54 protein-coding genes and 1 tRNA gene (1 of these 55 running past the window's edge) are annotated in these 55128 nt (G+C 68.6%); 23 read left to right on the top strand and 32 right to left on the bottom strand.

What is annotated here, in order from left to right:
- The 5 genes from J7654_RS01330 to J7654_RS01310 all read right to left on the bottom strand — a co-directional run.
- On the bottom strand, positions 1-460 hold the 5' portion of the coding sequence (locus tag J7654_RS01330) for an SDR family NAD(P)-dependent oxidoreductase (protein ID WP_209737538.1). The gene continues 305 nt to the left of window position 1, outside the view; 460 of the gene's 765 nt are visible here — the first part of the coding sequence; its start codon is at positions 458-460; the stop codon falls past the left edge of the window.
- Positions 461-504: 44 nt separating this feature from the next.
- Positions 505-1266, bottom strand: a complete 762-nt coding sequence (locus J7654_RS01325; RefSeq protein ID WP_209737537.1) for an amino acid ABC transporter ATP-binding protein — start codon at positions 1264-1266, stop codon at positions 505-507.
- Entirely contained in the window at positions 1259-1921 is a 663-nt protein-coding gene (locus J7654_RS01320) for an amino acid ABC transporter permease (RefSeq protein WP_209737535.1), read from the bottom strand. The genes J7654_RS01325 and J7654_RS01320 overlap by 8 nt, the downstream gene beginning before the upstream one ends.
- Positions 1922-1933: 12 nt before the next feature.
- Positions 1934-2575, bottom strand: coding sequence for an amino acid ABC transporter permease (locus J7654_RS01315; protein ID WP_209737533.1), 642 nt, complete (start codon positions 2573-2575; stop codon positions 1934-1936).
- Positions 2576-2672: 97 nt separating this feature from the next.
- Positions 2673-3569, bottom strand: coding sequence for a transporter substrate-binding domain-containing protein (locus J7654_RS01310; protein ID WP_209737531.1), 897 nt, complete (start codon positions 3567-3569; stop codon positions 2673-2675).
- Positions 3570-4063: 494 nt separating this feature from the next.
- Here J7654_RS01310 and pdxR point away from each other — a divergent pair, with 494 nt between their 5' ends.
- The 3 genes from pdxR to J7654_RS01295 all read left to right on the top strand — a co-directional run bounded on the left by pdxR (position 4064) and on the right by J7654_RS01295 (position 7928).
- Entirely contained in the window at positions 4064-5551 is a 1488-nt protein-coding gene (pdxR, locus tag J7654_RS01305; protein ID WP_209737530.1) for a MocR-like pyridoxine biosynthesis transcription factor PdxR, read from the top strand.
- A 135-nt stretch (positions 5552-5686) separates the two neighbouring features.
- Complete coding sequence (locus tag J7654_RS01300; protein ID WP_209737529.1) at positions 5687-6478, top strand: aldolase; 792 nt, start codon at positions 5687-5689, stop codon at positions 6476-6478.
- Positions 6479-6551: 73 nt separating this feature from the next.
- On the top strand, positions 6552-7928 hold the full coding sequence (locus J7654_RS01295) for an aminotransferase family protein (protein WP_209737528.1): 1377 nt from the start codon (positions 6552-6554) through the stop codon (positions 7926-7928).
- Positions 7929-7979: 51 nt separating this feature from the next.
- Here the strand turns inward: J7654_RS01295 and J7654_RS01290 are convergent, their stop codons facing one another.
- The 6 genes from J7654_RS01290 to J7654_RS01270 all read right to left on the bottom strand — a co-directional run bounded on the left by J7654_RS01290 (position 7980) and on the right by J7654_RS01270 (position 13053).
- The gene (locus tag J7654_RS01290) at positions 7980-8978 is read right to left on the bottom strand and encodes an isopenicillin N synthase family dioxygenase (RefSeq protein ID WP_209737527.1); all 999 of its coding nucleotides are present in this window, start codon (positions 8976-8978) and stop codon (positions 7980-7982) included.
- Positions 8979-9114: 136 nt separating this feature from the next.
- On the bottom strand, positions 9115-9375 hold the full coding sequence (locus J7654_RS18265) for a hypothetical protein (protein ID WP_245195591.1): 261 nt from the start codon (positions 9373-9375) through the stop codon (positions 9115-9117).
- Positions 9306-10481: an amidohydrolase family protein gene (locus J7654_RS01285; RefSeq protein WP_245195590.1), complete on the bottom strand. Its 1176-nt coding sequence runs from the start codon at positions 10479-10481 to the stop codon at positions 9306-9308. The genes J7654_RS18265 and J7654_RS01285 overlap by 70 nt, the downstream gene beginning before the upstream one ends.
- Positions 10478-11326, bottom strand: a complete 849-nt coding sequence (locus J7654_RS01280; protein WP_209737526.1) for an ABC transporter permease — start codon at positions 11324-11326, stop codon at positions 10478-10480. The genes J7654_RS01285 and J7654_RS01280 overlap by 4 nt, the downstream gene beginning before the upstream one ends.
- Positions 11277-12050, bottom strand: coding sequence for an ABC transporter ATP-binding protein (locus tag J7654_RS01275; RefSeq protein WP_209737525.1), 774 nt, complete (start codon positions 12048-12050; stop codon positions 11277-11279). Before J7654_RS01275 ends, J7654_RS01280 begins: the two co-directional genes overlap by 50 nt.
- A 7-nt stretch (positions 12051-12057) precedes the next feature.
- Positions 12058-13053, bottom strand: a complete 996-nt coding sequence (locus J7654_RS01270; protein WP_209737523.1) for an ABC transporter substrate-binding protein — start codon at positions 13051-13053, stop codon at positions 12058-12060.
- 478 nt (positions 13054-13531) lie between these two features.
- On the opposite strand from J7654_RS01270, the gene J7654_RS01265 reads away from it, so the two are divergent.
- On the top strand, positions 13532-14347 hold the full coding sequence (locus J7654_RS01265; RefSeq protein ID WP_209737521.1) for a cyclase family protein: 816 nt from the start codon (positions 13532-13534) through the stop codon (positions 14345-14347).
- A gap of 391 nt (positions 14348-14738) precedes the next feature.
- On the opposite strand, the gene J7654_RS01260 is transcribed toward J7654_RS01265, so the two are convergent.
- Positions 14739-14828 (bottom strand) — tRNA-Ser (locus J7654_RS01260).
- Positions 14829-15059: 231 nt separating this feature from the next.
- On the opposite strand from J7654_RS01260, the gene minC reads away from it, so the two are divergent.
- From minC to J7654_RS01215, 9 genes are all read left to right on the top strand, one after another.
- A complete protein-coding gene (minC, locus tag J7654_RS01255; RefSeq protein WP_209737519.1) occupies positions 15060-15815 on the top strand; it encodes a septum site-determining protein MinC in 756 nt (251 codons plus the stop codon).
- A gap of 34 nt (positions 15816-15849) precedes the next feature.
- The gene (gene minD, locus J7654_RS01250) at positions 15850-16665 is read left to right on the top strand and encodes a septum site-determining protein MinD (protein ID WP_209737517.1); all 816 of its coding nucleotides are present in this window, start codon (positions 15850-15852) and stop codon (positions 16663-16665) included.
- Positions 16662-16946 carry a cell division topological specificity factor MinE gene (minE, locus tag J7654_RS01245; protein ID WP_209737515.1) on the top strand — a complete coding sequence of 95 codons (285 nt, stop codon included), beginning with the start codon at positions 16662-16664 and terminating at the stop codon, positions 16944-16946. The genes minD and minE overlap by 4 nt, the downstream gene beginning before the upstream one ends.
- A gap of 96 nt (positions 16947-17042) precedes the next feature.
- A complete protein-coding gene (locus J7654_RS01240; RefSeq protein ID WP_209737513.1) occupies positions 17043-17204 on the top strand; it encodes a hypothetical protein in 162 nt (53 codons plus the stop codon).
- 145 nt (positions 17205-17349) lie between these two features.
- Entirely contained in the window at positions 17350-18297 is a 948-nt protein-coding gene (locus tag J7654_RS01235) for a 1-phosphofructokinase family hexose kinase (protein ID WP_209737512.1), read from the top strand.
- Positions 18298-19116: an inositol monophosphatase family protein gene (locus tag J7654_RS01230; RefSeq protein WP_209737510.1), complete on the top strand. Its 819-nt coding sequence runs from the start codon at positions 18298-18300 to the stop codon at positions 19114-19116.
- Positions 19117-19191: 75 nt separating this feature from the next.
- Positions 19192-20049 carry a DMT family transporter gene (locus tag J7654_RS01225; RefSeq protein ID WP_245195589.1) on the top strand — a complete coding sequence of 286 codons (858 nt, stop codon included), beginning with the start codon at positions 19192-19194 and terminating at the stop codon, positions 20047-20049.
- A 78-nt stretch (positions 20050-20127) separates the two neighbouring features.
- On the top strand, positions 20128-21453 hold the full coding sequence (locus J7654_RS01220; RefSeq protein WP_209737506.1) for a phospholipase D-like domain-containing protein: 1326 nt from the start codon (positions 20128-20130) through the stop codon (positions 21451-21453).
- Positions 21454-21556: 103 nt separating this feature from the next.
- Positions 21557-23539, top strand: coding sequence for a BCCT family transporter (locus J7654_RS01215; protein WP_209737504.1), 1983 nt, complete (start codon positions 21557-21559; stop codon positions 23537-23539).
- 36 nt (positions 23540-23575) lie between these two features.
- On the opposite strand, the gene J7654_RS01210 is transcribed toward J7654_RS01215, so the two are convergent.
- The 3 genes from J7654_RS01210 to J7654_RS01200 all read right to left on the bottom strand — a co-directional run bounded on the left by J7654_RS01210 (position 23576) and on the right by J7654_RS01200 (position 26366).
- Positions 23576-24004, bottom strand: coding sequence for a GlcG/HbpS family heme-binding protein (locus J7654_RS01210; protein WP_245195805.1), 429 nt, complete (start codon positions 24002-24004; stop codon positions 23576-23578).
- 79 nt (positions 24005-24083) lie between these two features.
- A complete protein-coding gene (locus tag J7654_RS01205; protein ID WP_209737500.1) occupies positions 24084-25340 on the bottom strand; it encodes an Hsp70 family protein in 1257 nt (418 codons plus the stop codon).
- Positions 25341-25754: 414 nt separating this feature from the next.
- Complete coding sequence (locus J7654_RS01200) at positions 25755-26366, bottom strand: LysE/ArgO family amino acid transporter (protein ID WP_209737499.1); 612 nt, start codon at positions 26364-26366, stop codon at positions 25755-25757.
- A 102-nt stretch (positions 26367-26468) separates the two neighbouring features.
- Here J7654_RS01200 and J7654_RS01195 point away from each other — a divergent pair, with 102 nt between their 5' ends.
- Entirely contained in the window at positions 26469-27353 is an 885-nt protein-coding gene (locus J7654_RS01195; RefSeq protein ID WP_245195588.1) for a LysR family transcriptional regulator ArgP, read from the top strand.
- Between the two features lie 98 nt (positions 27354-27451).
- On the opposite strand, the gene J7654_RS01190 is transcribed toward J7654_RS01195, so the two are convergent.
- The 4 genes from J7654_RS01190 to J7654_RS01175 all read right to left on the bottom strand — a co-directional run bounded on the left by J7654_RS01190 (position 27452) and on the right by J7654_RS01175 (position 31931).
- Positions 27452-27634: a DNA adenine methylase gene (locus J7654_RS01190; protein ID WP_209737495.1), complete on the bottom strand. Its 183-nt coding sequence runs from the start codon at positions 27632-27634 to the stop codon at positions 27452-27454.
- Between the two features lie 457 nt (positions 27635-28091).
- Entirely contained in the window at positions 28092-29921 is a 1830-nt protein-coding gene (gene lepA / locus J7654_RS01185; RefSeq protein ID WP_377946390.1) for a translation elongation factor 4, read from the bottom strand.
- Between the two features lie 37 nt (positions 29922-29958).
- Positions 29959-31065: a GGDEF domain-containing protein gene (locus J7654_RS01180; protein ID WP_209737491.1), complete on the bottom strand. Its 1107-nt coding sequence runs from the start codon at positions 31063-31065 to the stop codon at positions 29959-29961.
- A gap of 95 nt (positions 31066-31160) precedes the next feature.
- Complete coding sequence (locus J7654_RS01175; protein WP_245195587.1) at positions 31161-31931, bottom strand: pseudouridine synthase; 771 nt, start codon at positions 31929-31931, stop codon at positions 31161-31163.
- 162 nt (positions 31932-32093) lie between these two features.
- Between J7654_RS01175 and purU the strand changes: the two genes are divergently transcribed.
- From purU to J7654_RS01160, 3 genes are all read left to right on the top strand, one after another.
- Positions 32094-32957, top strand: a complete 864-nt coding sequence (purU, locus tag J7654_RS01170; RefSeq protein ID WP_209737487.1) for a formyltetrahydrofolate deformylase — start codon at positions 32094-32096, stop codon at positions 32955-32957.
- 32 nt (positions 32958-32989) lie between these two features.
- Positions 32990-33865: a bifunctional methylenetetrahydrofolate dehydrogenase/methenyltetrahydrofolate cyclohydrolase FolD gene (gene folD / locus J7654_RS01165; protein ID WP_209737485.1), complete on the top strand. Its 876-nt coding sequence runs from the start codon at positions 32990-32992 to the stop codon at positions 33863-33865.
- An 83-nt stretch (positions 33866-33948) separates the two neighbouring features.
- A complete protein-coding gene (locus tag J7654_RS01160) occupies positions 33949-34593 on the top strand; it encodes a DUF1028 domain-containing protein (RefSeq protein WP_209737483.1) in 645 nt (214 codons plus the stop codon).
- A 48-nt stretch (positions 34594-34641) separates the two neighbouring features.
- Here J7654_RS01160 and J7654_RS01155 read toward each other — a convergent pair whose 3' ends face one another.
- From J7654_RS01155 to J7654_RS01145, 3 genes are read right to left on the bottom strand one after another with little or no spacing between them, the layout of a single operon-like run.
- Entirely contained in the window at positions 34642-35670 is a 1029-nt protein-coding gene (locus J7654_RS01155; protein ID WP_209737481.1) for a sensor histidine kinase, read from the bottom strand.
- Positions 35670-36119 carry a response regulator gene (locus tag J7654_RS01150; RefSeq protein ID WP_209737479.1) on the bottom strand — a complete coding sequence of 150 codons (450 nt, stop codon included), beginning with the start codon at positions 36117-36119 and terminating at the stop codon, positions 35670-35672. Before J7654_RS01150 ends, J7654_RS01155 begins: the two co-directional genes overlap by 1 nt.
- Positions 36116-37693 carry a sensor histidine kinase gene (locus J7654_RS01145; RefSeq protein ID WP_209737477.1) on the bottom strand — a complete coding sequence of 526 codons (1578 nt, stop codon included), beginning with the start codon at positions 37691-37693 and terminating at the stop codon, positions 36116-36118. The genes J7654_RS01150 and J7654_RS01145 overlap by 4 nt, the downstream gene beginning before the upstream one ends.
- Positions 37694-37908: 215 nt before the next feature.
- Between J7654_RS01145 and J7654_RS01140 the strand changes: the two genes are divergently transcribed.
- On the top strand, positions 37909-38493 hold the full coding sequence (locus tag J7654_RS01140) for a YqaA family protein (RefSeq protein ID WP_209737476.1): 585 nt from the start codon (positions 37909-37911) through the stop codon (positions 38491-38493).
- Here the strand turns inward: J7654_RS01140 and modC are convergent.
- The 4 genes from modC to J7654_RS01120 all read right to left on the bottom strand — a co-directional run bounded on the left by modC (position 38490) and on the right by J7654_RS01120 (position 42804).
- Positions 38490-39569 carry a molybdenum ABC transporter ATP-binding protein gene (gene modC, locus J7654_RS01135; protein ID WP_209737474.1) on the bottom strand — a complete coding sequence of 360 codons (1080 nt, stop codon included), beginning with the start codon at positions 39567-39569 and terminating at the stop codon, positions 38490-38492. The genes J7654_RS01140 and modC overlap by 4 nt on opposite strands.
- Before the next feature lie 3 nt (positions 39570-39572).
- Positions 39573-40250: a molybdate ABC transporter permease subunit gene (modB, locus tag J7654_RS01130; RefSeq protein ID WP_209737472.1), complete on the bottom strand. Its 678-nt coding sequence runs from the start codon at positions 40248-40250 to the stop codon at positions 39573-39575.
- Positions 40251-40328: 78 nt separating this feature from the next.
- Positions 40329-41069 carry a molybdate ABC transporter substrate-binding protein gene (gene modA / locus J7654_RS01125; RefSeq protein ID WP_245195586.1) on the bottom strand — a complete coding sequence of 247 codons (741 nt, stop codon included), beginning with the start codon at positions 41067-41069 and terminating at the stop codon, positions 40329-40331.
- 91 nt (positions 41070-41160) lie between these two features.
- Positions 41161-42804 carry a Na/Pi cotransporter family protein gene (locus J7654_RS01120; protein ID WP_209737468.1) on the bottom strand — a complete coding sequence of 548 codons (1644 nt, stop codon included), beginning with the start codon at positions 42802-42804 and terminating at the stop codon, positions 41161-41163.
- 149 nt (positions 42805-42953) lie between these two features.
- Here J7654_RS01120 and J7654_RS01115 point away from each other — a divergent pair, with 149 nt between their 5' ends.
- Positions 42954-45065, top strand: a complete 2112-nt coding sequence (locus tag J7654_RS01115; protein WP_209737466.1) for a 3-hydroxyacyl-CoA dehydrogenase NAD-binding domain-containing protein — start codon at positions 42954-42956, stop codon at positions 45063-45065.
- 103 nt (positions 45066-45168) lie between these two features.
- On the opposite strand, the gene J7654_RS01110 is transcribed toward J7654_RS01115, so the two are convergent.
- Genes J7654_RS01110 through J7654_RS01090 form a run of 5 tightly spaced genes read right to left on the bottom strand, consistent with a single transcriptional unit; the run spans position 45169 to position 49165 of the window.
- Complete coding sequence (locus J7654_RS01110) at positions 45169-45627, bottom strand: chemotaxis protein CheW (protein WP_209737464.1); 459 nt, start codon at positions 45625-45627, stop codon at positions 45169-45171.
- Positions 45628-45659: 32 nt separating this feature from the next.
- The gene (locus J7654_RS01105; protein WP_209737463.1) at positions 45660-46484 is read right to left on the bottom strand and encodes an Hpt domain-containing protein; all 825 of its coding nucleotides are present in this window, start codon (positions 46482-46484) and stop codon (positions 45660-45662) included.
- Between the two features lie 40 nt (positions 46485-46524).
- Positions 46525-46887 carry a response regulator gene (locus tag J7654_RS01100; protein WP_209736883.1) on the bottom strand — a complete coding sequence of 121 codons (363 nt, stop codon included), beginning with the start codon at positions 46885-46887 and terminating at the stop codon, positions 46525-46527.
- Positions 46884-47234, bottom strand: a complete 351-nt coding sequence (locus tag J7654_RS01095; RefSeq protein ID WP_245195585.1) for an STAS domain-containing protein — start codon at positions 47232-47234, stop codon at positions 46884-46886. Before J7654_RS01095 ends, J7654_RS01100 begins: the two co-directional genes overlap by 4 nt.
- Positions 47234-49165, bottom strand: a complete 1932-nt coding sequence (locus J7654_RS01090; RefSeq protein WP_209737461.1) for a methyl-accepting chemotaxis protein — start codon at positions 49163-49165, stop codon at positions 47234-47236. Before J7654_RS01090 ends, J7654_RS01095 begins: the two co-directional genes overlap by 1 nt.
- Positions 49166-49412: 247 nt before the next feature.
- Here J7654_RS01090 and J7654_RS01085 point away from each other — a divergent pair, with 247 nt between their 5' ends.
- From J7654_RS01085 to J7654_RS01070, 4 genes are all read left to right on the top strand, one after another.
- Entirely contained in the window at positions 49413-50489 is a 1077-nt protein-coding gene (locus J7654_RS01085) for a siderophore-interacting protein (protein WP_209737459.1), read from the top strand.
- A gap of 90 nt (positions 50490-50579) precedes the next feature.
- On the top strand, positions 50580-52079 hold the full coding sequence (gene glpK, locus J7654_RS01080; protein ID WP_209737457.1) for a glycerol kinase GlpK: 1500 nt from the start codon (positions 50580-50582) through the stop codon (positions 52077-52079).
- Between the two features lie 240 nt (positions 52080-52319).
- Entirely contained in the window at positions 52320-53360 is a 1041-nt protein-coding gene (locus tag J7654_RS01075) for an alpha/beta hydrolase (protein ID WP_245195584.1), read from the top strand.
- Positions 53353-54363: an Lnb N-terminal periplasmic domain-containing protein gene (locus J7654_RS01070; RefSeq protein ID WP_245195583.1), complete on the top strand. Its 1011-nt coding sequence runs from the start codon at positions 53353-53355 to the stop codon at positions 54361-54363. Before J7654_RS01075 ends, J7654_RS01070 begins: the two co-directional genes overlap by 8 nt.
- Before the next feature lie 60 nt (positions 54364-54423).
- On the opposite strand, the gene J7654_RS01065 is transcribed toward J7654_RS01070, so the two are convergent.
- The gene (locus J7654_RS01065; RefSeq protein ID WP_209737455.1) at positions 54424-55086 is read right to left on the bottom strand and encodes a nitroreductase family protein; all 663 of its coding nucleotides are present in this window, start codon (positions 55084-55086) and stop codon (positions 54424-54426) included.
- Positions 55087-55128 lie beyond the last annotated feature (42 nt).

Here is a 55128-nt window from a genome sequence, read left to right as displayed (position 1 = left end):
CGCCGTAGACATGGCTTCCCGGATAGGGCCATTCCCCCGCGACCGAGCCGATATTGACGATGCTGGCGCCCGCGCCCGTCTTCAAAAGCCAGGGCAGCGCCGCGTGGGTGACGTTCACGAGGCCCGTCACGTTCGTGTCGATCATCGTGTGCCAGTCCTCCAGCGCCGCGCGCTGGGCCGGAACGGGGGCAAGGGCGAGCCCGGCATTGTTGACGAGCGTCGTCAGCGCGCGGAACGCCTCGGGCAGCGCGTCGAAGGCGGCCTGCACGGCCTTCGCGTCGCGCACGTCCAGCGCGGCGATGTGGACCGGCACCTGGGGGGCAAGCTCGTCGCGCAGCGCGGCGAGGCGCTCCTGGCGGCGTCCGGTGAGGACGAGCGACCAGCCGGCCTGCGCGAAACGGCGGGCCGTCGCCTGCCCGAACCCCGACGTGGCGCCGGTGATGAAGACCACTTGACTCATGATGCAACCTTGATCGTGTCGTTGTCTGAAAGGAACGCGGGTGCTTAGTCCACCCGCTCCAGGAACTTGCGGACGCGTTCCGAACTCGGGTTGGTGAAGAAGGTCTCTGGCGGCGCCTTCTCCACGATCACGCCCTTGTCGAGGAACACGACCTGATCGGACACCGCGCGCGCGAAGTCCATCTCATGCGTCACCACGATCATGGTGTAGCCCTCGCCGGAGAGGTTGCGCATCACCTGCAGCACCTCGCCCACGCGCTCGGGATCGAGCGCGGAGGTCGGCTCGTCGAACAGGATCACCTCAGGGCTCATGGCGAGCGCGCGGGCGATGGCGACGCGCTGCTTCTGGCCGCCGGACAGCGTGTAGGGATAGGCTTCGGCCTTCTCGCTGAGGCCCACTTTCTCCAGAAGGGACAGGGCAAGGGCGCGGGCCTCCTCCCTGGGCATGCGCTTCACCTGCACCGGAGAGATCATCACATTGTGCAGGACGTTGAGATGGGGCCAGAGATTGAAGCTCTGGAACACCATGCCGGCGCGGGCGCGGATCGCCGCCATCTCGCGGTTCGTCATGGCGCGCCTGGCCTTCTCGTTGTAGCCGATGCGCTCTCCGCCGATGCGGATCGACCCGCTGTCGGGCACCTCCAGCCAGTTGATGCAGCGCAGCATGGTGGACTTGCCGGAGCCGGACGAGCCCAGGACGCTCACCACGTCGCCCTTTCCCACGGTCAGGTCGATATCGCGCAGGACCTCGTAGCCATCGAAGCTCTTGCACAGCTTCGTGATTTCGACGGCGGGGCTGTCAGACATTCTCGAAGCCTCTCCTGGCCCCGAACAGGCCGGCTTTCTTCACCGCGAGTTCGAGACAGATCGTGATGAGCCAGTAGAGCAGAATGACGACGACGAAGGCCTCGGCGGGGATGAAGTAGGTCGCCTGCACCGCGTTGGCGGCCGCCGTCAGCTCCTGCACCGTGATGATGGCGAGGAAGGACGTGTCCTTGAGGGCAAGGATGAGCTGGTTTCCCAGGATCGGTCGCGTGCGCACCAGTAGCTGGGGCAGGACGATCCGCAGGAAGATGGTGTGCGGCAGCAGCCCGTAGGCCTTGGCCGCCTCCACCTGCCCCGCCGGCAGCACCATGCGGGCGCCGCGCAGGATCTCGGCGAAATAGGCCCCGTGATAGACGATCATCGCTGTGAGCCCGGCCGTCACCGCGCTCATGCGCAGCCCGAGCTGCGGCAGGCCGTAATAGAGCAGATAGGCCAGGATCAGGAAGGGCAGGGCGCGCATCGTGTTGATGAAGCCGCGCAGGAGGAGGACCAGCGGGCCACCGCGCTCCAGCCCGTACAGAAGCAGCGTTCCGACCACCAGCGCGCCGATGACGGAGAGCCCGAAGATCCAAAGCGTCAGGCCGAGGCCCGAAAGGATGGTCTCGCGCGATTCCCAGATGATGTCCCACTCGGCCATGGCCCCGTATCCTTACATTGCCAGCCGGTTGGCCTTTTTCTCGGCGTGGGATTGCAGCCGGATCAAGACGCCGATGATGAGCATGTAGAGGGCGCAGGCCGCCAGGATGGGCGGCAGCGGCTCGTAAGTCACCGCGCTGATGCGGTTGGTGACGCGGGTGAGTTCCACCACGCCGATGATCGCGATGGCCGGGCTGCCCTTGATGAGGAAGGACATCTCGTTGACGAGGCCCGGCAGGCTGCTCGTCACCATCTGCGGCAGCATGATGTGCCGGAAATAGGTGGGCCCCGTCATCCCGCAGGCGAGCGCCGCCTCGCGCTGCTCGCGCGGGAAGTTGAGGAAGGCGGCGCGCCAGATCTCGGCGTTGAAGGCGGTGGTGTTCAGCGTGAGCGCCAGGATGGCCGCCGTGTTTCGGCTCAGCGAGAAGCCGAAGGTCGGCGAGGCGAGGAACAGGAAGAGCACGAGCGTCACCAGCGGCGTGGCGCGCGCCAGGCTGGTATAGACGACGAGGACCTGCTCCAGGACGGGAATGCGCGCGGCGCGCAACAGGGCGATGGCGAGGCCGAGGACGAGGCCCATCGCGATGGAGACGGCGCAGATCCACAGCGTCGTCCATGCGCCTTGCAGGAGAAGCATCCAGGCTTGTTGCGTCATGTGCGGGCTTTGCTGTCACGCGGGCGCGCCGGGCGCGAAACGAGGCGGAAGGAGGCCGCGCGGCGGCGAAGGGCGCGGCCGCGCGGCGTCTTCGCGGTCAGTCCCCGAGACCCGCGAGCGCGCGGAACTGGTCGACGGTGGTGATGGGCTCGGTCGGCAGCGCCGGGAAGGCCTCGCCGAACCACTTCTCCTGCAATTCGGCGAGGCGGCCGCTTTCGCGGGCCTGCGCGATGAACTGGGTGATGAATTCGAGCAGCTCCGGGCTGGCCTTGGGGATCGGCCAGGCGGCGAAGCCGTCGCCCGAAACCGCGATGCCGCGCTCGAACACGTCGCCGCGCGTCTTGACCAGATCGTTGATCGAGATCAGCGCGTTGATGACGTAGTCGAGGCGCCCGTTGGCGAGATCGGCATAGGCTTCCGGATAGGATTGATACTCCACCACCTCGCCGATGGAGCACCCCTGCTCCTCCATCATGCTCTCCAGCTCGGGCAGGCGGGTCAGAAGCGCGCTGCCGGCCTGGAGGCCGGCGGTCTTGCCGCACAGGCTGGCGATGTCGCTCAGGCTGTCGTCTCCCGCGCGCTTGACATAGAAGTGCTGGGCCGAGGCGAAGGGCGGCGCGAAATCGAAGACGCGAAGCCGCTCCTCCGTGACGAGGGCGCCGGTGAACGCCATGTCGTACTGGCCGGAGGAGACGGAGGCGAGGAGGCCGGTCCACGGCAGGATTTCCTGGCGCACCTCGATGCCGCTCTCGGCCGCGAAGGCGCGAAGGTCTTCCAGCAACTCCTTGTGGAAGCCCTCGGGCTGGCCGTCCACGATGAAGTTGAACGGGGCGTAGTCGTCCTCGGTCGCCACGGTCATGTATCCCTGGCTCTCGATGTCGGAGAGGTCGGCGAGCGCGGCGAGCGGAGCGCAAAGGAAGCCGCCGGCCACCGCCACCGCTCCCATCAGGGCCCTGAACTTCCCGTTCCTCGCCGTGCGGCTCGACTGCGCCATTCTCGCTTCTCCAATCATCGTGAGGGTCCGCACGGTCGCCGCGGGAGCGCGGCAGCGCCGGAATCGTCCGCGATAGTAGGAACGGTTCCGAAAGCCCCGATAGGACCAGTTGCACTCTGTCGTTGTGTCAGCTCCCGCGAGCCGGGCGGCGCCAAGGGATCGCTGCCCCGACCGAACCGCCGCTCTGGCCCTATCCGGTCGGTTGCGCGGCTTCCTATCATGGCCTTCCCGACCGGCCGCAAGCGCCGGTTCCCCTCGGTGAGCGATCGATGATCCCGTCCCCCGCCTCGCGTCCCGGAGCCCCTTCCGCGCCCATCCGCGCCGCGCTGTCCTGCCCTTTTTTTCAGCAGGTCAACGCGACGATCGGCCGGAAGCGCGCTGCTCGCGTGCGGTTCGTGCCCGCGCTCCGGCGCGCGCGCGCCCTGAATGGCGGGCGCGCGCCGCTTGGCCCGGGACTTGCTGCGCCCCAGGCGTGGCAACGAGGGGAACGGGCGATGATCGATCACTTCTTCCGTCTGGATTTCGCAAGCGGCAGGGGCCTGCAGGAGCAACTGCGCGAAGGTCTGGTCTCTGCGATCCTGGCGGGCGGCTTTCCCGCCGACGAGCCGCTTCCCTCCTGCCGCAAGCTCGCCAGCCAGCTTCGCGTCTCGCGCAACACGGTCAATCTCGTCTATGAAAGCCTCATCGACCACGGCTATCTCGTCAGCAAGCCGCGCAAGGGGTTCTTCCTTCATGCCGATTATGCCGATGGCGGGCAGGGGCCGGGCTTTCCCCGGCACTCCCTTTCGGCGGCCGCCAGCGGGGCGGGCGATCCCTCCGGCCCGGATTGGGCGGCCCGGTTCAAGCTGAGGCCGGGCGCAAAACCCATCGTCGACAGGCCGAGGGACTGGGCGGACTTCCCCTATCCCTTCGTCTACGGCCAGCCGATGCACGGCCTGTTCCCGCTCGATCACTGGCGCGAGGCCTCGCGCCGCTCGCTCTCGCGCGACAATGCGCAGACCTGGCACCGCGACCGCTTCGACCGGGATGACGAGATGCTGATCGAGCAACTGCGCACCCGCGTCCTGCCCAAGCGCGGCATCTGGGCGCGCCCGGAGGAGATTCTCGTCACGCTCGGCTCGCAGAACGCGCTCTATCTCCTGGCGAGCCTCCTGATGAACCGCAGGACGAGCGTGGCGGTGGAAACGCCGGGCTTTCGCGATGCGGCCTCGATCTTCGAACTGCACGGGGCGCAGGTGCGCCCGCACGGCCTGGACGAGGGCGGCATCGTGGTGGACGAGCGCCTCGACGACTGCGACTACATCTATCTCACGCCGAGCCATCAGGTGCCGACCGGCATCTCCATGAGCGCGGCGCGGCGCACGAAGCTGCTCGCCCAGGCGCGCGGGCGCGACCAGATCATCATCGAGGACGATTACGACGCCGAGCTCAATCTCGACGCCGACGCGCTGCCGGCCATCAAGGCGAGCGACGCCTCGGGGCGCGTGGTCTATATCAGCAGCCTGTCCAAGCCCTTCTCGCCGGGCCTGCGCATCGGCTATCTGGTGGCCGACGCGGCCCTCGTGGAGGAACTGCGCGCGCTGCGCCGCCTCATGTATCGCCACCCGCCGCTGAACAACCAGCGCATGCTGGCCGAATTCCTCTCGCAGGGCTATTACGACGCCCATCTGCGCCGCTTCCGCGCCGAGCATAGGCACAGGCGGGATCTACTCGCCGAGGCGCTGGGCCGAGACCTCGAATCCTGCCGTCAGATCGGCCATCCGAGCGCCAGCGCCTTCTGGCTTGCCGCGCCCGAGGGGGTGGACACGCGCAAGCTCTCCCATACGGCGGCGCGCAGGGGGGTTGTCTTCGAGTATGGCGAGCAGTTCTTCTTCGAGGGCGCGGCGCCGAAGAACTGCATGCGCCTCGGCTTCAACGCCATCGCCACCAGCCGCATCTCGGAAGGGATCGGCATGTTGGCGGGCGCCATGGACGCCCTCTAGGGCGGACGCAGAAATCGCTGCGCATTTCCGCCCGGATTGCTGTAGCTCCCTTCATTGTCCTTTCGACGTCGCGGTCGCGCGGGACCGCTCCGGCCGTGCGGGGCCGGACATGTTTTCCACGGCAGGAGGCCTTCCATGGCGCACGAACTCACGCTGAACCCCTCGGCCCCGGCCGTGCTGCGCAATCGCTCGCTCGACGACGAGGCCGTGCGCGAGGCGCGCGTGGACCTGGCCGCCTGCTTCCGCATGGCCGCGCGCCTCGGCCTGGAGGAGGGTATCTGCAACCACTTCTCGGCCGTGGTGCCCGGGCATGAGGATCTCTTCCTGGTGAACCCCTATGGCTGGGCCTTCGCGGAGATCACCGCCTCCCAGCTCCTGATCTGCGATTTCGAGGGGCGCGTGGTGGCGGGGCAGGGCCAGCCGGAGGCGACCGCCTTCCACATCCACGCCCAGCTCCACAAGAAGCTGCCGCGAGCGACCGCCGCCTTCCACACCCATATGCCCAACGCCACCGCGCTGGCGATGGTGGAGGGCGCCCCCTTCGTCTGGGCCGGGCAGACCTCGCTGAAATTCTACGGGCGCACGGCGGTGGACGAGGACTATAACGGGCTGGCACTGGACGAGCGGGAAGGCGAGCGCATCGCCGCCGCCATCGGCGATGCGGATATCGTCTTCATGAAGAACCACGGCGTCATGGTGCTCGGGCCGACCATCGCGGAAGCCTTCGACGATCTCTATTACCTGGAGCGCGCCGCCGAGGTGCAGGTCAAGGCCATGTCACTCGGCAGGCCCCTCAAGCCGATCCCGCCGGCGGTGGCCGAGCAGGCCTATCGCCAGATGCGGGAGGGCGACGCGGAAAGCGCCCGCCTGCACCTGGAGAGCGTCAAGCGCATCCTGCGCCGCGCCGAGCCGGATTTCGCACATTAGCCATCTCCATGCCCCATCGTGGCCGGGCAACGCCCGCTCGCAGCCCCAGCACCTCCCAGTTCGGATATTGGACATGAACCATTTGAAGCCCAACGATTTCGGTCCCGTCATCGAGGCGGACCGCGCGCATGTCTGGCATCACATGATGCAGCACAAGCCGCTCGAGAGCGCCGATCCGCGCATCATCGTGGAGGGACGCGGACTGCACGTCTGGGACGCGGCGGGGCGGCGTTATCTCGACGCGCTGTCGGGCGGCGTGTGGACCGTCAATGTCGGCTACGGGCGCACGAGCATCGCCGATGCGGTGCGCGACCAGCTCGTCACCATGAACTACTTCGCCCAGTCGGCGGGCTCGATTCCGGCCGCGCTGTTCGCCGAGGCGCTGGTGGAGAAGATGCCGGGCCTCTCGCGCGTCTACTTCAACAATTCCGGCTCGGAGGCCAACGAGAAGGTCTTCAAGATGGTGCGCCAGATCGCGCAGCGCCATCATGGCGGGCGCAAGTGGAAGATCCTCTACCGCGAACGCGACTATCACGGCACCACCATCGGCGCGCTGGCATCCTCCGGCCAGGCCGAGCGCGCGGCCATGTACGGACCTTACCCGGACGGCTTCGTGATGGTGCCGCACTGCCTGGAATATCGCCGCCAGTGGGAGGTGGAGAACTATGGCGAGCGGGCTGCCGACGCCATCGAGGAGGTGATCCTGCGCGAGGGGCCCGATACGATCGGCCTCCTGTGCCTGGAGCCGCTGACGGCGGGCGGCGGCGTGATCGTGCCGCCGGAAGGCTACTGGCAGCGTGTACAGGAGATCTGCCGCAAATACGACATCCTGCTGCATATCGACGAGGTGGTCTGCGGGCTCGGGCGCATCGGCACCTGGTTCGGCTACCAGAGCTTCGGCATCCAGCCCGACTTCGTGACCATGGCCAAGGGCGTGGCCTCGGGCTATGCCGCCATCTCCTGCACGGTCACGACGGACGCGGTGTTCGACCTCTTCAAGGACGACACCGATCCGATGGCGCATTTCCGCGACATCTCCACCTTCGGCGGCTGCACGGCGGGCCCTGCCGCGGCGCTGGAGAACATGCGCATCATCGAGGACGAGAAGCTGCTCGACAATTGCCTGACCATGGGCGAGCGCCTGATGGAGCGTCTGGAAGGGCTGAAGTCGAAGCACGAGGTGGTGGGCGACGTGCGCGGGCGCGGGCTGTTCGCGGGCATCGAGCTCGTGGCGGACCGCACCACCAAGGAGCCGGCGAACGAGAAGCTGGTGCAGAAGGTCGTGAGCGAGGCCAATGCGCGGGGCGTCATCATCGGCATGACGAACCGCTCCATCCCCGGCCTCAACAACACGCTGTGCCTCGCGCCGGCGCTGATCGCCAAGTCCGACGATATCGACACCATCGCCGATGCGATCGACGAGGCGCTGGCCGCGACATTCGGGAAGTAGGCACGGCGGCCATGGCGGATGGGCGAGCGTCCATCCGCCACCGGCCCAAGCTTACTTGGCGAAGTTGGCGGCGATGCGCTGCTGAAGGTAGTCATGGGCCGTGATGGGGGCATATTTGCCCATCGGCCCCCGGATGATCGCGTCCTTGTTGGCCTGGCAGAAGAAGGGCAGCGAATAGCGCGGCCCCAGATACTCGTCCGGGCGCGGCATGCGCACGCGGTGCAGCGTCGACTGGAGCTGGTCGTCGCTCCAGCGCATCAGCATGTCGCCGATATTGCAGGTGACGACGCCCGGCAGGGGCGGCACGTCCGTCCAGGCCAGTTCGCCCGAGCCCGTCTCCCGGCCGGGGCAGAGCTGGAGGCCACCCTGGCCCGTGCGCTGGTGAAGCAGTGTGAGGCAATCGAAGTCGGTATGCGCGCCCGCCCGCCAGCCGGTGAAATCCTCCGGCTTGGCGCCCTCCATCGGCAGGTAGTGGATGAGGCGCAGCGTGCTCTGGTACTCGGGCGAAAGCGGATCGTGCGCCTCGGTGAAGAAGTCGGGCGCAAAGCCGAGCTTGAGCGCGAAGCAGGACAGGACCTTCATGCCGAGCGCCCAGTTGGCCCGCTCGAAGGCCAGCATCGCGGCGCGGAAGCCGGCTAGCTCCTCCCCGCTCGGCCAGAGCTTCTCCATGCGCGGAAGGGTGATCTGGTAGGATTCCTTGTTGTCGGGCGTGCCGGTGGAGGGGCGCACCTGCGCCTTGTATTCCCAGCCCGCATTGGTGCCCCTGCCGAGCGGATACTTTTCCTTCACCTCGGCGGGAAGCGCGAAGAAGCGCTCCGTCATGGCGAAGGCCTCGTCGATCTGCTCCTGTGCGATGCCGTGGTTGACGAGCTGGAAGAAGCCGATGCGGGTGGAGGCTTCCCAGAGCTGGTCGGCGATCTCGGCCTTGCGGTTCTCGAAATCGCCGAGGTCGATCTGCGGAACCTCGCGTTCCACCGTGGTGCCGAGCCCTCCGAAGGTGGTCTCCTTGTTCAGTTCGTCGAGCGTGTAGGCCGGTCGAGAGGCGGTCATCCGTGTTCTCCTTGTCGTCGTGGCGGCGCGGGGCGCCGTTCGGTTGAAGGAGCAATGTCCGGCGGCATCCCTTGCCGGCCGACTGCTTCTACTCCCCTGGCTCCGCCCGCGCCCTCGAGGCGCGGCGCGAATTCGTTCAGGCCGCCCGCCGCAGGCGCGCGGTCACGCGCTCGGCGTCGGCGGCCAGTTGATCGAGGTCCAGCCAGTCGAGCCGCCCCTGCGTGACGATGGGGCGACCGGCTACGAAGCTGGCGCGCAACTGCGCCTGCCCGCCGGAGATGACGGGGCCGGCCAGCCTGTCGTGCGAGCCGAGCCATCGCGGGCCCGTCACATCGAAGAGCGCGAGATCGGCCGGGCGTCCGGGTTCGATGCGGCCCAGCGCCGAGAGGCCGAGCACGTCCGCTCCCCCGCGCTCGCCCAGCCCATCGCCTCCTCCACGCTCAGCGCCCCCGGCCCCTTTGCGGCCCGGTGCAGCGTGAAGGCGGCGTAGAGGGCGGACGCCATGTCCGCCGCCTCGTTGGCCGCCGCCCCGTCCACCGCCAAGGAGACGCGCCCGCCCTGCCGCGAGAGAAGGTCGGCGGGGGCCACGCCGGAGCCGAGCCGGGCGTTGGCCTGCGGGCAGTGGGCCATGCCGGTGCCGGTCTCAGCCAGCAGCGCGACCTCGCTTGCGTCGCATTCCACCAGATGGGCGAAAAAGACATCCTCGCCGAGCCAGTCGTGCCCGGCGAGCCAGTGCACGGGGCGCTTTCCGAAACGGGCGAGCGTGTAATCCACATAGTCGCCGTTCTCCGACAGGTGCGAATGGAGCCGGAGCCCCATGCGCCGCGCCTCTGCGGCGATGATCCGCAGCTCATGCGTTTCGAGCGAGAAGGTCGGCGTGGTGGGCGCGAAGACGACGCGGCGCATGGCGTCCGGCGCGGGATCGTGCCAGCGCGCGGCGGCCGCTTCCACCGCGTCGATCATCGCGCCCAGGGGCTCCGTCGGCAAAGGGGCGAGGCGGTCGCCGTCGAAGCGCCGGCTTTTCGTGGCGCCGCCCCGGCACAGGGCAAAGCGCAGCCCGAAACGCTCCGCCACCTCGAACAGCACCTCGTTCGGGTCGAAATCGTAGGCCGGCGAGTAGAAGTAATGATGGTCGGCCACCGTGGTGGCGCCCGAAAGGGCCAGCTCGGCAAGGCCGATTGTGGCCGCCACGCGCAGCGCCTCCTCGTCCAGCCGGTCCCAGTAGCTGTAGGGCACGAGGCGCAGCCAGCTCGCCAGCCCTTCGTTCAGGCCGGCGGGAACGGCCTTCAGCACGGACTGGAAGAGGTGGTGGTGCGTGTTGACGAGACCGGGCGTGACGACGCACCCGCCGGCATCGACGATCCTCTCGCCCGGCAGCGGCTCCAGCTCGCCCACCGCCGCGATGCGCCCCTCTGCCACGCGCACATTTCCGGCGGCCCGCGCCCTCTCGCCCGGCAGGCCCGTCAGAATGCCGGCCGCGCCCTGGATGAGGAAGCTCGTCATCGCCCCTCCTTTGGCAGGCTCCAGGGGAAGGCGAGCCGCCGGGCGAGGGATACGGCCTGGAAGAGCAGCAGGGACATGGTGGCCAGCACGAAGAGCCCGGCCCAGGCCTGCGGCAGGCGGAACAGGGAGGTCGAGAACTGGATGAAATAGCCCACGCCCCTGTCGGCCGCGACGAACTCGGCGACCACGGCGCCGATGACCGCGAGGGTGATGGATATCTTCAGTGCCGAGAAGATGTAGGGCACCGCGAAGGGCAGGCGGATCTGGGTGATCTCGCGGTGCGGCGGCGCGCGCAGGCTGCGTGAAAGCTCGATCAGCTCGGGCGGTGTCGCGTTCAGCCCGGTGACGGTCGAGACCACGATGGGAAAGAAGGTGATGAGGCAGGTGATGACGATGCGCGGTGCGTCGCCCGCGCCCATCACGACGATGATGATGGGCGCGATGGCCACGATCGGCGTCGACTGCACGATGACGAGGATGGGCGTGAGCGTGCGCGACAGGAATTGCGAGCGGACCAGCGCCACGGCCAGCGGAATGGCGAGGAGGATGGAGAGCCCGTAGCCGAGAAGCGCCACCTTGAGCGTCGCCGCGATATGCTCCAGCCAGCGCGCCCCGCCCACAGCGCCGAAACCGCCGAGAACCGAGAGGGGAGAGGGCAGGACGAAGGAGGGAATGGCCAGAAGCCGCGTGGCCCCCTCCCAGGCGACGAGAAGGCCGCCCACCGCCGCCAGCGGCAGGGCGATGCCGGCCAGCGGCGGCAGGCGGCGCGCCAGCCCGCGCATCCGGCCCAAGCTGTCAGGCCGCCCGCTTGAGGAGCAGGCTTCGGAGATATCCGGCAAACTCATGCAAGGCTCCGTCGTTGGCGCTGGCCGCATCGCGCGGCCGGGCAAGGGGCACCTTCATGTCGGTGGCGACCGAGCCGGGCCGCCCGCTCATCACCACCACCCGGTCGGCGAGAAGCGCGGCTTCGGCGACCGAATGGGTGATGAACAGGACGGTCTTGGGCCGCGCTTCCCAGATGCGCAGAAGCTCGAACCCCATCTCCTCGCGTGTCAGGGCGTCGAGCGCGGAGAAGGGCTCGTCCATCAGCAGGATGTCGGGGTCCATGTGCAGGGCGCGCGCGATGCCCACGCGCTGCTGCATGCCTCCCGACAATTCGTCCGGCAGGCGGGCGGCGAAGCCCGAAAGCCCGGTGATCTCGATCAGTTCGGCGGCGCGCTGCCTGTCCGCCCGCGTCACCGAGCCCCGCTTGTGGCGGGCGGGGAAGAGGATGTTGTCCTCCACGCTCGCCCAGGGCAGGAGGGTCGGCTTCTGGAACACGATGCCGATGTCGTCGCGCGGCTCCGTGACGGGCAGGCCGAACACCTCCACCGACCCGGCCGTTGGTTTCAGGAGGCCGGCGATGGAGCGCAGGAGCGTGGACTTGCCGCAGCCGGAAGGGCCGAGGACGGCGACGAATTCGTGCCGGTCCACCGTCAGCGTCACGTTGCGCAGCGCCTCCACCGTTCCCTTGCCGATCGCGAAGGTCTGGCCGAGACCCTTCAGGTGCAGCGCGAAGGGAGCACGCATGAGCGCCTCAGCCCTGCGGCACGAAATCGCGCGCGACGATCTCTTCCGGGTCGAGGGCCCCTGCCTCCAGCCCCTGCGCGGCCGATACGCGCTGCCATGTTTCAGCCAGTCGCGCGGGGTCGAACGTGCCGAGAGCGTGGTCTTGCGTCACCTCGTTGAAGACGAGGGCGAGGGCGTCGTTCAGGGAGCCCTCCACGTCCTCGGCCTGAAGCTCCGGCACCAGCGCGGCGACGGATGCGGCGGCTTCCCGCGGGTTCTCCCGCGCAAATTCCACGGAGTGGCGGAAAGCCTCGATGAAGCGCCGCGCGACATCCGGGCGCTCTTCCAGAAAGCGGTCGGAGGCGATCAGCGAGGCGCTGTAGAGCTCCAGCCCGGCCGCAGACCAGGGCAGGGCGACGAGCTCCCGGCCGGCCTCGCGCGCCTGGTTGCCGTAACGTGTCAGGTCCGTCATCCAGGCGATGATGACGTCGGTGGAGCCGGAGACGAGCATCGGCCCGAGCGCCCCGGGATCGGCATTGGTGAGGGAGACGGAATCGGGCGCCAGCCCGGCATCCTCCAGAACGAGCGGCAGATAGACGTTGGACGAGGTGAAGGGCGAGGTCGCGACGCGCTTGCCTTCCACGTCCGCGACGCCCTGAATCCCGCTGCCCTCCAGCGTGTAGAAGGCGTGCGGTCCCTTGTTGAAGATGGACATCACGGCCGTGACGGGCACGTCCTCGTTGACGCGCGCGGCCATCAGCGCGCCGATATCGGAAATGCCGATGTCGGAGGCGCCCGCCGCGAGCCGCGTGATGGCCTCCGTCGAGCCCCGACCGCCGGCGATCGTCACATCGACGCCGGCCTCCTCGCAGAAACCTTGATGGAGACAGACATAGATCGGCGCCTTGTCGCCGCCGGGCAGCCAGTCGAGCTGGAAGGTCAGCGCATCGGCCGCGCGGGCCGGGGCGAGGTTGAAGATGAGCGCGGCGCCGGCCAGAAGGAATGCGAGAGCGGATTTCGTCATCGGGACCTGACTCCGTCGGGCGAGGGGGAACGGTGCGGCGCTTCCCTAAGGGAGGCCGGGCGGGGAAGGGGAGGGGGATGCGGCGTCGCCGCGCCGGAAGGATGAGGCCCATCGGGCACGCCGCCGCGCGCGCGGCTCCGGCACGGGCAATCGGCGCATTGTCGCTGACAGGCGTCGCTCTGCGGCGGGGGAGCAAGCATGGGCACCTCTGAAGGTTGGTTGCCCGAGCAATGTCCGGGGCATCCTTGCCCTGACCGCTTCTACTCGCTGACAAGAAGCATTCGCCAAGCCGCGCGCGAAATCAAGCCCGGAACGCGCATATTACTCGCATTTTTTAGAATGCTTATATTTTATGCAGAAAGCGGATGCCGACCGCCAGGGGCAACGGGAGGCCGTTCGATTTCGCTGCGCGTCGATCTAGCCAAGCGGGCGGCGAAGCGTCACCATGCCGGGGTCATCGAAAGCGGAGATTCCCGGCATGTGTCATCAATGCGTGATCGAGGGCGTGAAGAAGACGATGCTCTCGCGGCGGGCGCTGTTCACAGGCGCCGCCGCCACAGGCGTGGCAGGCGTTGCTGCCGGCCTTGCGCCGGCGCGTCCCGCTCTGGCTCAGACTGGCGGGCGCGTCGTCGACCTGACGCATACCTACGATTCCGACTTCCCGACCTTCGACGGCGAGCCCGGCATCCTGACCGAAGAAGCGGTGAACTTCGAGGAAAGCGGATACCAGCTCCTGAAGCTCACCCTCTTCGAGCACACCGGAACGCATATCGACGCGCCGCTGCATTTCAGCGCCGATGGGGCGAGTGTCGACGAGCTGGAGCCGCAGAACCTCGTCTGCCCGCTCTGCATCATCGACATCACGGCGAAGGCCGCGGACGATGCCAACGCCACGGTAGAGGCGGAAGACGTCGAGGCTTGGGTCTCCGAGAACGGCGCGTTCCCGGCCGGCGCGCTGGTGGCGATGCGCTCGGGCTGGGCCGCCAAGGTCGGCGATCCCTCCTTCCGCAACGACGAGGCGGGAGGCCTCGCCTTTCCGGGTTTCGCCACCTCGGCGACCGATCTCCTGGCCGAGCAGGGCGTCCTCGCCATCGGAGTGGACACGCTCTCGCTCGATCCGGGCAATTCCGCCGACTTCGCCGTGCACTATTCCTGGCTTCCGGGCGGGCGGTACGGCATCGAGGGGCTGAACAACCTCGAGGAACTGCCAGCCACCGGCGCAACCATCTTCGTCGGCGCTCCGAAGCACCGGGGCGGAACGGGCGGGCCGGCCCGCGTTCTGGCTGTGATCTGATCCGGGATCCCCGGCCCAGGCCCGGTCCCAGCCGCTGCGATCGGCCCCACGGGTGAACGGAGGGCCTGCCCCGCCTGGGGTGGGCCACTCCTGCATCGCCGGGAGTTGCATCGCCCGGAGCGACAAAGCGGTGCACTCGAGCATGGAGGCCAGCCCCCAAAATCGCCCACCTGTACGACGGCGACCCGATCCCCCGGTTCCCCTTCTGTCGGAGGCGTCTGCTCGCGGGAGATCGACGCTACACGAATCCGACCGAATCGTTTGAGGTGATCAATCTCGTCTATGCCGGGATCGTCGCCGCTGACGTCGTGAATGCCGATCCGGGCGTGTGCCAGAGCACGATCAAGAGTGCTTCGAGCCGCGGATGGTACCTTAAGCTGGGGGGATTCGATGGCGGAGAGGGAGGGATTTGAACCCCCGATGCCCTTGCGAGCATGCCGCATTTCGAGTGCGGTGCATTCAACCACTCTGCCACCTCTCCGGCCGGTCCAGGGCGCCGGCCGGGGTCGGCGCCTGGGTGGGGTGCGTGGGCACCCTTGTGGTTCGCGCCCTGCGGCGCGAGAGGGTCCTTACCAAAGCGACGGGCTGTCGCACAAGGGCCAATCTTGGCGGAGGCGCGCGCAGGAGGCGCGGGCTGCCTGCCCCGCTCGTGACTTAAGCTCCCGTTAAGGATGCGGTGCTTAGATCGCGGCGAAACGAAGCGTTAACGAAGATGACCGAAACCTTGAGCCCCAAGAAAGCCGTCCGCCTGCGCGGCCGCTCCTTCCTCGCGCTGGCCCTCTCGCCGGAGAAGCCCTTCGCCGAGTGGCTGGAGGGGCTGGACGATCTCGCGCGCCGCTCGACCGGCTTCTTCCTCAACCGGCCGATCGTGCTCGACATTGCCGGGCTGACGCTGACGAAGGACGAGCTGGCGGGGCTGGTGGGCGAGTTCGAGAAGCGCAATGTGCGCATCATGGGCATCGAGGGCGCGCTGCCCTCGCTGCTCGGCCCGGGCATGCCGCCCGAAATGCGCGGCGGGCGCGCGGCGGGCGACATCGAGGTGCCCGAAACGCCCACCTCGCCCTCGGGCAAGGCGGATACGGCCGGCCAGGCCGCCGCTGCCCGCGCGCCGCTGCCGGTGAGTTCGGCCCTCAACCAGCCGCACTCGCTCATCGTGGAGGAGAGCGTGCGCTCCGGGCAGTCGATCGTCTTCCCGGAGGGTGATGTCACCGTGCTCGGCTCCGTCGCCTCCGGCGCGGAGATCATCGCCGGCGGCTCGATCCATGTCTACGGCGCGCTGCGCGGGCGGGTGCTCGCCGGCTCCGCCGGCAATCCCAACGCGCGCATCTTCTGCCGCAAGCTGGAGGCGGAGCTCATCGCCATCGACGGTCTGTACAAGACCGCCGAGGACCTGGAGCCCGCCCTCGTCGGAAAGTCCATGCAGGCCTGGTTGGAGGGCGACGCGCTGAAAGCCGCGCCGCTCGCCTGAGGCCGCCCCGAAGCGAAACGAAAGGATGCCGCATATGGCGAAGGTTCTGGTGGTGACGTCGGGCAAGGGGGGCGTGGGAAAGACCACGTCCACCGCAGCCCTTGGCGCAGCGCTCGCTCAGACGGGACAGAACGTCGTGGTCGTCGATTTCGACGTCGGCCTGCGCAATCTGGACCTTGTCATGGGCGCCGAGCGCCGGGTGGTCTACGACCTCATCAACGTGGTGCAGGGCGACGCCAAGCTCGCCCAGGCGCTGATCCGCGACAAGCGCTGCGACACGCTTTCGCTGCTGCCCGCCTCGCAGACGCGCGACAAGGATAACCTGACGGCCGAGGGCGTCGCGCGTGTCATGGACGAGCTGCGCGAGCGCTTCGACTGGGTAATCTGCGATTCGCCCGCCGGCATCGAGCGGGGCGCGACGCTGGCCATGCGCCATGCGGACGTGGCCGTGGTCGTCACCAATCCGGAAGTCTCCTCGGTGCGCGATTCGGACCGCATCATCGGCATCCTCGATTCCAAGACCGAGCGTGCCGAGCGCGGCGAGCGGATGGAGAAGCACCTGCTTCTCACCCGCTACGACGCGGTGCGCGCCGAGCGCGGCGACATGCTGAAGGTGGACGACGTCCTGGAGATCCTGTCGATCCCGCTTCTGGGCATCATTCCCGAGAGCCCCGATGTGCTGCGCGCCTCCAATCTCGGCGCGCCGGTGACGCTGAGCGACGCGAACAGCGCGCCGGCCCGGGCCTATATGGATGCCGCCCGCCGCCTGAAGGGCGAGAGCGTGGCGATGAGCGTGCCCTCCGAGCCCAAGGGCTTCTTCGGCAAGCTGTTCGGACGGAGGGCCGCATGAACCTCTTCAACCTGTTCACCCGGCGCGAGAACACCTCCGCGCCCGCCGCGCGCGAGAGGCTCCAGGTGCTGCTCGCCCATGAGCGCGCGGCCATCGGCCAGTCCGACCTCGTCTCGGTGCTGCGCGAGGAAATCCTCGCCGTCATCGCCAAGCACGTCGCCATCGATCGCGAGAAGGTCAAGGTGAAGATGGACAAGGGCGAGCAGATCTCGACCCTGGAAGTCGACATCGAATTGCCGGCGCTGGTCGGCATGCCGGCAGCGCGCGCCGCCGCCCATTAGCCGGCGGGGCCGCCCGCCGGCCCCGTTCCGCCGCCTCCGCCGAGGCCGTCCCCCATGCCGGCGCCCATGCCGGCTCAAGGATAAAGGACTTTGGACATGAGCAGAGCCGAACTCCTCCATCGACTCCAGGAATTGCAGAAGCTGCCCGAACTCGAGGGGCGCAACATCCGCTCCATCGCCGCCATCCTTTCCAACGAGGCGCTGGAAAAGCACGTCGAGGCCTGCGAGGCGACGGCGCAGAAGATGCGCCGGCACTGAAGGCCGGGCTCGAGCCTGGATGACGGGAAGGGGCCGCTTGCGGCCCCTTTTCTCGTTTCCCGCCCCCGCCGCGCCGTGCCGCGTGGCAACCTTTTGCGGCGGTTGCGGCTTATCGCTCCGATCACCGGTGCGAGAGAGGGGCGTGATGCCGAAGGACGGTTCAGGGGCCAAAGCGAGCGAAGGCGAAATCTGCATCTTCGCGCCATGGCCACTTTTCACCATCACCATCGAGAAGCTCTCGGACGAGGGCGACGAGGTGTATTTCCATGCCGGCGGCCAGGGGGTGTGGGTCGCGCGCATGGTGGCCGGGCTGAACGGCCGCCCTACGCTGGTCGGGCCGGTCGGCGGCGAGGCGAGCTGCGTCATCGAGGCGCTGGTCCGTGCGGAGGGCATAGAACTGCGCGGCGTGCCCGTGAAGGGCGCCAATGGCGGCTATATCAACGACCGACGCGGCGGCGATCGCAAGGAGGTGGCCAATGTGCGCCCCCCGCGCCTCGACCGCCACGAGATCGATGATCTGCACAACGCCGCGCTGGCCGAGGGCATACGCTGCGGCACGCTCGTCGTGACCGGCATTCCCGATGGCGAGGTCATGCCGGTGGAGACCTATCCTCGCCTCGTCAAGGATCTGCGGGCCAACGGCGTCATCGTGGTGGCCGACATCGCCGGCTCGGTGCTGGAATCCATCGAGGAGGGGCTGACGCTTCTCAAGGTGAGCCATGAGGAGCTTCAGGCGGCCGGGCTGGCCAAAAGCGACGACGATGCGTCCCTGATGAAGGCGATGGAGGCGCTGCGCGGCAAGGCCGAGCACATCGTCGTCTCGCGCGCCGGCGCCGGGTGCCTGGCGCTGATGGAGGGGCGGTTCTATGAGGCAAAGGGGCCAGAGATGGCCGCTCACGACCATACGGGCGCGGGCGATTCCATGACCGCCGCGCTGGCCGTGGCCCTGTCCGGCGGGCTCGATCCGCGCGAGGCGTTGCGCCTTGCCACGGCCGCCGGGGCGCTCAATGTCACGCGGCACGGGCGCGGCACGGGCCGGCGGGAGGATATCGAGGCCATCGTCCCCTCCGTTCTGATCGAGGAGCGCACATAGATGACGGCATCCGACTTCACCGAGATCGAGGCGCTGGCCTTCGAACTGGCGAGCCTTGCCGGCGCGCAGATCGAAAGCTCGCTGGGGCGCACGCTGGCCGTGCGATACAAGAAGTTGAGCGAGGACGAGGCGGCCGTCTTCAAGGACCCGGTCTCCGAGGTCGATCATGCCGTGGAGGTGCTGCTTCGCGCCCGCCTTGCCGACAAGTTCCCGGACCATGCCATCATCGGCGAGGAGGTGCAGGAGACGGCCGGCACGGCAGGGTTCACCTGGGTGATCGACCCGGTGGACGGCACGGCGAATTTCATCAACGGCTTTCCGCTCTTCGCCGCGTCCATCGGCGTCGTGTTCGAGGGGCGGCCGGTGGTGGGCGCCGTCTGGTGCTCCACCAGCCACGCGCTGCGGTCGGGCGTCTATCACGCTCGCGAGGGCGGGCCGCTCTATTTCGAGGAAAGCCGCATCGAGACCGTGGATCGCGGCCATGTACGCCGGCGCCTCGTGGGCCTGCCGCATGTGCTGCCGGCGGGAAGCTCGGCCCATGAGGGCCGGCAGACCGGCTCCTCGGCCGTCGAATGCGCCTTCGTGGCCGCCGGGCTCCTGGCCGGCGCCCGCTTCGAGGCGCCCAATATCTGGGATGTGGCGGGCGGCATTCCGCTGGTGCAGGCGATGAAGGGAGACGTGATGACGCGCGAGAGCCGCGATGGGGCGTGGGCGAGGTTCTCGTCCTTCGCCACCGACAGCGGCCGGGGCGGCATCGGGCGCTGGAAGCAGGGGCTGACGCTGGGGGAACCTGGCACGGTGGCCGCGCTCACCGGTTGATAAGACGGCCTTGGTTTCTTGCGTGCCCGCGCGCCGCGGGGTATGCCCGCCGCACACGAGAAGGCCCAAGCGACCGTGCCGCCCAGCAAGACTCTTCTTTTCGGCATCCTGACGACGATCGTCGCCGGGGTGCTGTTCGCCTCCATGGACTCCCTCGGCAAGTACCTGATGGGTGATCTGCCCATCATCCAGGTGGTCTGGGCGCGCTATGCCTTTCATACGATCCTGATGGGCGCCTATCTCGCCGCCACCACCGGCAAGCGGTTTCTGCATACCAACCGCCCGGGATTGCAGGTCGCGCGCGGTGCCTCCCTCCTGGCGACCACGGGGCTGATGTATTCGTCCCTTTCGCGCGCGCCGCTTGCGGATGCCACGGCGGCCTTGTTCATGGCCCCGATCGTCGTCACGCTCCTGTCGGTGCTCCTTCTGAAGGAGAAGATCGGCCCGCGCAGGATCGGCGCGATCATCGCCGGCTTCGTTGGCGTCCTGTTCATCCTTCGGCCGGGGCTGGGCGCGGTCGAGCCCTTCGTGCTGCTGGCGGCCCTCGCCGCTTTCACCAACGCGACCTACCTTCTCCTGACCCGCGCGCTGGCCGGGGCGGACGATGCCGCCTCCACGCAGTTCAACACCACCGCGGTCGGCGCCGTCATGCTGACCTTCGCCGTCTTCCCCTTCTGGCAGGCGCCGCAGGCGTGGCAGTTCGCCCTGATGGTGGCGATGGGCGGGATCGGCGCCCTTGGCCATTTCATTCTGGTGGTGGCCTTCTCGCGGGCACCCGCCTCGCTTCTCTCCCCTTTTCTCTACAGCCAGGTCCTGGCCGCCGCGATCCTGAGCGTGACGCTCTTCGGCGATCCCCTTCACCCCGCCATGGTGCTGGGCACCGTGCTCCTCGTCGGGAGCGGCCTCTACATCTGGTGGCGCGAGAACCGCTGAAACGCGCCTCGGGGCTGGCAGGGCGCGCGGCCTGCCTTATCTGCCGCGCGGGGAGCGGCATGAGGGGTCGAGCGGACGATGACGAAAAGAGGGGCCGGTCGCGAAGTGCGGGGGCCGGTCGCGCGTTTTTTCAGGCACCGCGGGACGCTTGCGGCTCTGGCGGCGCTGGCCGGGGTGCTGGCGACGGTCGCCGCCTTCAACCTCGTTCCCGAGCAGCGCTTCATGGAGACGCGCGTCGCGCACGAGTTCGGCACCTCCGATCCGCAGTTCGCCCGCGCTATGGAAGGCGTGCTAGGGGCGCGCATCGACGAAGGCAACAGCATCCAGACCCTCGTCAACGGCGACGAGATCTTTCCCTCCATGCTGGCCGAGATCGAGGGTGCGGAGCGCACGATCAATTTCGAGACCTATATCTACTGGCAGGGGCGGATCGCCGAGCGCTTCGCGCAGGCCCTTTCGCAGAAGGCGCGCGAGGGCGTGGAGGTCAACGTGATCCTCGATGCCGTCGGGGCCGCGCCGATGGACCGCTCGCTCATCGCGCGGATGGAAGGGGCGGGCGTTCGCGTGGCGCTGTTCCGGCCGCTGCGCTGGTATACGCTCGACCGCTGGAATCACCGCACGCACCGCAAGCTCCTCGTCGTAGACGGCACGGTGGGCTTCACCGGGGGCGTGGGCATCGCCGATGAGTGGACGGGCGACGCACGCTCGCCCGAGGAATGGCGCGACAATCATTACCGCATAGAGGGGCAGGCGGTCAGCGGCCTCCAGTCGGCCTTTGCGGAGAACTGGCTGGAAGCGACGGGCGAGGTGCTGCGCGGGGAGAACCATTTCCCCGCCATCCAGCCGGCGGGCGCGCTCCTCACCCAGCCGATGAAAAGCTCGGCGCGCTCGGGCTCGGAGAATGTCCATCTGGCCGTGATGATGGCGCTGGCCTCGGCCGAGCGGCATGTGCGCATCGCCATGGCCTATTTCGTGCCCGGCGACATCGCCATGGAGCAACTGCTCGACCTGCGCCGGCGCGGGGTGGAGGTGGACGTCATCGTTCCCGGCGAGCATCACGACGTGGAGTTCGTGCGACGGGCCTCGCGCCATCTGTGGGGCCCGCTCCTGGAGGCAGGCGTGCGCATCCACGAATACGAGCCCACCATGTACCATCCCAAGGTCATGGTGGTCGACGAGAGCTTCGCCTCCATCGGCTCGGTGAATTTCGACGAGCGCTCCTTCCGCCTGAACGACGAGATGAACGTCAATGTCTATGACGAAGGCTTCGCTCGAACGCAGATCGACCTCTTCGAGGCGGACCTTGCCGCCTCGCGCGAGGTGACGCTGGCGCAATGGCGCGAGCGCCCCGTGGCGCGCAAGGCGCTGGACTGGTTCTGGAGCCTGTTCCGCAGCCAGCTTTGAGCGCAAGCGGGGTTGCCCTTTCGCGGCCGGCGCTACCTTATCTCGAATAAGGCGAATTCGAGGCGGGCGGGGAGGCGGCCGCTTCCTTCAGAAGCAGAGTTCCATGACATCCACGATCAACCGGCCGGTCTTCTTCGGGTCCAGCCTCATCGTCGCCGTCTTCATTCTCGTCGGCGTCGTCTTTCCCCGTGACGCGGAGCGCCTGTTCGGCGCGGCGCAGGCCTTCGTCCTCGACAGTTTCGGCTGGTTCTATCTCCTGGCCGTCGGCATCTTCGTGGTCTTCGCCCTGTTTCTGGCGATCAGCCGCTTCGGGCAACTCAAGCTCGGGCCGGACGATGCCGAGCCGGACTACAACTATGTAAGCTGGCTGGCCATGCTGTTTGCCGCCGGCATGGGCATCGGCCTGATGTTCTATGCCGTGGCCGAGCCGATCCTGCATTACTCCGTACCGCCCGAGGCGGAGGCCGGCACCTTCGCCGCCGCGCGGCAGGCGATGGCGCTGACCTATTTCCACTGGGGCATCCACGCTTGGGCGATCTACGCGGTGGTGGGGCTTTCGCTCGCCTATTTCTGCTTTCGCTACAATCTGCCGCTCACCATCCGCTCGGGCCTCTATCCGCTGCTTCAGGACCGCATCAAGGGGCCCATCGGCCATGCGGTGGACATCTTCGCCATCTGCGGCACCATCTTCGGCATCGCCACCTCGCTCGGCCTCGGCGTCCTGCAGATCAATGCCGGGCTGAACTACCTCTTCGACGTACCGCAGACCGCGCTTGTGCAGGTGGGGCTGATCGCGATCATCACGGTGGCGGCCACGGCCTCGGTTCTGTCGGGCCTCGATGTCGGCATCAGGCGGCTGTCGGAGGGCAACCTCATCCTCGCCATCCTCCTGATGCTGTTCGTGCTCTTTGCCGGCCCGACCGAATTCCTGCTGCGCGCCTTCGTGCAGAATGTCGGCACCTATCTCGATTCCATCGTGGAGCGCACCTTCATGCTCTACGCCTACGAGCCGCGCGACTGGGTGAGCGACTGGACGCTGTTCTACTGGGCGTGGTGGATTTCCTGGTCGCCCTTCGTGGGCATGTTCATCGCGCGTATCTCGCGGGGTCGCACGGTGCGCGAGTTCGTGGTGGGCGTCCTGTTCGTTCCCTCCGCCTTCACCTTCTTCTGGATGACGGTCTTCGGCAACACGGCCATCGCCTTCGACATGGGCAGCGCGCAGGGGGCGATCTCGCGGGCGGTGGGCGCCGACATCTCCGTCGCCCTCTTCCAGTTCTTCGAATATCTGCCCTTCTCCGCCATCACTTCCTTCCTGGGCGTGCTGCTGGTGGCGATCTTCTTCATCACCTCCTCCGATTCGGGCTCCATGGTCGTGGACACGATCGCCTCCGGCGGCTCCGAGGAAACCCCGGCCTGGCAGCGCATCTACTGGTGCTCGATGGAAGGCGTCACCGCCGCGCTGCTGCTCCTGGCCGGCGGCCTGACGGCGCTGCAAACCATGACGCTGGTCAGCGCGCTGCCCTTCACCGTCATCCTCCTGGCGCTCGCCTTCGGCCTTCTGAAGGGCATGAAGGCGGACATGGCGCGCGTGACGGAGCATCGGCAGGCGCAGCCGGCCATCCCCATGCGCGAGGCGACGTGGCAGGCGAGGCTCGGCGCGCTCCTCCACGAGCCGACCCGGGCCGAGGTCGTCTCCTTCATCGAGCGCACTGTGCATCCCGCTCTTGTCGATGTGTGCCGGGAGCTTTCGGGGCGGGGCCTTGCGGCCTCCGTCGCGCGCGACGCCGAGGGCGGCACCATGCTGACGGTGGAAGCGCGGGAGACGCGCAACTTCGTCTACGGGGTGACGCCGGTGCGCCAGCTCGCCATGACCTTCTCGGCCGCCGAAGCCTCGCGGCCGGACAAGCGGCGGGCGCAGGTCTGGTCCGGCCACACCGTCTTTTCGGACGGCAGCCGCGGCTACGAGGTGATGGGCTTCACCAAGGACGACATCATAGCCGACGTGCTGGCCCAGTTCGAGCGCTACCAGATCCTGACCAGCGCGCCGGCGACGGCGCTCTACGCCGCCTCGCCCGATCCGGCCTGAGGCCGAGGGGCGGCCGGCGGGCCGCCCCGTTGTCGTTCAGCCGTGGTCCGCCGCGAAGCCGGCCGCCTCGATGCCGGCCACGGCCGCCGCTTCGTCATTGTCCGAGGTGTCGCCCGTGATGCCGACGGCGCCGAGGATGGGCCCGCCCGCGCCTTCGCGCACCAGCACGCCGCCCGGCACCGGCACCAGCGAGCCGCCCGCGAGCGCGTTCATCGACTGGATGAAGAAGGGCTGCTGCTCGGCACGCTGGAACAGCGCGCGCGAGCCCATGCCCATGGCGATGGCGCCGTTCGCCTTGCCGATGGCGATCTCGGGGCGCATGCGCGAGGCGCCGTCCTGCCGCTCCAGCGCGATCAGCGCGCCGCCCGCGTCGAGCACGGCGACGGTCAGCGGCTTGAGGCCGAGCTCGGAGGCTTTCTTCAGGCTCGCGGCGATCATGGTGCGGGCTTTGTCGAGGTCGATCATCATCGGCATCTCCTGTGTTGGCCCGGTCTCCATAGGGGCAAAGCGGCCGGAACGATAGCCGGCGTGAAAGGCGCCGGGTTCAGGCGAAGCGCCGCGCGGCGTCGAGGCCGAGGCCGAGGCCGACCGAGCCGAAGGCGTCCGACTGGGCGATTTCGGCGCCCGGAAAGCGCATGGTCGCGGCGTGGCGCACGGCGGGCACCTGCGCGCCGCCGCCCGTGAGGATCACCGTTTCCACCGCCTCGGCCGCCACGCCGGCGGTGGCGAGCGCCGCCTCGATGGCGCCGGCGATGCGCTCCACCAGTTCGGCGGTGGCGGCCTCGAACTCGGCGCGCGTGGTCGGCGCTTCCATCGAAAAGCCGGCCTCGCGAAGGCTGATCGTCGTCGCCTCATGGTCCGAGAGGGCGATCTTGGCCGCCTCCACCGATCCGGCGAGACGGTGGCCCGAGCGATGCTTCAGAAGATGCTCGTAGCGCGCCAGCTTCTCCGGCTCGGCGGCCTCCTTCTTCAGCCCCGCGATGTCGCGCGCCACCTTGGCCGTGTAGAGCGTGTTGATGCGGTGCCAGGTCGCCATGTCGTTGAAGTACCAGCGCGGCATCTCGCGCTTGCCGTCCGCCGTCATCGAACCGAGCCCGGCCAGCGGCTGCATGCGCGCGATGTTGAGCAGGCGGTCGAAATCGGTGCCGCCCACATGCACGCCGGTGAAGCTCAGGATATCGCCCTTCCGGTCCAGGTCGCGGGCGCGCTCGGGCGACAGGCGCACCACCGAGAAGTCGGACGTGCCGCCGCCGATATCGACCACCAGCGCCAGCTTCTCGGCATTGATCCGGCTCTCGTAATAGAGCGCGGCCGCGACGGGCTCGAACTGGAACTCGATATGCCTGAAGCCCTGCGCGCGGGCGGCCGAAGCCAGCTCCTCCTCAGCGCGCCTGTCGGCCCCATCGTCCTCGTCGACGAAGCGGACCGGGCGGCCGAGCACGATCTTCTCGGGCGTATCGCCGGTCGCCGCCTCCAGCTTGGCCTTGAGATGCTGGAGGAAGCGGCCGATCAGCTCCTCGAAGCTCATGCGCTGGCGCCCGACGGCGGTGGTCTCCTTCATCAGGCTGGAGCCCAGAACGCTCTTGAGGGCGCGCATGAAGCGGCCTTCCGCCCCGTCGACATATTCGAACACCGCCTTGCGCCCGAAATAGGTGCCGCCGTCCTCCAGGCTGAAGAACAGGGCGGAGGGGATCGTTAGATGCTCGCCCTCCACCGGCAGCAGGCGGGGCGTGCCGCCGGGGGCGCAGAGCGCCAGGGTGGAATTGGTGGTGCCGAAATCGAGGCCGGGATGAAGGGGCATGGTGCATCGCCTCGCGAAAGAAAAAACTGCGCCGGCCGCGCGGCCCGGCAGGGCGGCGGTCGCTGGTTCGAACCGGCGGTGAAGGGCGGCCCGTATAGCGGAGGCGGCGGCCGAAGGGAAGACATGGCGAAGCGGCCTCGCCGGCGGTGGCAAGGGGCGGAGAGGATCGTGCCTGCCGGATGGCAGGCGGTGGAGCGCCGGAGGCTCGCCTCCGATTGGTATTTTATATGTGGCTCGCCTCCGGCGCCCCACGCGGCGTCTTCCAGACCCTGCGGAGGGTGCCAGCCTCCGCTCCGCTTCCCGGTCCGCGCCTGTCCAACGCCGGAACCTCGGCCCGATCTCCATCCGGCTCTCACCACGGGGCGGTTGGGCTGTCTCCGGTTCCGCGCGGCGCCCCGTGACTTGGGGCCCTACCTAGCTTGCCACCCGGAGGATCAGTTTAAGAGCCAGAGCGGTCATGATAACGCCGACCAAAAACTCCAGAACTTGCCAGGATCGGGGGCTGGAAAACAGCGGGGTGAGAAGTCGGGCACCCAACCCCAATGAGAAGAAAAAGACAAAGGAGGCCGTGATCGCACCGATGGCGAACATGAAGCGATCATCCCCATAGTTGGTGGAGATGGAGCCGAGCAACACGACCGTATCAAGATAGACGTGCGGATTGAGCCAGGTGAACGCCAAGGCGGCAGCGATCGTGCTGGACAGACTGGCGATCTTCACATCTGAGGGGCTGAGGGAGGAAGTATCGGAAAACGCCGCCCAAAAACTCTTTGAGGCATAGAGGGCCAGAAACACCGCGCCCCCAATTGTCATGGCGGTCTCGAGCCACGGCATCGCAGTGACCAAAAACCCGAAGCCGGCCACGCCGACGGTAACGAGAACCGCGTCTGAGGCTGCACAGGTCAAGCAAACAGCGAAAACATGCCGGCGTTGGAGACCTTGCCGTAGAACGAAAGCGTTTTGCGCGCCGATTGCAGCGATCAGGCTGATACCGAGAAAAAAGCCAGGAAAAAATGCAGTCATCATGCTCTCCGAACTGTCCGGAGCACCTTACAGAAATGATGTATAGTTATTAAAGTTAAATAACTTCAGTGAAATGAATAGGTGCTAATGATGGACTATGGACAGATGGAAGCGGTCAGCGCCGTCCTGCGATCGGGCACTTTTGAAAAGGCCGCGCGTGCGTTGCACATCACCCCCTCGGCCGTATCTCAGCGGGTGAAGGCTCTGGAAGACCAACTCGGTATTTCACTGATTGTACGTGAGAAGCCCTGCCAAGCCACCGAGGCGGGAGCGATGGTTGCTATGCATTTTGAACGGGTCAGCCTTCTACAGCGCTCCCTTGAAAGCCAACTCTCGATAGAGAACAGCCTGGTAAAGAAAAGCTATATCCGTATAGCTGTTAACGCAGACAGCGTGGAAACGTGGTTCTTAGAGGCGCTGTCCCCGGATTGGTCCTGGCTGTATGACCTCGTCATCGACGACCAGCACCATAGCGCCGAATGGCTTCGAAAAGGTCTCGTCACCGCAGCCGTCACGGCGGACGATAATCCGGTGACTGGTTGCGATTCCCGGCCGCTCGGTGCCCTAAGATACATCGCGGTCTGCTCGCCCGAATTTCGCGACAGGTGGATGCCCGATGGATTGACGCCCGAAGCGATTAGCAAGGCCCCAGCTTTAGTCTACGGCAACAAGGACTCACTTCATTCAAACTGGCTTTCGGCGAGTTTACAGTACGAAATCGGCTACCCCTTCCACCAATTGCCTTCCACAACAGCAATTACCAACGGGGTTCTCCGAAGCCTTGGATGGGCGCTGGTGCCGGAAATCCTTGCCGAACCTCATGTTAAGAGAGGCGAGCTGGTCCGGCTTGCGCCGGATTACAGGCTGGACGTCCCGCTATTTTGGCAATGGTCTCGTGCGGTGAAGCCAGCCTTGGTCCGGTTGAACTCTGCCGTCATCAAGACCGCCAGCCAGCACCTTCAGCCTATTGGAGCGGGCCGCTCTCCGTGATTCTTCTGCCAGATGGCATGCCTAGTTCAGAGCTTCCGACGCTTGGTGTAGCGCGCAAAAACGAATGGCCGCGCGCGCAAGATCGGACGGCAAAGGTTTCAGCCCCCTTTGAAGCCGCCTGAAACGATCAATTCGCCCACCTTCGAAGGCTCGCCTTTCGAGATCGAATAGGTGGTCGTCGCGCCCTCCATCTCGAAGCGCTCGAAGATCGCTCGGACCTCCGGCCGGTCGTTGATCGAGAGGATGAGAGCGCCCTTCAGCCCGGCCAGCTTCTCGGCCATCTCCGCGAACTGATCGCGCGAGAATGCGTTCCGCGCCGTAATATCCTTCCGAGCCGTAATACGGCGGATCGAGATAGAACAGCATCCCCCGCCGGTCGTAGCGCCGAAGGAAGTCCTCCCAGTCCAGCCGCTCAATGACCACGCTGGCGATCATTCGCGCCCGATCGAAGGGCCGGCGGTGGGGGAAGTATGGGGCGTTGCGGAGGTGGGGAAAGATCGGACGGGAATTGGCTGGCGACTTGCATCTTGCGCCTCTCCTTACCCTCATCCTGAGCCTGTCGAAGGACGAGGGTGAGCGGCACGATCGCTGCACCAAGCGCCCCCCGTCCTTCGACAGGCTCAGGATGAGGGGCTATGCGGACGGCTCAGGATGAGGGGCGGTGCGGAGGGCTCGGGGTGAGGGGCCAAGCGGGGCCGGGGCTGGGGAAAGCCGGCGGCCCGGCGACTGGCCGGCAGATCAGCTATCCATCTTCAGCGCCGCGATGAAGGCTTCCTGGGGGATGTCCACCTTGCCGAACTGGCGCATGCGCTTCTTGCCCTCCTTCTGCTTGTCGAGGAGCTTGCGCTTGCGGGAGGCGTCGCCGCCGTAGCATTTGGCGGTGACGTCCTTGCGCAGGGCCGAGATGGTCTCGCGTGCGATGACCTTGCCGCCGATGGCGGCCTGGATCGGGATCTTGAAGAGATGGTTGGGGATCAGCTCCTTGAGCTTCTCGCACATCTGCCGGCCGCGCTTCTCGGCCTGGTTGCGATGGACCAGCATGGAGAGCGCGTCCACCGGCTCGGAATTGACCAGGATCGACATCTTCACGAGGTCGCCCTCGCGATACTCGATCAGCGAATAATCGAAGGAGGCATAGCCCTTCGAGATCGACTTCAGCCGGTCGTAGAAGTCAAACACCACCTCGTTGAGCGGCAGCTCGTATGTGACCATGGCGCGCTTGCCGACATAGGAGAGGTCCACCTGCACGCCGCGCCGCTCCTGGCAGAGGGTGAGGATGTTGCCGAGATAGTCGTCCGGGGTGAGGATCGTCGCCTTGATCCACGGCTCGTGGATGGATTCCACCTTCATCACGTCCGGCATGTCGGCCGGGTTGTGGAGCTGGGTGGTGGTGCCGTCCGTCAGCTTGATGTCGTAGACGACCGAGGGCGCGGTCGCGATGAGGTCGAGGTCGAACTCGCGCGAGAGGCGCTCCTGGATGATCTCCAGATGCAGAAGGCCGAGGAAGCCGCAGCGGAAGCCGAAGCCGAGCGCGGCCGAGCTTTCCATCTCGAAGGAGAAGGAGGCGTCGTTCAGGCGCAGCTTGCCCATCGCGGCGCGAAGGTCGTCGAAATCGGCCGCGTCCACGGGAAAGAGGCCGCAGAAGACCACGGGCTGCGCCGGCTTGAAGCCCGGCAGCATGGAGGTGGTCTGGCGCTTGTCCTCGGTGATGGTGTCGCCCACGCGCGTGTCGGCCACCTCCTTGATGGAAGCGGTGATGAAGCCGAGCTCGCCGGGGCCGAGCGCCTCCACCGGCACCATCTTGGGCGTGAAGACGCCCACCCGGTCCACCAGGTAGCGGGCGTCCGCACCCATCATGCGGATGGTCTGGCCTCGTCTCAATTCGCCGTCGATGATGCGCACGAGCACGATGACGCCGAGATAGGCGTCGTACCAGCTATCCACCAGCATCGCCTTGAGGGGCGCCGCGCGGTCGCCCTCCTTGGGGGCGGGCAGGCGGGTGACGATGGCCTCCAGCACGTCCTCGATGCCCAGGCCCGATTTCGCCGAGATCATCACAGCGTCGGAGGCGTCGAGGCCGATCACCTCCTCGATCTGCTCCTTCACCTTGTCCGGCTCGGCGGCGGGCAGGTCGATCTTGTTGAGGACGGGCACGATCTCCAGGTCGTTGTCGAGCGCCAGATAGACGTTGGCGAGTGTCTGCGCTTCCACCCCCTGCGCGGCGTCCACCACGAGGAGCGCGCCCTCGCAGGCCGAGAGGGAGCGCGAGACCTCGTAGGCGAAGTCCACATGGCCGGGCGTGTCGATGAGGTTGAGGACGTAGGTCTCGCCGTCCTTCGCCTTGTAGTGCAGGCGCACGGTCTGCGCCTTGATGGTGATGCCGCGCTCGCGCTCGATATCCATCGAATCGAGCACCTGGTCCTTCATCTCGCGCACCTCCAGCCCGCCGGTGCTCTGGATGAGCCGGTCGGCGAGGGTGCTCTTCCCGTGGTCGATATGGGCGACGATCGAGAAGTTGCGGATGCGGGACAGGGGCGTGTGTGCGGGCGTGGTGCTCATGCCCGGCATATATTCAATTGGAATGGAAACAGGAACCGTTTTCCTCTCACGCCGCCACGCGGTTCCGCCCGCCCGCCTTGGCGGCGTAGAGCGCGCGGTCGGCCCGCTCGATGGCGCGGGCAAGGTCCTCGCCCTCCTCCTCCACCGCCACGCCGAAGCTGACGGTGGCGGCGATGGCGGCCTCGTTCCACCGCACGGGCGTGGCGGCGAGCGAGCGGCGAATGGCTTCGGCGCGCTCCATCGCCCTGTCCGGGTCGGGGTCGGCCAGGAGGATCACGAACTCCTCCCCGCCGAAGCGCGCCACGAGGTCGCCCGCGTCCAGCGCGCCGCGCACCCGCTCGGCGAAGGCGCGGATCACCGCGTCGCCCGCCGCATGGCCGTGGCGGTCGTTGATGGCCTTGAAGCGGTCGAGATCGGCCATCAGCACGGCGCGCGGCCGGCCGGCGGCGCGCTCGCCCGCCTTCAAGTAAAGCCCGGCGCGGTTGAGCGAGCCGGTCAGCTCGTCGCACAGCGCCTGCTCGCTCAGCACCCGGCGCGCATGCTCCTCTGCCATCGTGAAGAAGGCCATGACGAGGACGTAGTTCATCATCTGGTCCGCCACGAGCAGGAATTGCAGGCCGGGCGCGTGGCCGGTGATGTCGAGGATGATCCAGGTGAGATAGGCCGGCACATAGGCGAGCAGCGCGACGCCGCCCGCCCGGCGGCTGAAGGAGGGGCGACCGTTGCGCAGCACGTAGAGGCCGAGCATCACCGAGTGCGTGCCGAGCGCCGTGGTCGTCAGCGCCAGCGAGAGGAGCGGTGCGAGGGCGGCGGGCGCAAGCAGGAAGGGCAGCGCGCAGGCGGCGGCCACCACCGGCGGCATCAGCACCATGTGCGGCGGGAAGGGGCGCCTCCCGTCGATCAGGCGAATGCCGGCGCCGGCGAACAGGATGGTGCCGGAGAAGCACGTGAAGCTTGCCGCCAGCACGGGGAGCGGCGGCTGCGGAACCAGCAGGAAGGCGAGGGAGCCCGCGGCCCCGAAGAGATTGCACACCGACCACAGGAGAAGGTTCCGCTCCTTGCGCCGCCCGCTCCACAGGCCGGCGAACATCACAGCGAAGACCCCGTACATGAGGGCGCTGCAGAACTGGAGGGTGGCGTGGTCGAGGGTCAATGCAAAGCGCCGTCGTTCCGTTGTTTCCGCCCTTCCTCTACGTCAGAGGCGAAAGGAGCGGCCGCACGATAGCGGCAGACGGTTAAGCTTGCCTGTCATTGTCCTTCGGCCGGCCGCGAAAGCGCCGCGACCTCTGCTTGCGTCAGCGGGCGCACGGCGCCCTTGGGCAGGGGGCCGAGCGCGAGCGGGCCGATGGACACGCGCACGAGGCGCAGCGTCTCGATGCCGCTGGCCGCCAGAAGGCGGCGGATCTGGCGGTTGCGGCCCTCGTCCAGCACGATCTCCAGCCAGGAATTGCGCGTGCCCTCGCGCAGCAGCACGGCCGACCTAGCGGCGAGCACCTCGCCCTTGTCCTCCACTCCCGCGACGAGGGCGGCAAGGAGCGCGGGGGCCGGGCGTGCGTCGATCTGCACGTGATAGGTCTTGTCCGGGGCGTTGGCCCCGTCGAGCACGCCCTGCGCGAAGAGCGTGTCGTTGGTCATCAGGAGAAGCCCCTCGCTCGCCTTGTCGAGCCGGCCGACGGGCGAGACATGGGGCAGGGCAAGCCCTTCCAGGCAGCGATAGACGGTGCCGCGCCCCTGCGGGTCGTCGCGCGTGGTGACGAGCCCGCGCGGCTTGTTGAGCATGAGATAGACCGGCTCGGCCGCGCCCACGGGCACGCCGTCCACGGCGATGCGCGCGGTGGCCATGTCGGTGCGGTGCTCCGGATCGAGGATCGCCACGCCGTTCACGCTCACGCGGCCCTCGCGCACGAGGCGCGCGCCCTGCGTGCGCGAGCAGTGGCCGAGCTTGGAGAGGACGCGCGCCAGGCCGTGGCCGGCCGGCGTGGCGGAGGGGGCTGGGGAGGAGGAAGCGCGCTTGGGCATGGGCCTTTTCATAATCGCTCGGGCCGGCGCGCGGTAGGGCGCCCGTCGCGCCGGCCTGGCATCCCCGCCGCTTTTCCGCTCTCACGGTGCTTGGCGCGGCGGGGGGAAAGCCGCTATGTGCGGCGCAGCGCCGTGCCCGCCCGGCCTGTCAGCGGAGTGCCCATGCCGTCCGAAGAGTTCACGCTCGCCTTCTCATGCCCCAACCGCGCCGGCATCGTCGCCGCCGTCTCCCGCCATCTCTACGACAATGGCGGCGACATCCGCGAGGCGCACCAGTTCGACGACCCGGAGACGGGGCGCTTCTTCATGCGCGTGCGCTTCGCCATCGTGGAGGCGGTGGTGACGGTGCAGAGCCTGACGGCGGGCTTTGCCACCATCGCCGAGCGCTTCGGCATGGACTGGCGCCTCGCCTCTCGCGAGGCGGTGCCGAAAATCGTGATCCTGGTCTCGAGATTCGACCATTGCCTTGCCGACCTGCTCTATCGCTGGCGCATCGGCGAGCTGCGCATGGAGATCGCGGCGATCGTCTCCAACCACCCGCGCGAGGTCTACGCCCACCACGACCTCGACGGCATTCCCTTCCACCATCTGCCGGTGACGAAGGAGACCAAGGCCGAGCAGGAGGCGCGTATCCTTGCCATCGTGGAGGAGGCGGGCGCCGACCTCGTGGTGCTGGCGCGCTACATGCAGATCCTCTCGGACGAGATGTCGGCGGCGCTCTCGGGGCGCTGCATCAACATCCACCATTCCTTTCTGCCCGGCTTCAAGGGCGCCAAGCCCTATCACCAGGCGCACCGGCGCGGGGTGAAGCTGATCGGGGCGACGGCGCACTACGTGACCGCCGACCTCGACGAGGGGCCCATCATCGAGCAGGACGTTGAGCGCATCTCGCACCACGACAGCCCGGACGACCTCGTGCGCAAGGGGCGCGACATCGAGCGGCGCGTGCTCTCGCGCGCCATCGCCTGGCACCTGGACAACCGCGTGCTGCTGAACGGCGACAAGACGGTCGTCTTCCGGGACTGAGCACCGATACCGAGCTGGAAGGGATTTCGACAATGAGCGCGACGATCATCGACGGAAAGGCCATCGCGGCCGGTTTGCGCGCGCAGGCGGCGGAGGATGCCGCCCGCTTCGCAGCGGAGCGCGGCCGCAAGGCGGGGCTCGCGGTCGTCCTCGTGGGCAACGATCCGGCCAGCGAGGTCTATGTCGCCTCCAAGGTGAAGCTGACGCGCGAGACGGGCATGGAAAGCTTCGGGCACCGCCTGCCCGCCGAGACGAGCGAGGCCGACCTTCTCTCGCTGGTGGCGCGGCTGAACGCGGATGAGAGCGTGGACGGCATCCTCGTGCAGCTCCCGCTGCCGGGCCATATCGATTCGGGGCGGATCATCGAGGCGATCGATCCGCGCAAGGACGTGGACGGGCTGCACCCGGAAAATGCCGGCCGGCTGATGAACGGCCTTCAGGGCCTCGTGCCCTGCACGCCGCTCGGCTCCATGATCCTGGTGGAAAGCGCGGTACCGGACATTTCGGGCCTCAACGCCGTGGTCCTCGGCCGCTCCGTTCTGGTCGGCAAGCCGGTGGGCCAGCTCCTGCTGGCCGCCAACGCCACCGTGACGATGGCCCATTCGCGCACGGCGGACCTGCCCGCCCTGTGCCGCAACGCCGACATCCTCGTGGCGGCCGTGGGCCGGCCCGAAATGGTGCGCGGCGACTGGATCAAGCCGGGCGCGGTGGTCATCGATGTCGGCATCAACAGGCTCGCCCCGGAGCCGGGCCGCGAGAAGGGCCGGCTGGTGGGCGACGTCGCCTTCGCGGAAGCGGTGGATGTCGCGGGCGCGATCACGCCGGTTCCGGGCGGCGTCGGCCCGATGACCATCGCCTGCCTGCTGAAGAACACGCTCACGGCGGCGCGGCGCCGGGCCGGGGGCTGATATCGGCCCGGGGCGGCCGGGCGGGGCTGTTCTTGTCGAGGACAGTCCCTAGCTTCACGGCTCGCAACAGGAGCCGTGAAGACATGACCCTTTCCATCGTCGCCAAATGCCCCGGTGCGCGCCAGTTCGGCGTGGCGGCGGCGACCGAGATGCCGGCCGTCGGCAAGTTCCTCTCCTACGCCTTCCCGCGCTACGGCGCCTTCGCCACGCAGGCGCTGGTCAACCCGTATCTGGGCATAGACGGCTGCAAGCTCCTGTCCTTGAGCGTTTCGGCCCAGAGCACGGTGGAGACCGTGCTGGAGGACGACGAGCAGCGCGAGGAGCGGCAGGTCGCGGCCGTGGACAAGGAGGGCCGCTCGGCCGCCTTCACCGGCCGGAACTGCATTCCCTTCGCCGGTTCGCTGCAGGGGCCGAACTACTCCGTGCAGGGCAACCGGCTGGCCGGCCCGCAGGTGCTGGAGGCGATGGCACGCGCCTTCGAGCGAGACACGGGGGCCGAGCTCGTGACCCGCCTCATCGACGCCATCGCAGCGGGCGTCGCCGCCGGGGGAGACAAGGAGGGGGAGCGCTCGGCCAATGTCTACATCGTGGAGGAGGAGGAATACCCCATCTGGGATATCCGGGTGGACGACCATCCCGACGTGGTGGGGGAGCTGAAGCGGCTGGAGGGCGTGTTCCGCGAGGAACTCTACCCCCATGTGCGCAAGATGCCCTCGCGCAAGCTGTAGGGCGCGGGCAATGGCGGGCGAACGGCGCCGCCCGCCGCCCGCGCGCCCTCAGCAGGCGGCGCGAAGGGTGGCGCGCACGCCGTTGCCCGTTTCGTAAGTCACCTCCGAGCGCAGACTCATGGCCATGGCCCGCACGAGCTTGGTGCCGAGCCCCGTGCCCTTGGCCGCCTCGCCCTCGGCGAAGCCCGCGCCGTCATCCTCCACGCTGAGCACGAAATGCTCGTCCCCGTCGCGCAGGAAGCGCACGCGAACCTCGCCGCCCGTGGCGCCATAGGCGTATTTGCAGGCGTTCGACACCAACTCGGTGACGATGACGCCGACGGAGACGGCCTTGTCGGTCTTCAGGCGGATCGGCTCGGCCGTGAAGCGGACCGTGCAGGGGGAGGCGGGGCTCGACCAGGTCTCTTCCAGCTCCTTGACCAGCGCGGTGAGATAATCGCCCATGTCGACCGTCTCGACGTCGTTGGAGGTGTAGAGCTCGCGGTGGACGCGCGCGATGGCCGCGATGCGCCGCTGCGTGTCCTTCAGGGCCTCGCGCGAGACCTCGTCGGACAGGGCCGAGGCCTGCATCTGCACGAAGGCGGAGACCATCTGGAGCGAGTTGGAAACGCGGTGGTTCACTTCCTTCAGGAGCGCTTCCAGCCGGGCGTTGGTGGCGCGCAGGGCCGCTTCCGCCTCGGCCTTGTCGTTGCGCAGGCGCACGCGCTCCAGCGCCTGCGCGAAGGAGGCGGCCAGAAGGTTGAAGAAGTCGTCGCCGACGCTCTTGACCACATAGTCCGACGCGCCCGCCTTCATGGCGGCCACCGCCACGCGGCTTTCCTCGGAGCCGGTGACGTAGACGACGGGGGGCATATCGGCGAGCTGGCGCAGGGCGGCCAGCGTCTCCAGCCCGTCCTGCCCCGGCATGTAGTGATCGACGGCGATGAGGTCGAACTGCTCGACGGAGGCCAGCGCCACGCCCTCGGCGCCGCTGGGCGCCGTGGTCACGGCGAAGCCGCGCCGGCTCAGCGTTCGCTCGGCCAGAAGGCGCAGGCCCTCGTCGTCGTCGATATAGAGGACGCGCGCGAGTTGCGACATTACGCTTCGCTTTCGACCTCGGGCACCTGGATCACGGTCAGGAACAGGCCGAGCTGGCGGATCGCCTGCGCGAAGCTCTCGTAGTTCACAGGCTTGGTGATGTAGACATTCGCGCCCAGATCGTAGCAGCGCTGGATCTCGACCTTGTCGTCCGTGGTGGTGAGAACGACGACGGGCGTGCGACGCAGCGGCGAGTCCTCGGCCTTCATCTTCACCAGGATGTCCGTGCCGCTCATGTCCGGCAGGTTGAGGTCGAGCAGCACCAGCGCCGGGCCGTTGAGCGCGGGGCCGTGCGGGTCGTCGAACAGATATTTCAGCGCCGAGGTCCCGTCGGTGAAGTGGCGGATCTCGTTGGACACGCCCGCCCGGCGGATATTCTTCTCGATCAGGCGCGCGTGACCTTCGTCATCCTCGATCATCAGGATGTTGACGGACAGATGGGGCGTCATGACGCTTGGGCTTCCTTCTGGGCTTCGTACCTGACCGGAATGGAGAGACGGAAGGTCGCGCCTTCGTCAAGGGCTGAATCGCACGATATCACACCGCCGAGGCGATAGGCCACGGCGCGCACATGCGCCAGGCCGATGCCTTCGCCCGGCTGGTCCTGCGCGCCCGACCTGCGGAAAAGGTCGAAGACGCGCTGGTGATCCTTCGGGTCGATGCCCCGCCCGTTGTCCTGCACCTCGTAGATGATGCGATCGCCCACGCGCCGGCCGCGCACCGCGATGCGCCCCGGCCGGCCGGGCTTGAGATACTTGACCGCGTTCTCCACCAGGTTGGAGAAGATCTGCTCGATGGCCACCCGGTCGGAGGTGACGCCCGGCAGGGGCCCCTCCACCGCGATCTCGGCGCCCAGCTCGTCCAGCCGGTGCTGGAGGCTGTCCACGATGCTCCCCATCATCTCGTCCATGTCCAGCGGCTCGGGCGTGATGACGCGCCGCCCCTCTCGCGAGAGGCGCAGGATGGCGTTGATCAGGCGGTCCATCTTCTGCGTCGAGGTGCGGATGAAGCCGATCGATTCGGGCAGGTCCTCGCGCACCGCAAGGCGCGCCTCCTCGCTCACCACCTGCGGGGCCTCGGCCTCGGCCTTGTCCACCATCTGCGTGAGAGGTTCGATCGCGGCCTCCAGCTCGGCGGTAAAGCCCATGACGTTGACGAGGGGCGAGCGCAGGTCGTGGCTGACGATATAGGCGAAGCGCTGGATCTCGTCATTGGCGCGCTGGAGGTCTGCGGTGCGCACCTGCACGGCGCCCTCCAGCATTTCGTTCAGGCCCTTCAGGGTGCGATGGGAGCGCCGAAGGTCCGTCAGGCTCCGGCGGATCCACCACATGGTGACGGTTCCCACGAGAAGCATGAGCAGGCCGGCCACCGCCAGGATCGCATAGGCATAGATCTGCTGCCGGCGCTGGCTGCCCGTCCTCTCGACCAGGAGCTGCTGCTCGATCGCGATCATCTCGCGCCCCAGCGTGCGGATGGCGTTGACCGTGGCGGCGCCGCTGTCCAGCACGAACACGGCGCTGCCGTCGAGGCTCAGATCCTCGCGCATGGCCGCGACGGAGTCGCGCGCGACCTGAACGTAACGCTCGGAGAGCTCGCGCAGCCGCGCCAGGCTCTCACCCTGCGTCGGATTGTCGGCGGTCAGCTCGCCGACATGCTGGAGGAGGGTCTCGGTCTCCCGCGCCGCTTCCTCCAGGATTTCGGAGAAGGGCTCGTTGCGGGTGAGGAGATAGCCGCGCCGGGCGGAGGCGACGCGCTCGATGGCGGCCTTGAAGCGTTGCAGGCCGAGCTCGACCTGATAGGTGTGCGCCACCTCCGCGCTCTGGCGCTGCGCCTGTATCAGCGCCCAGCCTCCGGCCCCGCCCAGCGCCATCAAGGCGGTGAAGCCGATGGCGATGGCCCCGGCGATGAAGCGGCCGAGCTTTCTGTCGGATGAATAGGCCGAAGGGGAGATCGTCTTAAGTCCTCGCGAGGAAGAAGGCAGGGAGGCGAGCCGCCCGGCCGCCCGGATGCATCGTGCACCCAAAGGGTTCCATAGCCGAGGGGGGTGTGCGGAGGCCAGCCGCTTTTCACGTTTTCGGCAACGCGCGCAAAAACACCCTTCGATCGGCTAAGCCGGTGACACGATGCATTCGGATGGTCTCAATCCCCCGTTAATCAAGAAGCCGGAATGATGGCCGGCCGGTCGGGAGGGGAACGGTCCCCGAGCCGCGATATCACGATGCCGGACCGAAAGGTGACATGATCCAAGGCCTGTACGACTGGACGATGAAGCTTTCCAGGCACCGCAACGCCGAGCGCTCGCTGGCGGCCATGTGCTTTGCCGAAAGCTCCTTCCTGCCCGCCTTCCCCGAGGTGCTCCTCCTGCCGATGATCCTGGCCGACAGGAGCAGGGCATGGCGCCTGGCGCTGATCTGCACGGGCTTCTCGGTGGCCGGAGGCATTGTCGGCTATTTGATCGGCCTGTTCCTGTTCGAGGCGCTCGGCCAGCCGCTCCTGGCCTTCTACGGCATGACGGGCAGTTTCGAGAGGCTGGCGGAGGACTACAACGATCTCGGCTGGCTGATGGTGCTGGTGGGCGGGGGCGTCACGCCCATTCCCTACAAGGTGGTGACGATCCTCTCCGGCGTGACGCGGCTCGACTTCGCGCTGTTCGTGGCCATGAGCGTGGTGGCGCGCTCCATTCGCTTCGCCATCCCCTGCGCGCTGCTCTATTACTACGGGCCGCAGGCCAAGGTGCTGCTGGAGAAGCGGCTCGGCACCGTCATCTGGGGCTCGCTGGCGCTGGTGATCCTGGGCTTCCTCGCCGCAGGGTATCTTTTCTAGCGCGTCGCTGCGAGCGAGACGCCCTTGATCTGGGCGATCACCTCCTCGCCCTCGCGCAGGGCGAGGCGCTCCACCGAGCGGCGCGAGAGGCGCGCGCGGAACGCGGCCCGCGGGTCTCCGCGCAGGGAAAGGCGCAGATGCGCCTCCGCCTCGCCGAACGGGTCGATCCCCTCGATCCTTGCCGGAACGGCGTTGAGGATGCTGGTGTCGGCGGCCCGGGCGCGGGCGATGGACACGTCGCCGGCAGCGATGCGCACGCGCACCCTTTCGCCCACCGAAAGCGCGCTGGTGACGACGAGGATCTCCACCCCGAAGACCTGGAGCGCCGCGATGCCGTCCGGCTCGAGGCGCGCGACGCGGCCGGGCAGGATCGCGGCGAAATCGCGCCGCTCGCCGAGCGGGGAGGCGGGATCGGCCAGCACCTCGCCCAGCGGGCCGGACGAGACGACGCGGCCGCCCTTCAGGGCGACGAGATGGTCGGCGAGGCGCTCCACCTCGCCGATATCGTGGGTGACGAGGAGGATGGGGATCGACAGACGCGCGTGAAGCGCCTCGAAATAGGGAAGGATCTCGTCGCGCGCCATGCGGTCCAGCGCCGAGAGCGGCTCGTCCATCAGGAGGAGGCGCGGCTGCGAGAGCAGCGCCCGGCCGATGGAGACGCGCTGCCGCTCGCCGCCCGACAGATGGGCCGGATCGCGCTCCACGAGGCGTGTCAGGCCCAGCAGCGCCACCACCTCGTCGAAGCGGATCGCCTCGGCCCCGCCCCGCGCGCGGCGCTGGCCGTAGGTAAGGTTGCCGCGCACGGAGAGATGCGGGAACAGGCTCGCCTCCTGGAAGACGTAGCCGACGGGGCGCTTGTGCGGGGGGCGGAACGTGTGCTCGTCCTGCCAGGTCTCGCCGCCCACCCGGACGTGCCCCGGCAGGCGGTTGAGCCCGGCCACCTGCCGCAGAATGGAGGTCTTGCCGCAGCCGGAGGGGCCGAACAGGGCGGTGATGCCGCGCATCGGGGCCTCGAAGGCCGCGTCGATGGAAAAGCCGCCGAGCGAGCCGGACAGGGCGATGTCGATCGTCTCCATGCGCTAGAAGGCCCTCCTTCCCGAGCGCCTTGCCAGCATGGACATGGACAGGATGACCACGAAGGAGAAGGCGAGCATTCCGGCCGAGAGGATATGCGCCTCGCGCCAGCGCAGCGTCTCGACGAAATCGTAGATCGCCACGGAGAGGACCTTGGTCTCGCCCGGAATGTTGCCGCCGATCATCAGGATCACCCCGAACTCGCCCACCGTATGGGCAAAGCCCAGCACCGCGCCGGTGAGGAAGCCGGGCCTGGCGAGCGGCACGGCGACGGTGAGGAACCGGTCCCACGGCGAGGCGCGCAGCGTGGCGGCGACCTCCAGCGGCCGCTCGCCCATCGCCTCGAAGGCGTTGCGGATGGGCTGGACGACGAAGGGCATGGAATAGATCACCGAGCCGAAGACGAGGCCCTCGAAGGTGAAGGCGAAGGTGCGAAGGCCCACGAGCGGCCCGAACCAGCCGCCGAGGCCGCTGGGGCCCAGCGCGATGAGAAGGTAGAAGCCGAGCACCGTGGGCGGCAGGACGAGCGGCAGCGCCACGATGGTGGCGACGACCTCCTTCCAGCGCGAGCGGGAGCGGGCCAGCCACCATGCGATGGGCGTGCCCACGACGAGGAGCAGGAGGGTGGTGATCGCGGCCAGTTCCAGCGTCAGCCGGATCGGGGACCAGAGTTCGGCTGTCATCGTGAAGGGTGGTCCGTCCTGTTCGGGCGGCGACGAGGCCGGAGCGTCCTCACGCGGGCGCTCCGGCCGGTGGCCGGGTCAGCGATCGAGAGCGTAGCCGTATTTCTCGATGATGGCAGCGGCCTCCTCGCCCTTCAGGAATTCGACGAAGGCGAGCGCGGCCGGATTTTCCTCGCCGCGCGTCAGCAGGACGGCGTCCTGGCGGATCGGCTCGTAAAGGTCCTGCGGCACGATCCAGCGCGAGCCGCCCTCGGTCTGCGATACCTGCCCCAGCGCCACGAAGCCGAGCTCGGCATTGCCCGTTTCCACGAACTGGTAGGCCTGGGCGATGCTCTGCCCCTGGACGATCCTCGGCTGCAGCTCCTCGTAGACGCCGAGCCGCGTCATCGCCTCGATGGCGGCCGCGCCGTAGGGGGCGGTTTCGGGATTGGCGATGGCGATCTGCTGGAAGTCGCCCTCCTCCAGCGTCTGCGGCCCCGTCACCTTGCCCGCCTCGGCCGAGTAGAGCACGAGCTGGCCGATGGCGTAGGTGAACACGGTTCCCTCCACGCCGTGGCCCTCCTCCACGGCGAGCGTGGGGCGCTCGTCGTCGGCGGCCAGGAACACCTCGAAAGGCGCCCCTTGCGTGATCTGCGTGTAGAACTGCCCCGTCGCGCCGAAGGAGAGGATCGCCTCGTGCTCGCCGGCCTCGGCGAAGGCCGCCGCGATCTCGGTGGCGGCATCGGTGAAGTTCGCCGCCACCGCGACATTGGTGGTCTCGGCGAGGGCGGGCCGGGCCAGCGCGGCACAGGCGGCGAGAAGGATGGCGAGGCGGCGCATGGGCATCTCCGTTATGGCCGAATGGATATAACGAGAGGGGTAGCCCGCGCCCTTCCGCGCGGCAAGCGATATTTCCGTTCGGATATATCGATCAGGCGAGGCGGCTCTTGCGCAGGTCGCCGGTGCGCTCCAGCAGCGGGTGCACGGTGGCCGCGATATGGCTCTCGATGCGCTTCAGGTCGCGCACCACGTCGAGATACATGCTTGCGGCCTCCGTGCCCGAGAGGCGGCCGGAGAGGATCTGGCGGAACTGGTCCTCGCTGGCGGCGCGCTCGATCTCGCGGAAGCGCTCCTTCTCGGCCACGAGCTGGCGCGCGGAGGCGGCGTTGCCGTCCATGAGCACGCTGACGGCCAGGCGCAGATGCTCGATCAGCTTCTCGTGCATTTCCTCGATCCGCTCCACCGCCTCGTCCGAGAGGATGCGCCTGTCGTCGATGCGCTGGGCGGCGATGGTCATCAGGTTGGCGTCCACGATATCGCCGACATGCTCGATGTTGACCGCGAAATCGAGGATCTCGTAGAGCCGGCGCTTGTCCTCCTCGGACAGCTCGCGCTGGCTGATCTGCGCCAGGTAGCGGCGCACCGCGCCATAGAGCCGGTCGATGGAATCGTCCGTCTCGCGGATGCGCCCGAGGGCGGAGGGGTCGTTGCGGCGGAACACCTCCTTCGATCCGGCGAGCATGGATTCGGCGATGTCGGCCATGCGCAGCACTTCGCGCGCGGCGTTGACGAGCGCCACCTTGGGGTTCCGGAGACCGGCGGGATCGAGATAGAGCGGGCGGCTGCGGTCGGACTCGCTGGCATCGTCCGGGAAGGCAAGCGTCAGGAGCCTCGCCGCGAACGGCAGCAGGCCGAGCGAGACGAGCGCCATGACGAGGTTGAAGGCCAGATGGAAGTCCGGCGCGAGGCGCTGGGGCGAGAGGCCGAGCCGCTCGGCCAGGAGCGCCAGCGGGCCGAGGGCGAGCATCACGGCGAGCCCGCCGAGCAGGCGGTTGGCGAGATTGCCGACCGGCACGCGCAATTGCGAGCGCGGCCCGCCAGCGGCTTGCAGGAGCGGGTTGAGCGCGCTGCCGATATTGGCCCCCACCACCATGGCGATGGTGGAGGCGGGCGAGAGCACGCCGACGCCCGCCAGCGACATGATGAAGAGCAGGGAGCCGACGCTGGAATGGGCCGCGAAGGTGATGAGCGCGGCAAGGACGAGCGCCAGCACCGGGTCCTGCACGAGCAGCGCCAGCACCTGCCGCACCGCCGGCGCCTCCTCCAGCGGCACGATGAGCGCGGAGAGGAGCTGGAGCGACAGGAGCATGATGCCGAGGCCGAGGAGAATGCGCCCGATCTCGGAGGCGCGCGGGCTGGCGCGGCTGCGCTGGAGGAGGTAGCCGGCAAAGACCAGCACGGGAAAGAGCAGCGTCACGTCGAAGGACAGCACCTGCACGATCAGCGCCGTGCCGATATTGGCCCCCAGCATCACCGCGAGCGCGGGCACCAGCGCCACCAGCCCGTTGCCGGCGAAGGAGGTGACCATCAGCGCGGTGGCGGTCGAGCTCTGGAGCGCCGTCGTCACCAGCGCGCCGGCCGTGAGCGCGGCGAGGCGGTTGTCGAGGCGCGTGGCCAGCGCCTGCCGCAGGCCGGGGCCGAAGGCGGCCAGCACGCCCGCGCTGACCAGCTTGATGCCCCACAGGAGCAGCGCCACGATCCCGAGAAGGCTGACAAGGACGTGGGTGGTCGACATGGAGGCGGCTTTCCGGCGGATCGCAAGGACGAAAGCATGAACATAGGATCATTGCGCCGGCCTCCCACCACCGCGCTGTGCCCGTGTTTCGCCTTGACCCTCCGCGCGAGGGCTTTAGGGTTCGCCGCTCTCGAGGGGAGGAGAATGTCATGGGGCAAGCCGTTCGACTGGAGCGTGAAGGCGAGATCGGCGTGATCGTGGTGGAGAATCCGCCGGTGAACGCGCTGGGGCAGGCCGTGCGGCAGGGGCTACTGGCATGCCTGGCGCAAGCGGAGGCGGACGAGGCCGTGCGCGCGCTGGTGATTCTCGGCGCCGGGCGCACCTTCATGGCCGGGGCCGACATACGCGAGTTCGGCAAGCCGCCCGTGCCGCCCTTCCTGCCGGACGTGGTCGACGCCATCGAGGAGGCGCGCAAGCCGACCGTGGCCGCCATCCACGGAACCGCGCTGGGCGGCGGGCTCGAGATCGCGATGGGCTGCGACTATCGCGTGGCGCTGGCCGGCGCGAAGGTGGGGCTGCCGGAGGTCACGCTCGGCCTCCTGCCCGGGGCGGGCGGCACGCAGCGCCTGCCGCGGCTGGCGGGGGTGGAGGCCGCCATCGAGATCATGACGGGCGGCAAGCCCCTGCCGTCCGCGGAGGCCGTCAGGCTCGGCATCGTGGACGAGGTGGCCGAGGGCGCGGATGCGCGGGCCATCGGCGTGGACTTCGCGCGCCGGCTCTTGCGGGACGGGGCGGTCAAGCGCCGCACGCGCGATCTTTCCGCGCCGCTCGACGCGGCGCGTGCCGACCCCGCCTTGCTGGCGACGGCGCGCGAAAAGGTCGCCGGGCGCTCCCGTGGCCTCGTCTCGCCGCTGCTCATCGTGGACGCGGTGGAGGCGGCGGTGCGGGGCGACTTCGCTGCCGGGCTGAAGCGCGAGCGCGAGCTGTTCGAGCAGGCGATGGATTCGCCGCAGCGCCGGGGCCTCATCCATGCCTTCTTTTCCCAGCGCCAGGCGGCGCGCGTGCCGGGGCTTTCCCCGGATGTGCGCCCGCGCCCCGTCGCGCAGGCGGCGGTGATCGGCGCCGGCACGATGGGCACGGGCATCGCGATGGTCTTCGCCAATGCCGGCCTGCCCGTCTTCCTGCTGGAGACGGACGAAAGCGCGCTCGGACGGGGCATGGAGACGATCCGGCGCACCTATGAGGGCGCGGTGAGCAAGGGGCGCATGAAGGAGGCCGAGCTGGCCCGGCGCATGGCGCTGGTGCGCCCGACGCTCGACTATGCCGGGATCGGCGAGGCGGACATCGTGGTGGAGGCGGTGTTCGAATCCATGGAGGTCAAGCGCGAGGTCTTCGCGCGGCTCGACGCGGTGATGAAGCCGGGCGCGATCCTGGCCACCAACACCTCGACGCTCGACATCGACGTAATCGCCGCCGTCACCGGCCGGCCGCAGGACGTGGCGGGAATGCACTTCTTTTCGCCCGCCCACATCATGAGGCTTCTGGAGAATGTGCGCGGCGCAAGGACGGCGCCCGACGTGCAGGCGACGCTGATGGAGCTGGGCAAGCGCCTCGGCAAGGTCTCCATCATGACCGGCGTCTGCTACGGCTTCGTCGGCAACCGCATGTTGCACCAGCGCGGCCGCGAGGCCATCGACCTGGTGGAGGAGGGCGCGAGCCCCGCCGAGGTGGACGCCGTCCTCACCGATTTCGGCTTCCCGATGGGTCAGTTCGCGCTCTGGGATCTGGCCGGCATCGACGTCGGCTGGCGCATCCGGCAGGAGCGGCGGAAGAGCGGCGACCCCGACGCGCCCTCGCCCAACTGGCTCGACCGCGTCGCGGAAAAGGGGCGCTTCGGCCAGAAGACGGGGGCGGGCGTCTATGCCTACGAGCCCGGCTCGCGCGCGCCGCTGCCGGACCCGGAGGTGGAGGCGCTGATCGCCGCATGGCGGGAGGAGAAGGGCGTGACGCCCCGCCGCATCGCCCCGCAGGAGATCCTGGAACGCTGCCTCTACGCCACGGTGAACGAGGGCGCGCGCATCCTGGAGGAGGGCATCGCCGCGCGCGCCGGGGACATCGACGTCGCCTGGGTGAACGGCTACGGCTTCCCGGCCCACAAGGGCGGGCCGATGTTCTGGGCCGACGAGACCGGCCTTGCCGCCATCGTGGAGGCGCTGGGCTCCTATGCCCGCCAGCCGGGGCGCGCCCATCTGGAGCCGGCGCCGCTCCTCGCCCGGCTCGCGCGCGAGGGCCGGGGCTTCAAGGATCTTCCCGAGGCCTGAGGGGCTGTTTCGGGAACTCGTGCGGGTCGGTCCTGCGGATCGAACGGTCGTTCAGAGACACCTCTTGCATGAGGCGGGGGCGCCCGGCGCCCCCTCCTGGTGCTCAGGCGGCCAGATCGTGCTGCTGGGGCAGGACGTTGTCGGTTCCGATGAGGGAGATCATGCGCCCGTCGAGGGCGATGACGCCCTTGACGAAGGAGCGGGCCATCTCGGACGAGAGGTCGGGCGTTGGCTGGAGGTTGTCGTCGGTGACGGTGAGGATGTCGGAGACGGCATCCACGAGCAGGCCGACGAGCTGGGCGCCGACGGCGACGACGATGATGACGGAGCGCTCGGTGGGTTCGGTGCGGCCGAAGCCGAGGCGCAGGGAGAGGTCCACGATGGGCAGGACCGTGCCACGCAGGTTGATGACGCCGGTGACGTAGGAGGGCGCGTGGGGGAGGGGCGTGGCGGCGGCGAAGCCGCGGATCTCGCGCACCGAGGTGATGTCGACGCAGAATTCCTGCTCGCCGACGCAGAAGGCGATCAGCTCACGCCCGCCATTGGTGTCTTGGGTCGTCATCGGTTCGGCATGTCCTCGTTTGGGGGCGCGTCTCAGGCGGCTTGGGCGGTGTCGGCCTTGGCCCGCGCGATCAGGGCGGCGATGTCCATGCCGTCCTCCCCGGCGGGCTCGGCGGGAACGGGCGAGAGGCTCAGCTCGCAGTCGAATTCGGCGAATTCGAAGATCTCGCGGATGGCCGCCTCGCCGGCATCCGTCGTCAGTTCGATGCTCCAGGCGAGGCAGGCGCTCTCCGGCTCCAGCTCGGCCAGAAGCGGCACGCGGCGCGCGTCGCACGTCACCTTGCCCTCGCCCAGCGCCAGCACCTCGCGGATCAGCCGCGCGCTCTCATTGGCATTGGCGTAAAGCTCCGGGCGCGGGGCGAAGTCGATGCGCCATTTTGCCGGTCCGCCGGCGAGCATGTCGGAAAGGTCGACGGAAACGGGCGTGAAGTCGAAGCCGCCGAGGTCGAGGCCGTCCGCCTCCTCGGCCGCCGGCTCCTCCACCGCCTCGGGGCTGGTCCGCGCCACGGCGGCCTTGAGGTCTGCGAGGAGGGGGCCCGTGACGGCCGCCAGCGCCACGAGCTGCCGGAGCGCGGCGGCGCAGGCGGTGAGCAGCGCCATCGTCTCGCCGGAGGTCTCGGCACGCCCCGCCCGGACTTCGCCGAGCAGCGCCTCGAAGCTCTTGGCGAAGCCGGCAAGGTCGTTCATCTGGAACGAGGCCGCGCCGCCCTTGATGGAGTGGACGGCGCGATAGGCGACCCCGACCGTCTCGCCATCGGCGGTGCCGCCCGCCAGCGCGGCCAGCGCCTCGTCCAGCTCTGCGAGCTGTTCTGCGCATTCCTCGAAGAAGGTGGCGCGGATTTCGGCCATGGCGTCCATGGGGGATGTCCTGTGGTATCGGGGATGCGGGAGGGGCGGTTCAGGCGGAGACGCGGTTGACGGCGTCGACGAGCTTGACGGGGTCGAAGGGCTTGACGATCCAGCCGGTGGCGCCTGCGGCCCTGGCCCGCGCCTTTTTCTGCGCGTCGCTCTCGGTGGTGAGCACGAGGATGGGGATGGCCCGGCGCTCTGCGTCCTTGCGCACCTCCTCGATGAAGGTCAGCCCGTCCATGCGCGGCATGTTGACGTCGGTCACGATCACGTCGGGCGCGCAGGTGCCCAGCACCTCCAGCCCGTGCACCCCGTCCTCCGCCTGCACGACGTGGAACCCGCCATCCCCCAATGCACGGCGCAGCATCTCGCGCATCGTGCGGGAATCGTCCACCGTCAGAACCGTCTTCATGCCGCCAGATCCTCGTCCGCCGGCTCCTCGGCGCCCTCGACCAGCGCGGGCACCGTGAGGCCGAGGAGCGACAGGCCGGCGACGAACTCGTCGGACGGCGCCTCCAGCGTCAGCGTCTCCTCGTCGGCCTTCCAGGTGCGGGCGGCCGAGATCAGGACGGCGAGGCACTGGCCGCCGATCCGCTCCACCTTCGAAGCGTCGAGGGCAAGCGGCTGCCCGCGAAGGGCGAGCAGCTTTCCGGCCAGCGGCGCGGCGGCGCGAAGATCGAGGATCGCAGGCAGTTCCACCGTCACCGGCCGTTCGCCCTGCATGTCCTGGCCCATTTCCATCATGTCACCCGTTTCCATCAGAATTCTTCCCATCCGTCTTCGTTGGCCGCCACCGCGGGGGCCGCGCCGCCGCGACCGGCCGTACGCATCTGCACCACGCGGGTGCCGGCGGGCCGGGGGGCGGGCCGGGCCGCCGCGCGGCCCGGCTGTTCGCCGCCGCCGGAGGCGCCGGTGTGGAAGCGCCCGGCCATCTGCGCCAGCTCGTCCGTCTCGCCCGAGAGCGCCTGGGCTGCGGCGGTGGCCTGTTCCACCATGGCGGCGTTCTGCTGGGTGACCTTGTCCATCTGGTCGGCGGCGGTGGAAACCTCCTTCAGGCTCACCGCCTGCTCGCGGGCCGAGCGGGCGATGGCGGTGACGGTGGCGCTCATCTCGGCCACCTGCGCCACGATCTCCTGGAGGCTGCGGCCGGAAGCCGAGACCAGCTCCACCCCGCTGCCCACCTGCGTGCGCGAGGCCGAGATCAGCTCCTTGATCTCCTTGGCGGCCTCGGCCGAGCGCTGGGCGAGCCCGCGCACCTCCTGCGCCACCACCGCAAAGCCCCGGCCCGCCTCGCCCGCGCGCGCCGCCTCGACGCCCGCGTTCAGCGCCAGAAGGTTGGTCTGGAAGGCGATCTCGTCGATCACCCCGATGATGCGGCCGATCTTCTCCGAAGACTGCTCGATGGCGTGCATGGCCTCCACCGCCCGGCCGACGATCTCGCCGCCCTTCTCGGCGCTGGCCTTGGTGGCCTCGGCCGAGGACTGGGCGCGGCCGGCGCCCTCGGCGGTCTCGTTCACCCCGCGCGTCACCTCGGCCAGAGCCGCCACCGTCTCCTCCAGGCTCGCCGCCTGCTGCTCGGTGCGCTGCGCCAGGTCGTTGGACGCCACGTTGATCTCCGAAAGGCCGGTGCGCAGCGTTCCGATGGAGCCGACGACGGAGCCGAGCGCGTCCTCCAGGCTGCGCACGCTCTCGTTGAAGCGGGCGCGGATGGCCTCGTATTCAGGTGCCACGGGCTTTTCGAGCCGCACCGTGAGATCGCCGGCGGCCAGCCGTTCGAAGCCGCCCTCGATGTCGGAGACGAAGAGGCGAAGCGCCTCGGCCGAGCCGGCCTCCAGCGCCGCGATGCGCTCGCGCTCGCGCTCCTGGGCGTCGCGGGCCGCGCGCGCCTCGTCGGCCAGCCGCACCCGCTCGTTCGCGGCCTCCTTGAAGGTGAGGACCGAGCCGGCCATCTGGCCGATCTCGTCCTTGCGGCCGGTGAAGGGCACGTTCACGGCATTGTCGCCGCCGGCCAGCGCCAGCATGACGTCCCGCAGCCGGGCGACCGGCAGGGCGATGCCGCGCGAGAGGAGCCAGCCGAGCGCGATGGCGACGGCCAGAAGGGAGCCGATACCGGCAAAGAGCGTGATCTGGCTTACCCGCGAGGCCTGCTCCTGGAACTGGGCGTAGAGCTCCGACTGCGCCAGATTCGTCCTGATCAAACCCTCGATCGCCTCCTCCGCCGGCTCGACGAGCGTGTCGGCGGCCGGGGAGAAGATCAGCTCGACGGCCCCGTTCAAGGTCTGCGGATCGCGCGCAAGCTCGATGGCCGGCTGAGCGATCTGATCGCGCCATTCCCGCACGCTCGCCCGCGCCGCTTCCACGGCCTTGAGGGCCTCGGCATCCCCGGCCTGAAGCTCGGCGATCCGGTCGAGATTGTCCATGAAGCTGCGGTAATGGCCGGCGACGACCTCCTCGCGGCTCGACGTCTGCGTGAGGAGCAGCCCGCGCAGCGCGTTTTCCTGGCGGGAGAGGTAGACGCGGGCGTTGAGCGCGCGCTGGACGGTCAGGTTCGAGGCGTGGTTGTCGATCCTCGTCTGCTCCATGTGCTGGAGCTTGGTGTAGACGACGCCGCCCATGGCGGCCGCGCCGATGACCAATATGGCAAAGGCTGCCCCGATCTTTCGGGAAAGACGAATATCCGCGATGCTCATGAGGCCACCTCAGTCTTGCGTGTGTGGGCGGGGAGAACGAAGGAATCGGTCATGCTCGGGCCCACCCGGGCGGGGCTTGCCGTTGGCACGACCATATTTTCGCCTCATAAAGAATCGGTTACGCGACTTGCCCTCGGCGCGCGCTTTTTTCGCGGTGCGGGAGGCGCACGCCGCGCGGCGGCGAAACTTGACTTTCCTACTCCTGTTTCCTTACCGGTGAGCCGGTTCCGCCGCGAAGGGAAACGCCATGCTGTGCGCCACGTCCGAGATCGCCGTTCCGCAGGCACAGGCGCTGCTGCGCCGCCTTTGCGATCACTTCGCCGAACATGGCGAGGCGCGGGTGGAGAACGGGCGGGGGCATATCCGCATCGCCTACGGCACCGCCGAGATCGAGGCGCGCGAGGCGAGCCTGGCCGTGAGCACGCAGGCGAGCGACGCCATCGCGCTTTCCTACATGAAGATGAGTCTCGCCGAGCATGTGGTGGGGATGGCGGAGGGGCCCGCGCCCCTCATCCGCTGGCAGGGCGACGGCCCGTCGGGCGGCACGCCGCCCTTCTTCAACGAGATGCGGCTGGTTTCCTCCCGCCGCCTGACGCCGCACATGCAGAGGGTGCGCCTCTCCGGGGAGGGCCTGTCGCGCTTTGCCGGCGGGGGGCTGCATGTGCGCCTGCTGTTCCCGCCCGCGGGGCGCGCGCCGTGCTGGCCGACGCTGGGCGAGGACGGGCGCGTGGCATGGCCGCAGGGCGAGGATGCGTTGCAGCTTCGGGTCTATACGATCCGCCGCGTGGACGTTGAGGCGGGCCTCGTGGATATCGACATCGTTCTCCATGAAGGGGAGGAGACGCCCGGCTCCCGCTTCGCGCTGGGGGCGGGCGAGGGGCAGATCGTCGGCATGATGGGCCCGGGCGGGGGCGGAGTGCCGGAGGCGCGCTCGCTGCTGCTGGTGGGCGACGAGACCGCCTTGCCCGCCATTGCCCGCATCCTGGAGGAACTGCCGGCCGAGGCCCGCGCCCGCGCCGTGATCGAGGTGGACGGGCCGGCGGACGAGGTCGCGCTCGCCTCGCCCGCCGAGGCCCACATCACCTTTCTGCACCGCCACGGCGCGCCCGCCGGTACCGCCAGGCTGCTGCCCGAGGCCCTGCGCGCCGTCGATCTCGACGCGCTCGGCCCGGACGCCTTCGTCTGGGCGGGCTGCGAGTTTTCCGATTTCCGGGCCATCCGCACCTATCTGCGCAAGGAGCGGCGCATGGCGCGCGAGCGGCACCTCGTGGCCGCCTATTGGCGCCGGGGCAAGGCGGGGGACGAGGCGCGGCGCGAGGCTTGACCGGCTGGCCCTTGCCGGCGGCATGGGCGAGAATGCCGGCCGAGGGCCGGCCGTTCGTTTCGAAGAGCCGGCGGGAAGAGGGGAGGCCTCATGGCTGATTTCGTGCTCGCCATCGACCAGGGCACCACATCGACGCGCGCCATCGTGTTCGACGGGGCCTATCGCAATCGCGGCAGCGGGCAGATGGAGCTGCGCCAGCATTTCCCGCGCCCCGGCTGGGTGGAGCACGATGCGAACGAAATCTGGCGCAGCGTGGCGCAGACGGTGCGCAACGCGCTGGCGGACGCGGCGATCACCGCGCGCGAGGTCTCGGCCATCGGTATCACCAACCAGCGCGAGACGGTGGTGGTCTGGGACAGGGCGACAGGCGAGCCCATCCACAACGCCGTGGTCTGGCAGGACCGGCGCACGGCCGGCATCTGCGAGCGGCTGCGAGAGGAGGGTGCCGAAGCGCTGGTGAGCGAGCGCACCGGGCTGATCGTCGATCCCTATTTCTCCGCCACCAAGCTCGCCTGGATCCTGGACCATGTGGAAGGGGCGCGGGCGCGGGCGCAAAGGGGAGACCTCGCCTTCGGCACCGTGGATTCCTGGCTCGTCTACAAGCTGACGGGCGGACGAAGGCACGTGACCTGCGCCACCAACGCCTCGCGCACCATGCTGTGCGACATCGAGCGGCTGGAATGGGACGAGGATCTCCTGCGCCTGTTCGACGTGCCGCGCGCGGTGCTGCCGCAGATCCTGGACAATATCGCCGCCTTCGGGGAGACCGACCCCTCGATTTTCGGCGCCTCCATCCCCATCCGGGGCGCGGCGGGCGACCAGCAGGCCGCCACGCTCGGCCAGGCCTGCTTCGCCCCCGGCATGATGAAGGCGACCTACGGCACGGGCTGCTTCGCGCTGCTCAATACGGGGGCCGAGCGCGTCTCCTCGCGCAGCCGCCTCCTGTCCACACTGGCCTACCGCATCGACGGGCGCACCACCTATGCGCTGGAGGGTTCGATCTTCATCGCGGGCGCGGCGGTGCAATGGCTGCGCGACGGGCTGGGGCTGATCGAGCGGGCCGAGCAGTCCGGGCAACTGGCGGCGGAGGCCGACCCGGAGGAGCGGGTCTATCTCGTTCCCGCCTTCACCGGCCTCGGCGCGCCCTGGTGGGACGCGCAGGCGCGCGGCTCGATCCACGGGCTGACGCGCAACACCGGCCCGGCCGAACTGGCGCGCGCGGCGCTGGAGGCGGTCTGCTTCCAGACGCGCGATCTGCTGGATGCCATGCGCGCGGACTGGGACGCCGAAAAGCGAACCATCCTGCGGGTGGACGGGGGCATGGTGGCGAGCGACTGGACGATGCAGCGGCTTGCCGACATTCTCGACGCGCCGGTGGACCGGCCGATCCTGCTCGAATCGACGGCGCTGGGGGCGGCATGGCTGGCGGGTTGCGGGGCAGGCGTCTGGCCGGGGCAGGAGGGTTTCGCCGCCGAATGGAAGCTCGACCGCCGTTTCGAGCCGCAGATCGGGCAAGGGGAGCGCGGCCGGCTGCTGGCGGGCTGGCGAGAGGCGGTGGACCGCACGCTGACGCGGCGCCCAAACTGCTGACCGGGGCGAAGACGGGGCAGGCCCCCGCCTCTTGCGCCGAACCCGGTGTTGCCGCAAAGCCCCCTATATTGCGCATCGGCGCGAATCGTGGATACGCAGGATCGGAATATGCAACTTGAGAGCGAAAAGGCGATCATGATTCCAGCTTTTGGGAACCGCGCCCGGAACGCGATCTTAAATCTCCTTTTTCTCTCTTTTATCCTCGTTCTGGCCGGTTGCGGCACCCGGCCGGGGGCCGGCGTGCTTCAGGTGATGGGCGGAACCGTGCCGGGCGCGCAGGTTCTCACCGTCTATGCCGCGACGACGCGCGAGCGGGAGGCGCCCGATTCCAACGTCTTCACCGCGGGGCGTTCGGACACGCCCAACTACTCCGCCTTCACCATCTCGGTGCCGCCGAACCACCAGCCGGGCCGCATCGAATGGCCGACCGATCGCATCGACCCCGCGACGACCTTCGCGACGCTGGACCAGGGCATCCTGACGCGGCGGGGCTTCTTCGAACAGGTGGCGGCCTCGCCGGACGGGATGCGCGACGTGACCGTCTTCATCCACGGTTACAACTCCAACTTCCCCGAAGCGCTCTACCGCCTCGCCCAGATGTCGGCCGACGCGCATCTCGACGGGACGCCGGTGCTCTTCGCCTGGCCCTCGCAGGCGGCGGTGGCCGGCTATGTGGCCGACAAGGATTCGGTCACCTATTCGCGCGACGCGCTGGCCGATCTGCTGAGCGAACTGGCGCGCGACAGGCGGGTGGGCTCGATCAACGTTCTGGCCCATTCCATGGGAGGCTGGCTGACGGTAGAGGCCCTGCGGCAGCTGCGCCTTTCGGGACAGGACGACGTGATCGACCGCCTCGCCGTGGTGCTGGCCGCGCCCGACATCGACGTGGACGTGTTTCGCGCGCAGATGGAGGTGCTCGGCCCGCTTTCCCCGCCCTTGACCGTTCTGGTCGCGACGGACGATCGCGCGCTCCTCGTCTCCAACCGGCTGAGCGGGGCGCGCCAGCGCGTGGGCGCGCTCGACGTGCGCGATCCGCGCGTGCAGGAGGCGGCGCGCGAGGGCAACGTGGCCATCGTCGACATCTCCGGCCTGGAAACCGTCGACGGGCTGAACCACAGCCGCTACGTGAATCTGGCGGCGCTCTACCCCGAACTCGGCGGCGGGCAGGACGAGGCGCCGGGGCTGGGCCTGCGCCGGGCCGGCGCCTTCGTCTTCAATGCGGTGGGCACGACCATCTCCAGCCCCTTCACCCTCGTCGGAGAGGCGCTGGCCGGTGAGTGAGCCAGCCGGCGCACGGCGCCGCCCGCTGGCACGAGCCGCCTTCGCCGGGTTCGTTCTCCTCGCCGCGCTCTGGGCCGTGATGGCCGTGCGGTTCCAGTTCGAGGGCCCGGCGCGCTGGGCCCTCTGGGGCGTCGTCGCCACGGCGGCGGGAACGCTCCTATGGCTGCATTTCGGCGGGCGAAGGCGGGCGGGCTGGGCGGGGTTCGCCGCGGCGATCGCCGTGGCCGCGCTCTGGTGGGCCTCCATCGACCCCTTGCCGGACCGCGACTGGGCCCCGGACGTCTCCCGCGGCGTGACGGCGCGGATCGAAGGTTCCACGGCCGTCCTCGACAATGTGCGCGATTTCGAATGGCGCACGGAGGAGGACTTCACCGAGCGCTGGGAGACGCGCAGCTACGATCTCGACACACTCTCCTTCGTCGACCTCGTCAGCTCCACCTGGGGCAACCCGGCCATTGCGCACACGCTGGTCAGCTTCGGCTTCGACAATGGCGAGACCGTCACCTTCTCGGCCGAGATCCGGCGCGAGCGGGGCGAGGCTTTTTCCGAGCTCGGCGGCTTCTTCAAGCAGTTCGAGCTGGTGATGATCGCGGCGCAGGAAAGCGACATCGTGCGCCTGCGCACCAATGCGCGGCGGGAGGATGTCTCGCTCTACCCGCTGGACCTGACGGCGGAGCAGAGGCGCGCGCTGTTCCTGGCCTATCTGGAGCGCGCGAACGAGCTGGCCGCCGAGCCGGCCTTCTACCACACGATCATCGCCAACTGCACGACGATCATCTTCCAGCTCGCGCGGCTGGTGGAGCCCGGCATTCCGATGGACTGGCGCATCCTCCTGTCCGGCTACCTCGTGGACTATCTCCACGAGCACGGCGTGACGGGCGCGGGCCTGCCGCTGGAGGAGGTGCGCGAGCGCGGGCGCATCAGCGCCGTCGCCCAGGGCGCGCCGGCCTCGGCGGATTACTCCAGCGTCATTCGCGGCCCCGAAAGCCTGCCGCGTCCCTGAGGAAACGAAAACGGCCCGCCTTGCGGCGGGCCGTGCCTCATGTCGGAAAGGGGCGGCGCTTCAGCGCGCCACGCCCACCGGCTGGATGTAGGTCACGCTCTGCGTCTCGGGCAGGGAGAGCGCGGCGGCGATGGCCTCGCGGTCTGCCGTGCCCCCGATCAGGACCGTGCCGAGCCCCTCGGCCGCGCTGAACAGATAGACATTCTGCGCCATGAGGGCCGAGTTCACATGGGCGCCGATGGCCAGCGCCTGCTCGTCGCCGGCCGATTCCTCGCCCGCCGCCTCGATCAGGCGGTCGCGGTCGGACACGTAGATGAGAACGGCCGGCGCGCGCTGGATGAAGGAGGCCGAGCTGACCTCGCCGCGAATGTCCTCCGACAAGACGCTCTCGAGCGCGTTCGTGGCCGGATCGTAGCGGTGGACACCGTCTTCCAGAGCGACATAGAGATCGACGTTCCTGGCGCCGCGCCAGGCGGGGGCGGTGCGCCCGTCGCCTTCCTCGCGATTGACGCCGGCCGCGGCCCAGAGAAGGCGCAGCAACTGCTCCTCTTCCAGGGGGGCGGGCGAAAAGCGGCGCGTGGACTGGCGCAGCCGCAGGGCCTCCTCGACCGACATGCTCGCCGCGCCGCCGGCCTCCTGCGCGCCCGCCACCACCGTCAGCCCGGTGGAAGCGGCGGCCGCCGTGGTGCCGGCCAGGAAAAGACGTCGTGTTACGCTGGGCATTGCTGCGCTCCTCTCATTCGCATGACGGCCCGAATGCAACCC

This window comes from Aureimonas populi, assembly GCF_017815515.1.
Classification (GTDB): Bacteria; Pseudomonadota; Alphaproteobacteria; order Rhizobiales; family Rhizobiaceae; genus Aureimonas; species Aureimonas populi.
Note: the sequence above shows the minus strand (reverse complement) of the source record. Positions and strands in the feature narration are given on the sequence as shown.

Excerpts from the sequence above, each read along its gene's own strand:
- J7654_RS01325 (WP_209737537.1), bottom strand. The coding sequence starts at position 1,266 with ATGTCTGACAGCCCCGCCGTCGAAATCACGAAGCTGTGCAAGAGCTTC.
- J7654_RS01320 (WP_209737535.1), bottom strand. The coding sequence starts at position 1,921 with ATGGCCGAGTGGGACATCATCTGGGAATCGCGCGAGACCATCCTTTCG.
- J7654_RS01315 (WP_209737533.1), bottom strand. The coding sequence starts at position 2,575 with ATGACGCAACAAGCCTGGATGCTTCTCCTGCAAGGCGCATGGACGACG.
- J7654_RS01310 (WP_209737531.1), bottom strand. The coding sequence starts at position 3,569 with ATGGCGCAGTCGAGCCGCACGGCGAGGAACGGGAAGTTCAGGGCCCTG.
- pdxR (WP_209737530.1), top strand. The coding sequence starts at position 4,064 with ATGATCGATCACTTCTTCCGTCTGGATTTCGCAAGCGGCAGGGGCCTG.
- J7654_RS01300 (WP_209737529.1), top strand. The coding sequence starts at position 5,687 with ATGGCGCACGAACTCACGCTGAACCCCTCGGCCCCGGCCGTGCTGCGC.
- J7654_RS01295 (WP_209737528.1), top strand. The coding sequence starts at position 6,552 with ATGAACCATTTGAAGCCCAACGATTTCGGTCCCGTCATCGAGGCGGAC.
- J7654_RS01290 (WP_209737527.1), bottom strand. The coding sequence starts at position 8,978 with ATGACCGCCTCTCGACCGGCCTACACGCTCGACGAACTGAACAAGGAG.
- J7654_RS01285 (WP_245195590.1), bottom strand. The coding sequence starts at position 10,481 with ATGACGAGCTTCCTCATCCAGGGCGCGGCCGGCATTCTGACGGGCCTG.
- J7654_RS01280 (WP_209737526.1), bottom strand. The coding sequence starts at position 11,326 with ATGAGTTTGCCGGATATCTCCGAAGCCTGCTCCTCAAGCGGGCGGCCT.
- J7654_RS01275 (WP_209737525.1), bottom strand. The coding sequence starts at position 12,050 with ATGCGTGCTCCCTTCGCGCTGCACCTGAAGGGTCTCGGCCAGACCTTC.
- J7654_RS01270 (WP_209737523.1), bottom strand. The coding sequence starts at position 13,053 with ATGACGAAATCCGCTCTCGCATTCCTTCTGGCCGGCGCCGCGCTCATC.
- J7654_RS01265 (WP_209737521.1), top strand. The coding sequence starts at position 13,532 with ATGTGTCATCAATGCGTGATCGAGGGCGTGAAGAAGACGATGCTCTCG.
- minC (WP_209737519.1), top strand. The coding sequence starts at position 15,060 with ATGACCGAAACCTTGAGCCCCAAGAAAGCCGTCCGCCTGCGCGGCCGC.
- minD (WP_209737517.1), top strand. The coding sequence starts at position 15,850 with ATGGCGAAGGTTCTGGTGGTGACGTCGGGCAAGGGGGGCGTGGGAAAG.
- minE (WP_209737515.1), top strand. The coding sequence starts at position 16,662 with ATGAACCTCTTCAACCTGTTCACCCGGCGCGAGAACACCTCCGCGCCC.
- J7654_RS01240 (WP_209737513.1), top strand. The coding sequence starts at position 17,043 with ATGAGCAGAGCCGAACTCCTCCATCGACTCCAGGAATTGCAGAAGCTG.
- J7654_RS01235 (WP_209737512.1), top strand. The coding sequence starts at position 17,350 with ATGCCGAAGGACGGTTCAGGGGCCAAAGCGAGCGAAGGCGAAATCTGC.
- J7654_RS01230 (WP_209737510.1), top strand. The coding sequence starts at position 18,298 with ATGACGGCATCCGACTTCACCGAGATCGAGGCGCTGGCCTTCGAACTG.
- J7654_RS01220 (WP_209737506.1), top strand. The coding sequence starts at position 20,128 with ATGACGAAAAGAGGGGCCGGTCGCGAAGTGCGGGGGCCGGTCGCGCGT.
- J7654_RS01215 (WP_209737504.1), top strand. The coding sequence starts at position 21,557 with ATGACATCCACGATCAACCGGCCGGTCTTCTTCGGGTCCAGCCTCATC.
- J7654_RS01210 (WP_245195805.1), bottom strand. The coding sequence starts at position 24,004 with ATGATCGACCTCGACAAAGCCCGCACCATGATCGCCGCGAGCCTGAAG.
- J7654_RS01205 (WP_209737500.1), bottom strand. The coding sequence starts at position 25,340 with ATGCCCCTTCATCCCGGCCTCGATTTCGGCACCACCAATTCCACCCTG.
- J7654_RS01200 (WP_209737499.1), bottom strand. The coding sequence starts at position 26,366 with ATGATGACTGCATTTTTTCCTGGCTTTTTTCTCGGTATCAGCCTGATC.
- J7654_RS01195 (WP_245195588.1), top strand. The coding sequence starts at position 26,469 with ATGGAAGCGGTCAGCGCCGTCCTGCGATCGGGCACTTTTGAAAAGGCC.
- J7654_RS01190 (WP_209737495.1), bottom strand. The coding sequence starts at position 27,634 with ATGGCCGAGAAGCTGGCCGGGCTGAAGGGCGCTCTCATCCTCTCGATC.
- lepA (WP_377946390.1), bottom strand. The coding sequence starts at position 29,921 with ATGCCGGGCATGAGCACCACGCCCGCACACACGCCCCTGTCCCGCATC.
- J7654_RS01175 (WP_245195587.1), bottom strand. The coding sequence starts at position 31,931 with ATGCCCAAGCGCGCTTCCTCCTCCCCAGCCCCCTCCGCCACGCCGGCC.
- purU (WP_209737487.1), top strand. The coding sequence starts at position 32,094 with ATGCCGTCCGAAGAGTTCACGCTCGCCTTCTCATGCCCCAACCGCGCC.
- folD (WP_209737485.1), top strand. The coding sequence starts at position 32,990 with ATGAGCGCGACGATCATCGACGGAAAGGCCATCGCGGCCGGTTTGCGC.
- J7654_RS01160 (WP_209737483.1), top strand. The coding sequence starts at position 33,949 with ATGACCCTTTCCATCGTCGCCAAATGCCCCGGTGCGCGCCAGTTCGGC.
- J7654_RS01155 (WP_209737481.1), bottom strand. The coding sequence starts at position 35,670 with ATGTCGCAACTCGCGCGCGTCCTCTATATCGACGACGACGAGGGCCTG.
- J7654_RS01150 (WP_209737479.1), bottom strand. The coding sequence starts at position 36,119 with ATGACGCCCCATCTGTCCGTCAACATCCTGATGATCGAGGATGACGAA.
- J7654_RS01140 (WP_209737476.1), top strand. The coding sequence starts at position 37,909 with ATGATCCAAGGCCTGTACGACTGGACGATGAAGCTTTCCAGGCACCGC.
- modC (WP_209737474.1), bottom strand. The coding sequence starts at position 39,569 with ATGGAGACGATCGACATCGCCCTGTCCGGCTCGCTCGGCGGCTTTTCC.
- modB (WP_209737472.1), bottom strand. The coding sequence starts at position 40,250 with ATGACAGCCGAACTCTGGTCCCCGATCCGGCTGACGCTGGAACTGGCC.
- modA (WP_245195586.1), bottom strand. The coding sequence starts at position 41,069 with ATGCGCCGCCTCGCCATCCTTCTCGCCGCCTGTGCCGCGCTGGCCCGG.
- J7654_RS01120 (WP_209737468.1), bottom strand. The coding sequence starts at position 42,804 with ATGTCGACCACCCACGTCCTTGTCAGCCTTCTCGGGATCGTGGCGCTG.
- J7654_RS01115 (WP_209737466.1), top strand. The coding sequence starts at position 42,954 with ATGGGGCAAGCCGTTCGACTGGAGCGTGAAGGCGAGATCGGCGTGATC.
- J7654_RS01110 (WP_209737464.1), bottom strand. The coding sequence starts at position 45,627 with ATGACGACCCAAGACACCAATGGCGGGCGTGAGCTGATCGCCTTCTGC.
- J7654_RS01105 (WP_209737463.1), bottom strand. The coding sequence starts at position 46,484 with ATGGACGCCATGGCCGAAATCCGCGCCACCTTCTTCGAGGAATGCGCA.
- J7654_RS01100 (WP_209736883.1), bottom strand. The coding sequence starts at position 46,887 with ATGAAGACGGTTCTGACGGTGGACGATTCCCGCACGATGCGCGAGATG.
- J7654_RS01095 (WP_245195585.1), bottom strand. The coding sequence starts at position 47,234 with ATGGAAACGGGTGACATGATGGAAATGGGCCAGGACATGCAGGGCGAA.
- J7654_RS01090 (WP_209737461.1), bottom strand. The coding sequence starts at position 49,165 with ATGAGCATCGCGGATATTCGTCTTTCCCGAAAGATCGGGGCAGCCTTT.
- J7654_RS01085 (WP_209737459.1), top strand. The coding sequence starts at position 49,413 with ATGCTGTGCGCCACGTCCGAGATCGCCGTTCCGCAGGCACAGGCGCTG.
- glpK (WP_209737457.1), top strand. The coding sequence starts at position 50,580 with ATGGCTGATTTCGTGCTCGCCATCGACCAGGGCACCACATCGACGCGC.
- J7654_RS01065 (WP_209737455.1), bottom strand. The coding sequence starts at position 55,086 with ATGCCCAGCGTAACACGACGTCTTTTCCTGGCCGGCACCACGGCGGCC.